A 56,254-nucleotide genomic window follows, 5' to 3' on the forward strand; every position below is an offset into this window, starting at 1 on the left:
CGGATCCTGCTTCCACACGGTCAGCCATTTGGCGGTTTCCACATACGAGGTCGAGACACGCTCGTCGGTGTAGCGGCGGTTGCGTTCGGCAAGCGCCCTGTTCCAGATCAGCCGGACACACCCGAACGTGCGGACCAGCAGATCCGCTTGCTCGGGGGTCGGGTGGAAGCGGTATTTGAAGGCCCGCTTCACGACCTGGGACATGCTTAACACGATACCGCATGATCATGTTAAGCATGCTGGCCGATTCCGGCCTGTCCCCGCCCCGAAGGGCGGAGCCTGCGGCCTCTACGGACGAAATCACCAGCTAATCAGAAGGATTCGTCGAATGCGACATTCCCTTCCACGGCTATCTGGTAGGCCGAAACCCGGCGTTCGAAGAAGTTGGCCAGCTCTTGGACGTCCTGCAACTCCATGAACGCGAACGGGTTGGCCGTGCCGTACCGGGCGGGCATCCGCAGCCGGACCAGGCGCTGGTCGGCCACGTACTCCAGATACCGGCGCATCTGGTCCACACTCATCCCGAGCAGGCCGTCGCCGCACAGGTCGGCCGCGAAGGCCAGCTCGGCCGCCACCGCCTCCTCGATCATCTGGGTGACCTGCTCGGCGAGCTTGTCGTCGAACAGGTCCGGCTCCTCGGCCCGTACGGTCTCCACGACGCCGAAGGCGAACTCCATGTGCATGGACTCGTCGCGGAACACCCAGTTCGTCCCGGTGGCCAGGCCGCCGAGCAGGCCCCTGGAGCGGAACCAGTAGACGTAGGCGAAGGCCCCGTAGAAGAACAGCCCCTCGATGCACGCCGCGAAGCAGATCAGGTTGAGCAGGAACGCCCGCCGGTCCTCCCGCGTCTCCAGCCGGGTCAGCCCGCCGAGCGAGTCGATCCAGCGGAAGCAGAACTCCGCCTTGTCCCGGATCGAGGGGATGTGCTCGACCGCGGCGAAGGCCTTGACCCGCTCGTCGGGATCGGGCAGGTAGGTGTCCAGCAGGGTCAGGTAGAACTGGACGTGCACCGCCTCCTCGAACAGCTGCCTGCTGAGATACAGGCGCGCCTCGGGGGCGTTGAGGTGCTGGTAGAGGTTGAGGACGAGGTTGTTGGCCACGATCGAGTCGCCGGTGGCGAAGAACGCCACGAGGCGGTTGATCAGGTGGCGCTCCTCGGGCGTCATCCTCGCCAGGTCGGCGAGGTCGGAGGTGAGGTCCACCTCCTCGACGGTCCAGGTGTTGCGGATCGCGGCCCGGTAGCGCTCGTAGAACTCGGGGTAGCGCATCGGCCGCAGGGTGAGGTCCATGCCGGGGTCGAGCAACATCGGGAGACTGCCTTTCTCAAAGCTTTCGGGAGACCCTTTTCGAGGAACCGGGACGGCTACTGGCAGGCGTCGCAGTACTCGGGGTTCTCCAGGGAGCAGGCGATCGCCTCGGGGTCGAGCGCCGCCTGCGCGACCGGTGCCGCCACGGTGGCCTGCGCGATCCGGGTGGCCGGGCGCGAGCGCAGGTAGTAGGTGGTCTTGAGGCCCGACTTCCACGCGTAGGCGTACATCGAGGAGAGCTTGCCGATGGTCGGCGTGGCCATGAAGAGGTTCAGCGACTGCGACTGGTCGATGTACGGGGTGCGCGCGGCGGCCAGGTCGATCAGCGCCTTCTGCGGCAGCTCCCAGGCGGTCCGGTAGAGCGCCTTCAGGTCGGCGGGGATCTCCGGGATGTCCTGGACGGAGCCGTCGGCGCGCTTGATCGCGTCGCGGATCAGCGGGGTCCACAGGCCACGGGCCTGCAGGTCGCGGACGAGATAGCGGTTGACCTGGAGGAACTCCCCCGAGAGGGTCTCGCGCTTGAAGACGTTGGAGACCTGCGGCTCGATGCACTCGTAGCAGCCCGCGATGGAGGCGATCGTGGCCGTCGGCGCGATCGCGACCATCAGCGAGTTGCGCAGGCCGGTCCCGGCGATCCGCTCCCTGAGCCCGGTCCACTCCGCGGACCCCGCCGCCCCGTAGTGGTCGGGGTGCAGCACCCCGGCGGCGGCCCTGGTCTCCTCGTACGAGGGGTGGCGGCCCCGCTCCACGGCCAGGTCGGAGGAGGTCCGGTAGGCGGCGAGCGCGATCTCCTCGGAGATCCTGGTGGACAGCTCCAGGGCGCGCGGCGAGTCGAACGGCAGCCGCAGCGTGAACAGCACGTCGGCCAGGCCCATCACGCCGAGCCCGATCGGGCGCCACCTCCGGTTGGCCGCCTCGGCCTCGGGGGTCGGGTAGAAGCCCAGGTCGATGGTGCGGTCGAGGAACCGCACGGCGGTGCGGACGGTCGCGCGCAGCCGGTCCCAGTCCATCGCGTCCCCGGTGCTCCCGGTGCTCCCGATGCTCCCGGCGTCCGCGGACAGGTGGGCGGCGAGGTTGATCGAGCCGAGGTTGCAGACGGCGGTCTCCGCGTCGCCGGTGACCTCCAGGATCTCGGTGCAGAGGTTCGACAGGTGGATGACGTTCTGGGGCCTGGCCGTCTGGTTGGACGTCCGGTTGGCCGCGTCCTTGAAGGTCATCCAGCCGTTGCCGGTCTGGGCGAGCGTGCGCATCATCCGCCCGTACAGGGTGCGGGCGGGGATCTGCCGGGTGAACCTGCCCTCGGCCTCGGCGGCCCGGTAGGCGTCGTCGAACGCGGCGCCGTACAGGTCGGTGAGGTGCGGGACCTCCTTGGGGTCGAACAGCGACCAGACCCCGTCGGCCTCGACCCGGCGCATGAACTCGTCGGGGATCCAGTTGGCCAGGTTCAGGTTGTGCGTGCGGCGGGCCTCCTCGCCGGTGTTGTCGCGCAGTTCCAGGAACTCCTCGACGTCGGCGTGCCAGGGCTCCAGGTAGACGCAGGCCGCGCCCTTGCGCCGGCCGCCCTGGTTGACCGCGGCGACGCTGGAGTCGAGCGTGCGCAGCCACGGCACGATGCCGTTGGAGTGGCCGTTGGTGCCGCGGATCAGCGAGCCCCGCGAGCGGACCCTGGTCCAGGCGATCCCGATGCCCCCCGCGTACTTCGACAGCCGCGCGACCTGCCCGTAGCGGTCGTAGATGGACTCCAGCTCGTCACGGGGCGAGTCGAGCAGGAAGCACGAGGAGAGCTGGGGCCTGCGGGAGCCGGAGTTGAACAGCGTGGGCGAGCTGGGCAGGTAGGACAGGGTGGCCATGAGCGCGTACAGCTCGGCGGCCTCCTCGACGGTCTCGGACAGGCCGCAGGCCACCCGCAGGAAGAAGTGCTGCGGGCGCTCCAGGACCTTGCGGGTCCTCGGGTGGCGCAGCAGGTAGCGGTCGTAGACCGTACGCAGCCCGAAGTACTCGAACCTGGCGTCGGCCTCCGGATCGACCAGCGCGTCCAGCGTCCCGGCGTGGGCGGCCACGAACTCCGCGAGCCCGTCCTGGATCAGCCCCGCCTCGTGGGTCGCGGCGATGGACTCGGAGAAGTCGCGGACGCCGTGCCCGGCGGCCTCGTCGGCGATCAGCTCGGCCAGCATCGCGGCGGCGACCCTGGAGTTCGCCGGATCGGTGATCACCCGTGCGGCGGCCTCGTCGATGGCCAGCCTGCGGCCGTCCGACGCGCTCGCGGCGTCTCCGGCGCCCCCGCCGCCACCGTCGCCCGTCGCCGTCCCCGCCGCGCTTCCGGCGCTCCCGCCGCCGCCGCTCGTCGCGATCCCCGCCGCGTTCCCGGCGTCACCGTCGCCCGTCGCGGTCGCCACCGCGCTCGCGGCACCCGCGACGTTCTCCGCGTCGCCGTCGCTCACCGCGGTCCCCGCCGCGGTCTCCGCCAATGCCTGTGTCACGTAGTGCCCCTCGCTCGATCGGACTTCCCCGTACGGCTCCGCCGGATGGGCACGCGTCCGCGAGCGATCCCGGGCACGCCGGATCGCCTCGTTCCGCGGACCCTCCCACGAGGCCCTGGACAATCACGTCACCGGCAGGTCTTCGGACTCACGGGCACACCGCACACGCCTACCGGCCGTCGCTTCCCAGGCATGGCTCACCCAGTGCTCAATGACGGCTTTCGTTCCCGTTCACCGCTGCGGGGCAGTCCCGGAATCTCACCGGGTTCCCTCTTGCCTCGCCCCTCTCGGGGCGAACCAGCAACGAGCAGGATCCTACATCTAGGGGCGTCTGACGCAACTACCCCAACAAGTTGTGTCGGATGACTTCAGCAACCCGAGCTCGTGAAGCACCCCGCGAGTGCGGGCCGTCTCGGTGGAAAGCCACTGACGGAACTCGTCACCGCCGAGGTAGACCCGGCTCCACCCCTGGGACGCGCACAGGGCACGCCAGCGCGGCGCGGCGTCGACATCGTCACACAGGGCGATCGCGGCGTCCCGGTCCTGCGGGCTCATGCCCTTGGGGCCCAGCAGTCCGCACCAGTCGCTGTATTCCAGCCGGACGTCGACCTCCATGAGAGTCGGGGCGTCGATCCCGTCGATCCGGCCGCCGGAGGAGACCACCAGGGGCCGCAGGCGGCCCGCGGCGATCTCGGGCCGCAGGGCGCGCGCCGACCCCAGCAGGGCCGCCACCCGGCCGACGTGGAGCGCCTCCATGGCGTCCTCGGGGGCGAGGTACCCGGCGTACTCCAGCAGCCGGGTGTCCACCCCGAGGCACTTGCCGATCATGCCGTAGAGCACGTGGTCGGAGCCGCCCTCCGACCGGCCGCCGACCGTCAGCCCCGCCGGGTCGTGCCGCAGCCGCGCGACGAAGTCCTCGAAGGTGCGCAGGCGGGAGCCGGAGGGGACGACCAGGACCGCCCAGTCGCCGACCAGGCGGGCGATGGGGGTGGCGGCGTTCACCACGGCCGAGGTGTTGGCGATCTCCGCGGCGGCCACCATCGGCATCGAGGTGACGAGCAGCCTGCCCTCGCGCGCGAAGGGGCCGTGGAAGGCGCCGAACGCGTCGCGCGGGGCGAGGCCCAGGGCGCCCCCGCGCTCGACGGCCATCGCGGTGCGCACCAGCCCCGACTGGACCAGGACGGTCGCGAGCCTGCCCGCGATCCCGTCCCAGCCGTGGCCGTCGGCGGTCGGTTCGAGGAGGAACAGGCGCTTCACCTCAGGGCCGGCGCCGCCGTCCGCGCCGCACCCCGCGACGAGCGCGGCCCCCGCCGCCAGCGCGAAAAACCCCCTACGGCGCATAAGCGCCCCTTCCCCCAAGAACCCCCTATTCCAGATGTTACCTACCCATCACTTTCCGTGATGAAGTGGGGTATGCCGGAATTTCCGGTGGTCCGTACGCGATCACGAACCACCGGAAAAACCAACAAAAATCCGGATATCGGAGACGGCCGCCTCATGGGGGCAGAGCGCAGGGAGGAAAGCGCGACTCACTCCACCGTGACGCTCTTGGCCAGGTTCCTGGGCTTGTCGACGTCCCGGCCCAGCGCCACGGCGGCGTGGTAGGCGAAGAGCTGGAGCGGGATCGACAGCAGGATCGGGTCCAGCTCGGTCTCGTTCTTGGGCACCACGACGCAGTCGTCGGCCAGCTTGGGATCGGCCGTGCGGTGGCCCACCATGAGCACCCGGCCGCCCCGGGCGCGGATCTCGCCCAGCGTGGTGAGGTTCTTGTCCAGCAGCTCGTCGTCGGGGACGATCGCCACCGTCGGCATGTCCGGCCCGATCAGCGCCAGCGGCCCGTGCTTCAGCTCGCTGGCCGGGTACGCCTCGGCGTGCACGTACGAGATCTCCTTGAGCTTCTGCGCGCCTTCGCGGGCCGCCGGGTAGCCCCTCACCCGACCCACGAACATCATGCTGGGCGACTCGGCGTACTTGCCCGCCAGCTCCTTGATCTGCGGCTCCAGCGCCAGGATCTCCTTGATCTGGTCCGGCAGCCTCCGCAGGCCGTCGCAGATCCTGCGGCCGTCGGCGGGAGACAGGTCGCGTACCCGGCCCAGGTGCAGCGCGAGCAGCGCGAAGGCCACGGCCGTCGAGGTGAACGCCTTGGTGCTCGCCACCGAGACCTCGGGGCCCGCGTGCAGGTAGACGCCGCCGTCGCACTCGCGGGCGATCGCGCTGCCCACGGTGTTGACGATGCCGAGCACCCTGCCGCCCTTGCGCTTGAGCTCCTGCACGGCGGCGAGGGTGTCGTAGGTCTCCCCCGACTGGCTGATCGCCACGTAGAGGGTGTCGGCCTCCACCACCGGGCTGCGGTAGCGGAACTCGCTCGCCGGCTCCGCGTCGGCCGGGATGCGCGCCAGCTCCTCGATGAGCTGCGCGCCGATCTGGCCCGAGTAGTACGCGGACCCGCAACCGATGATCTTCACCCGGCGGAACGAGCGGGTCTCCCGCGCGTCCATGTTGAGGCCGCCCAGGTGGGCGATGTGGAAGCGGTCGTCCAGCCGCCCGCGCAGCGTCCTGGCCACCGTGTCGGGCTGCTCGGAGATCTCCTTGAGCAGGTAGTGCTCGTAGCCGCCGGTGTCGTAGTGCCCGGCCTCCCAGTCGACGGTCAGCGTCTCCTTGGCCGTCTCCCGCGCGTCGCTGGCGAAGGTGTTGAACCCGTCGGCCCGCAGCACGGCGATCTCGCCGTCCTCCAGGTGCACCACCTGGCGGGTGTAGCGGACCAGCGCGGCGACGTCGGACGCGGCGAACATCTCCTTCTCGCCGATGCCCAGCACGATGGGGCTGCCGTTGCGCGCCACGACCACCTCGCCGGGACGCTCGGAGTCGATCACCGCGATCCCGTACGTGCCGACGACCCGCTTGAGCGCGGTCCGCACGGCCTCCTCCAGCGAGTCGGCCTCCTTGACCGTACGGGCGATCAGGTGCGACAGCACCTCGGTGTCGGTCTCCGACAGGAAGATCGCCCCGTCGGCCTCCAGCTTGGCGCGCAGCTCGTCGGCGTTCTCGATGATGCCGTTGTGCACGACGCCGATGCGCTCGTCGGTCGACAGGTGCGGGTGGGCGTTGACGTCGCTGGGCGCGCCGTGGGTGGCCCAGCGGGTGTGGCCGATGCCCAGACCGCCCTTGAACCGCGCGGGCACGACCGCCGCCAGGTCGGCCACCCGGCCCTTGACCTTGCGCATCTTGAGGCCCTTGTTGGAGACCACCACCCCGGCCGAGTCGTAGCCCCGGTACTCAAGACGCTGCAGGCCCTCCAGCAGGATGGGTGCCGCGTCCTTGGGCCCAACGTAGGCCACGATTCCGCACATGTAACCGCTCCTTATCCGTAAACGATCGAGGTGCCGTCGTCCGCTACCCGTAGACGATCCGGCGAAGCTGCCGGAGGGAGAGTTCGGGGGCCGCGACACGGCGTACCGCCAGCTCGGCGGCCACCCTGGGGAAGATCTCGTCGTTGACCAGCCCCCTGGCCTTGAGCTCCGCGTGGCGCCGCCGGACGAACTCGTCGACGGGCTCGGAGAAGTAGGCCAGTACGTCCGCGACGACCCGCGCCGCCTCGCCCGGACCGAGCGCGCTCGTCCGGGTCAGGTGGGTGATCAGATCCTCATGCGGATTCCGTGCCGTGGACACAGAGCAGGACCATACGCATCCGGGAGAGAACACACCAAGTTCCTTGCCCGATTTCGGGCAGAGAATCTCTTCAACATCTCAATCCCGTCGCAACGCGCGACACTCGGTAATCTCTGATAACTCTAGGTAGTTATCAGAGGGGGAGGAACCGCTATGCACCGCCTGCCGGGGACCGCCGTCGTCGCCGCGCTCACCGTCCTGGCCTCGACCGTCCCGGCCCCGGTTCTCTCGGCCTCGATTCTTTCGGCGCCGGTTCTCCCGGCCTCTGTTCTCCCAGCCCCGGTCGCCCCGGCGGAGGCGGCACACCCCGGGGACCGGCCCATCCGGCTCCAGGCGCACCCGGCCCCCTCGGAGACCACGACGGCCGGCACGGCGGAGGACACGGTGAGGGACACGGCGAGGGACACGGCGGAGGACACCGCGAGAGGGACGGTGAGGGAGACGAGCCCCCGGTCCGGCAGGCAGGCCGCCTTCGCCGAGGCGGCACGGCGCTACGGGGTGCCGGAGAGCGTGCTGCTCGCGGTCTCCTACCTGGAGTCCCGCTGGGAGGGCCACGGCGGGCTGCCCAGTGTCTCCGCCGGGTACGGCCCGATGCACCTGGTCGACGGCCGGGCCGAACCCGGGCGCCCCCACGGCGCCGGGGAGGACCCGCGCGGCGACGAGACCCGGCCACGGGTGATCGCCCTTCCTCCCATGGCGGCGGACCCGCCGGAGGACACCCTGCGACGGGCCTCGGAGCTGACCGGCCTCCCCCTCGACCGGTTGCGCGAGGACACCTCCGCCAACATCATGGGCGGCGCCGCGCTGCTCGCCGACCACCGGCGCCGCACCGGCGGCGAAGGCCCCGGCGACGACCCGGCGAGCTGGTACGACGCCGTGGCCCGCTACCCCGGCGCCCCGGAGAAGGGCGCGGCGGGCAAGGAGGCGGCGCTGTCCTTCGCCGACGAGGTCTACGCGACGATCCGGTCCGGCGCCGCGCGGGTGACCGACGACGGCGAGCGGGTGACACTCCCCGCCACCCCGGACCTGCCCACACCCTCCAGCCACCTCACCCCGGCGAGGCACTCGGATCCGTCCGAGCCCCTCACCCCGGCGAGGCACTCCGACCCCTCCGAACCTCTCACTTCGGCGAGACGCCCGGGACCCACCCCTCTCACCCCGGCGAGGTTCTCCCGACCGTCCGCCCCCCGGCCCCCCGCGAAGCTCTCCGGACCGTCCGACCCGCGAGAACCGCACCCCCCGGAACGGCGCGCCTCCCCCTCCGGGCCGCCCACCGCCCCACCCGCCCCCGCCCCGGTCACCCCGGCCCCGTCGCCCGCTCCCGCCGCGAAGACCCCCGCTCCCCCCGCGAAGACGGCCATGATGCTCACCCAGCGGCCCGCTCCCGCCCCTGCTCCCGTACCGGGACCCGACTGCCCGAAGAACGTCTCCTGCGAGTGGCTCCCGGCCGCCTACCAGCGGCTCCCCGGCGGCGGGTACGGCAACCACGACCGGTCCACCGGCCCCCGGAAGATCGACTACATCGTGATCCACGACGGTGAGACGAGCTACGACGCCATGACCCGCCTGGTCAAGAACCCCGCCTACCTGAGCTGGCACTTCACCATCCGCTCCGCCGACGGCCACATCGCCCAGCACCTGCGGGCCAGGGACATCGGCTGGCACGCGGGAAACTGGTACGTCAACTCCCGCTCCATCGGCCTGGAGCACGAGGGCTACCTGGCCAGGGGCGGCGCCTGGTTCACCGAGGCGATGTACCTGGCGTCGGCCAGGCTGGTCCGCCACCTCGCCGCCAAGTACGACATCCCCCTCGACCGGGCGCACATCCTGGGGCACGACAACGTGCCGGGCACCACCCCGGAGACCGTGGGCGGCATGCACGACGACCCCGGCCCCTACTGGGACTGGGCCCACTACTTCGAGCTGCTCGGCAGGCCGTTGCGCGCCTCGGGCGGCGACGACGCGCGCTCGGTGCTGATCAGGCCCGACTACGCCACCAACAGCCCGGGGTTCACCGGCTGCGCCGGGGGATGCCGCGCCCTGGGCGCCGCCTCGGTCTGGCTGCGCACGCGCCCCTCCCCCACCGCGCCGCTGGTCAGGGACGTCGGCAAGCACCCCACCGGCGACTCCACGTACAGCGTCTACGACCACGCCGCCCGCGCCTCCACCGGCCAGCGGTACGCGCTCGCCGAGCGCAGGGGCGACTGGACCGCGATCTGGTACCTCGGTCAGAAGGCCTGGTTCCACGATCCGGCCGGAGCCCCCACCTCCGTACGCGCGTCCGGCCCCCTGGTGACGCCCAGGCCGGGCCGCTCCCCGGTCAGGGTGTACGGCAGGGCGTATCCGAAGGCGCCCGCCTACCCGGGGGGCGTTCCCGTACAGGCCCTGGTCCCGCTGCAGTACTCGATACCCGCCGGGCAGGCGTACAGCTCGGGCGGGACGACGCGGGCCTCGTACCTCAGGGCGGCCGCCTTCGACCCGTCCGAGCACCGTGTCGTCACGGGCGGGATCCGCTACCGGCAGATCCAGTTCGGGCACCGGATCATGTTCGTCCGGGCCTCCGACGTCCGGCCGGTCACCAGGTGAGGATCTTCGGCAGCCCGGCCGGTTGCGCACATCCGCCCCGTGGAGGCGCTAGAGTTTTCACGTGCCCCGGAGCGTTTCCCGGGGTCACGCGGAAGTGGCTCAGTGGTAGAGCATCACCTTGCCAAGGTGAGGGTCGCGGGTTCGAATCCCGTCTTCCGCTCCGGCGGGTCCTCAGGGGCCTGACCGGTGGAGTGGCCGAGAGGCGAGGCAACGGCCTGCAAAGCCGTCTACACGGGTTCAAATCCCGTCTCCACCTCAACGCACGACCATCGGACCCCCAGGGATCCGGTAAAGTAGTGCGAGCGCGGAGGGGAAACCCGAAGCGGATACGCGGAAGTGGCTCAGTGGTAGAGCATCACCTTGCCAAGGTGAGGGTCGCGGGTTCGAATCCCGTCTTCCGCTCTGGTTCACCCGAGGACGATTAGCTCAGCGGGAGAGCGCTTCCCTGACACGGAAGAGGTCACAGGTTCAATCCCTGTATCGTCCACCACAGCCCATGGCACTCATGGGCCGACCAGATCGACGGCCACCAAAGTCCCGGCTCAGGGTCTTGGTGGCCTTCTGTCTTCTCTGACCGGTCGCCGTTGATCGTCGCTGCTCCCCGTCTCAGCGCCACCCCCGGACATCCGTCCCCATCGCAGCGGCCATGTCCCAAAAGCCCTGCCCCCTCGCCCCGGCCGGATCGGCTTCGATTTTCGCGAGGGTAACAGCGGCTCGGCAGAGCGGCTGCCCCACACCTTCAGCCCCACACCGACCAATCCACCCGGCGGCACCTGTCATGATCGCGGGCCCGGCCGGCGAGGAGTTCGTCCGGGCGCTGCCGTGCCCGCCCATGTCGGCAACATGTCGTCGTTTCCGTCCAAGACGGCCGCGGTCGCGTTTCCTAGCATGGCACGGGCACTCCGCCGCGTGCGGCGTGACACTTACCATCCGCTTGTCGATCTACCTGGCGGCCTCGTCGCCCGGCAATGAGGAGAACACCACATGCGTGATCTGGTCTATACCGCGTTCGTTTCGCTCGACGGCGTCGTGGACTCCCCGGGCGGTGGTCCGGGCGAGGACCACCGCAGCGGTGGCTGGGTGGTCAAGGACATCGAGTTCCTGCCCGAGGCGTTCTCCCTCAAGGGCGAGGAGCTTGAGGACACGACGGCTCTGATGTTCGGCCGCCGCAGCTACGAAATGTTCGCACCGGTCTGGCGCGACTCGGAGGACCACGCCGCCTACAGGGAACTGCCCAAGTACGTGGTCTCGACCACGCTGCCCGACGACGCCCTCGTCGAGGGCTGGGGTCCGACGACGATCCTGCGCTCGGCCGAGGACGTCGCCGAGCTCAAGAAGAGCGAGGGTGGCGCGATCTTCATCCACGGGAGTGCGGAGCTCGCCCGGCGCCTGTCGGACGCGGGCCTGATCAACCGGTACAACCTGCTCGTCTTCCCGGTGCTGCTCGGAGCCGGGAAGAGCCTGTTCAGCAGCGCGGACAAGGACAAGCAGGCACTGAGCCTCCGGGCGTCCGAGGCCTACCCGAACGGCGTCGTCAAGTTGATCTACGACGTCGTCGGCTGATCCAGATCCAGGGCGATCGCACCGCCGGTGCCCTCGCGGAGTTGCCGCGCCGTACGCCCGACGTACCGGCGCAGCGCACGGGCCAGGTGCGGCTCGTCGAAGTACTCGAGCTTGGAGACGACATCGGCGACCGGGGTTCCGGCGGCCAGCAGCGCCGAGGCGTTGCGGACGCGCTCGATCTGCCGTACGGCGCCCTGGGCGAACCCGGTCGCCGCGCGGAACCGGCGTTCGACGGTGCGCCCCGAGACCGGTGGACGGTGGCTTCGGCGGACCTCGGCGACGAGCGGGTCACGGACCACGGCTCCGGCGCGCACCAGGCGCTCGACCAGGGCCTCGGCGTCGTCGGGGCCGGGCGTCTCCCAACGGAGGCCGTCCAGCCGGAAGCTCCTGTGCGTGGCGTCGGGGAGTTCGACGCCACTGTCGACCAGGGCCGGTGTGGGCATCGCCCGGAGCCAGGTGCCCACCGCGAACTCGATGCCGACGAAGGTCGCGCCCTCCGGCACCGGCGCGGTGCCGGTCCTGGTCTCGGGGCCGGAGATGTTCGCGTACGCCGTGCCCTCGAGCTCCCAGAACACCAGACCCCAGCACACCGTCGCCACCGAGGTCATCTCCGCGACCCGCTCGCTCGTACAGGTCCACACGGTGTCGCCCCAGGGCGAGTCGGACGCGCGAGTCTCGAACCGCAATGCCACGGGAGAAGGATAGGCGCAGTTCGCCGTCCACCCGATCGAGCCGCCGTCGTGCCGACCACCGACCACCGCCCGACTGGCGGCCAAGCCGGTGGGCCACCGGGAGGTCGGGCCGGAGACGCTCTTCGAGCACCCCGCCGGTCGAGGCGCGCGTACTCACCACCTACGGCCCGGCATGGCCAGAAACTCGATAAATGTCCTATTTTAGCGTCAACACGCTAGGAAAAAATCTATATATTGTCTCATCAAGGCTTTCAAGGCATTTTAGTGGAATGACCACATGCAATAAAAAAGTCCATCCGATAGGATAATCCACCGAAGCGGCGATCTCGGATTTTGGACGTAATTCACGTTCGTAATAAAAACCCATAAGCCCCAAAACAACTGGGACCCGCCGAGCATCTCCCCACCTCAATGCCGCGCGTGAGTAACTGTGGCCGGAATCTGCCACTCCACCTGCGTCCGAGGTCTTGCGCCCCTCCTGTCATCAATGGTTAGGTCACTTACATGACGGGCGTGCCAACGTATGCGGCGGGCGAAATTCAGCTCGAATCAATTGTGATTCGTCCACGAAGAGCCTCCTCCAGACCCTGATAGCCGGCGGCATCGTCACCGGCTGATCGAAACCGCCTGAAGAAGAGCGCGAGCAGGGACGACGAGACCCTGTCGCGTCATCCCTCACCATCATCGATCATCAACCCCTCCTTGACTTGGACCGTTCCAAGCTTCAGGACGGTCCGACGGCGACACGAATTCCGCCTGACGCCCCCGGACGCCTCCCCGGATGCCGGGACCTCTTTCCCGCTCGACGTATCACCGTAGATCACGCATTTATTCACGAGAACCCTCATGTGATCGCCCGGGAGTTCAATTAACCACGCCCGAACCCCTGTCCAGGCGCGGCCATTGGGCGTTCTCGACGCCGGATCGTTTGGAGCCTCCTCCGTGACGAGTTCGCTTTCCGATGTCCAGAGTCCCTTTCCAGAGCCGCTGGCCCCAGAGCCGGCGACCGGCGAAGGTCACCGGTCACCCACTCCGAGTCTCACCGCGGCCTTCGACCCCGAACGTTTCCACGACGGCGCCCTGGACATCGTCAGCCGCCTGACGACGTATCTGGGCGACCGGTCGGTCCGCGGGCTCGACCTCCTCGATCCGGCGGTGCTGCTCAAGGCCGCACGGGAGCTGATGACCCCCGAACGGCAGCGCGTCGCCGACTTCGACGCCGACCGGGTGAACCAGATCGTCGACCTGTACACAGGGACCGGCATCCCGGTCTACTCCCCCGGCTACATGGGACGGCAGTTCTCCGGGGTGGTGCCGCTGGCCAGCCTCATGGACCTGGTCGGCTCGGTGGTCAACCAGCCCTCCTCCTTCTACGAGGCCGGGCAGCTCCCCAGCGTCGCCGAACGGCTCATGGCCGAGGAGCTCAACCGGTTCATCGGCTGGGACCGCGACCGGTTCGCCATGGTGACGACGTCGGGGGGCTCGCTCGCCAACCTGACCGCGCTGCTGGCCGCCCGCAACCGTGCCTTCCCGCAGATCTGGACGCGCGGCGCCGGAGGCATGTCGGGTCCCCCGGCCATCGCGGTCAGCGAGGAGGCCCACTACAGCGTGACCCGGGCGGCCGGGGTGCTCGGCATCGGCGAGCGGCAGATCGTCCGGCTCCCGGTCGACCGGGCCGGGCGGATCCGCCCCGATCTGGCCGGTCCGGCACTCGACGAGGCGCACCGGCGCGGCCTGCGGCTGTTCTGCCTGGTGGCCTCGGCCGGGACCACGTCGATGGGCGCCTTCGACCCGCTGGAGGAGCTCGCGGCCGTGGCACGCCGGCGCGGGCTCTGGCTCCATGTGGACGGGGCGCACGGGGCGAGCCTGCTGCTGTCGGACCGGCACCGCGACAGGCTGCGCGGCATCGAGCAGGCCGACTCGCTGACCTGGGACGCCCACAAGATGCTGTTCATGCCGTCGCCGTGCACGCTGCTCTTCTACCGTGACGGCACGACGGCGCGCGGCGCGTTCCGGCAGCGCGCCAGCTACGTCTTCGACGAGGAGCCGGACGTCTACAGCGCCTACGACAGCGCGGACAAGAACTTCGAGTGCACGAAACGCCCGATGATCATGCCGCTCTGGACGGTCTGGTCGGTCTACGGCCCGGCGCTGTTCGCGCAGCGGATCGACCGGCTGTGCGCCATGACCCGGCAGGCGTACCGGATGCTCGCCGCCGAGCCGGACTTCGCCGTGGCGCACGAGCCGGAGTCCAACATCCTGTGCTTCCGCTACCTGCCGGACGACCTGGAACAGGCGACCGCGCACCGGTTGCAGCTGGAGATCCGCAACCGGATCCGGGGCGGCGGTCGCTTCTTCATCTCCAAGGTCGACATCGACGGGGTGGCGGCGCTTCGCGTGGTGGTGATGAACCACCTGATCGACGCCGACCACCTGGCAATGCTCATCGCCGAGATCAGGGACATCGGGCAACGGGTGCTGCGCGCGAGCGCCGCGACCCGGCACGACCAGCAGCGGAACGGGAGCCATTCATGACCATGACGGATCTGGACATCGCCACCTCGACGGAGCTGGCGGCACGGCTGATCCCCGAGGAGGAGCTGCGGCCCCGCTCGGTGGACGACGTCACCCGGCTGCCGTCGTTCGCGGGGAGGCTGGAGGAGTGCGGGCGACTCACCGGCACCCCGTACTGCGAGGCTCCGCTCGACCTCCAGAACGCGCTGGTGTTCCGCCGGCTTCAGCAGCTCGTCGGCATCGCCCTGCTCAACCCGCTGTGGCGCGAGCGGCTGCACTACTTCGGCATCCACGGCGCCCCCGCCGACATGTCCGAGTGGGAGCGGATCCCCCTCTCGGACAAGACCGTGCAGCGGGACATGTTCATGGGCGCGCGGGCCGGGATGGTCGTGCCGCTCGACCACGGCGGGTTCGAGGTGGTGGCCAGCGGAGGCACCGGCGACGGCATGCCCCTGGAGATCGTGTACTCCCTGCGGGAGCTGCGCGACACCTACCGCATCGCCGGGGCGTTCATGGGCGCCTACCAGCTCGGCCGCTACCTGCGCGGCCCCGCGCCGCGCTGGCTGTTCACCACCCTGGCCGACTACCAGATGTGGAGCAGCGGGACCATGGTCGGCGGCGTCCTGTCCCACGTCCCCGAGGTCAACTACATCGGCGCGGGACCGGTGAGCGCGCCGGTGCTGGAGCACATGTTCTCCTACCCGGGCCACAAGGCGCTGATGGGCATCACCGCCGGCATCGCGCTCCTGCCCGAGCTGGGCGCGGGCCTGTCCCCGCAGGCCAGGGCGAGCTTCCGGGTCGCCATGTACGGCAGCGGCTCCCTGCCGCAGCGCAAGCGCGACGAGCTGCAGGCGTTCTTCCCCAACGTGTCGATCCTCAGTTACTTCGCCGCGACCCAGGCCGAGTGCGTCGGGCTCCAGCTCGACCACGCCTCGCCGGCGCTCTCGGCCGTGCCGGGGCTGCACCTGGTGGAGATCGTGGACGAGCAGGGCCGTGCCGTCGCCGAGGGCGAGGAGGGCGAGCTGGTCGTCACCCGGCTGCACGCCGACGAGACGCCGCTGCTCCGGCTCAAGCTCGGCGATCGGATGATCCGCCGTCCCGCCCTGAACGGGCCGGGGCTGCGCGCCGAGCGATTCGAGTTCGCCGGGCGCACCGCCGACGTGCTGCACCTCAACGACAGCCAGTACTCGGCGACGCTGGCCTACGCGGCCCTGCGCGGGCGGCTGCGCTCGACGACCGGCATCGACCTGGACCTGGTCGCGCACGAGGTCCAGTTCCACAACCACCGTGAGGACCGGATCCTCAGCCTGCTGGCGGCGGTGGACGACGCCGAGGGCATGGCCGCGGCCGTCGAGCACGCGCTCGGCCCGAGCGGGACCCGCCAGCTGTTCACCCAGGCGCTGCCGAGCTCCCTGTCGCTCTTCAACGACCGGGAGGCCAACGCGGCGGCCATCGAGCAGACCGGGTACGGGTTCCGGCTGGTGTTCGTGCCCCCCGCCTCACCGCGGATCGAGCGGACCACCGTCGGCAAGACGCCGCTGGTGAGAGACCGGGGCTGAGCACGCGGTGACCCGTACGCCCGAATGACATCCGACAAGGAGGATCGATGAAACAGAGGATCAGCATCGTCGTGATGGTCGACGCCGTGGGAGCGTTGTCCGACCGGACGCTGCACAACGGCAATCTCTCGCTGGTCGACGACAGCTCGGCGGGGAGCAAACACCAGGGGACCCCCGACCTCGTCACGGCGGTGGCGCCGGGACAGGTCGTCCAGTGGACGCCCATCCACGTGGACGTGCAGACCCCGGTCGAGATCCAGGCCATCGAGTTTTTGTCCGGTACGTCCGTCGCGTCCCCGGCCGGCCAGGCCGGGGCTCCGCACCCGGCGGAGTCCTCCGCCGCCCCGGCACCCGGTGTCGTGCCCGGGGCGCGGGTCGACGCCACCGGTTCCAACGGTTTCGAGAACTACGACCTGCTGGTGTGGGAGGGCATCGTGCCCTACGACATGACGCCCGGTGTCCCGTACCGCTACCGGCTCTCCCTCAGGCTCCACGAAGGACCCAACAGCGTGCTGCACATCGACTCGCCCGCGCTGCTGCGCGTGTGAGCCACGTTCTGCGAAAGGCGGTTTCATGGCCCAGCAACACGGGATCATCGTGCTCTTCGATGTCGAGAACGCGCTCCGGACGCGATCGCTCGACGGCAACACGTACTGGTTCGACAACATGAAGTTGTTCGGCTCGGCCGGGGTGGGCACCGAGCAGCTGGTGACGATCGTGCCCGGCACCCACTTCCTCGACGGATCGCAGGCCACCGAGCAGGTCCTGAACTGGCTGCCCGCGGCGCTGGGGTCGATCCCCCCGACGGTGCCGCGCAACTACCTGGCCGAGCAGGAGCGCGCCGACGACCGGCGCACGCTGAACGAGCTGGCCTCGCTCGACGCCGAGGGCGGTGTGAGCGAGACCGAGCTCAAGCGGCTGCAGCGGCGGGTCGGCAAGCGCGCCGGCAAGCTGGGCGGCGGGCGCGGCCTCACCGCGGCCAAGCTGCTGGACGTCACCGGCAAGACCACGAGCGGCACCGCCGCGTACAACTACCCGGCCCCGGTGATCACCGACATCACCGGCGAGGCCATCACCGAGAAGATCATGTATCCGGCCCAGTACGGGTCGCCCGACATGATCTACGACGGCTGGTACTGGGCCGCGACCGTGGACACGAGCCGGCCCGGCGTCTACTCGTACACGATGCACATCCAGCTGCACGAGCTGGTCGAGCGGAACGGCGAGATGGTCTGGGAGTCCGTGGACATGACCTGCAAGTCCAGCCTCAAGATCATCAACGACCCGAAGCGAAACGGGTTCACCGGTGCCGGAGTGGGCGTGCTCCCCCTCCCGGCGGTCCCGGCCGTCCGCTGACCCGATCCGGAGCGTTTTCGAGCGGAGGAGCCGCATGCCCCCGAGGAACAAGCAGCCAGCCCAGCCGGCCCAGGCCGCCCGTCCCACCCGGCCCGTGACGATCACCGCGGTGGTCGACCCGGTGGCCGCGCTGGCGTCGGAGAACCTGGACGACAACCTCTACTTCTACGACACCAACAAGGCCGCGGGGTCCACCGGTTTCGGTACCCCCGCGCTGCACAGCCGGGTACGCAAGGGCGACACCCTGCTGTGGAACGTGATCCCGCTGGAGTGCGAGACCTACGTGTCCCTCAGCGACATCGAGATCGACCCGCGGATCGCCGAGCCCACGCAGAAGGTGTATCCCGGCACCGACATCGTGTTCTGGACCGCCGAGGTCAAGCAGGACCTCACCGAACCGGTCCCGTACCGGCTCTCGTTCCTGCTCGGCACCGTCAGCACGCCGTTCACCCCCACCGCCCGGCCGACCCTGGCCGGTCCCGCCAGCGAGGGAAAGAAGGAAGGCCGATGACCCAGGCGTACGCGGCCACGGACTTCACCGATCGCGGCCAGCTCAACTCCGTCCAGCTGAACGTGGTGACCCTCGTCGACATGGAGAGGGCCGCCGCGACGAAGTCCCTCGAAGGCTGCCTCTACATGATGGACAACAGCGTCGGCGGGGTCGGGCAGGGCAGCGACCATCTGGAGACCATCTGCAAGCAGGGGCAGGTGATCAACTGGATCATCCGCCCGATCGACATGCACCGCGGCGCGGACGGCACCTGGCCGCCGATGCCGAAGATCAACAACATCGTCTTCCTCGACATCGAGAAGGGTGACGAGGACGACGTCGCCGAACGCCGGATCATGACCGAGCTCAAGGTCTACGGCGCTCCCGACCGGATGCGCGACCAGTACACCGCCGTCTACTACTACTGGGCCGGGGCGGTGATGAGCGAGGCCCGGCCGGGGCTCTACCGCTACCGGCTCGTCCTGGAGCTGGAGAAGGAGCACGGCACCGACAAGCTGTACCTGAACTCGGTCCGTTACCCCTCCCTGCGGGTCCTGCCCGTCTGACGGTCCGCGCGCCGGTCCGCGCGGGGCCGTGAGCGCGGTGTGGTGAAGGTGGGAGGGCCGTGGCCGCCGCCGGGCGGCGGCCACGGCTGTCGGGCCCGGCGTGTCCGGGGCGTACGGGATCCCGGCTCGGCTAGCGTGATCCGGACGATGTCCGACCACGCAGCGAACGGGGAACCGTCCGTGACGACCACCATCACCGTGATCGGCGGCCCGACGGCCCTGCTGGAACTCGGCGGGCTGCGCATCCTCACCGACCCGACCTTCGATCCGCCGGGAGATCACCCCGCCGGGCCGCTCACGCTCACCAAGACCGCCGGCCCGGCCCTCTCCCCCGCCGACATCGGCCGGGTGGACCTGGTGCTGCTCAGCCACGACCAGCATCCCGACAACCTGGACGGGCTGGGCCGCCGGATGATGTCCGCCGTGCCGCTGACCCTGAGCACGCCCGAGGCCGCCGCACGCACCGGGGTCACCCCGATGCTCCCCTGGCAACACCACGACGTCGGCCGGGTTCGCGTCACCGCCGTTCCCGCTCTGCACGGCCCGCCGGGGTGCGAGCCCGTCGTCGGTCAGGTCACCGGTTTCGTGCTCACCGGCCACGGGCTGCCCACCGTCTACGTCAGCGGGGACAACGCCTCGCTGGCGTGCGTGGAGCTCATCGCCGGGCGGTTCCCGGCCGTCGACATCGCGTTGCTGTTCGGCGGAGCCGCCCGCGCGCCCATGATCGACGAGCGGCTCACCCTGAACGCCGCCGAGATGGTGGCCGCCACGCGGCTGCTGAGGGCCCGGCGCGTGGTGCCGCTCCACGTCGACGGCTGGGCACACTTCACCGAAAGCCAGTCGGACGTGCGGGCCGCCTTCTCCGAAGCCGGTCTCGACCACCTGCTCGTCGCCCCCGTCCCGGGACGGCCGGTCCCCCTGGAGGAGGCGGGGGCGAGCTGGTGACGGAACGGGGGCCGAACGGCCGGTTCACGCGGCCGCCGACGCCGGTGACACAGCGGATCTCCTCGTCTTCACCCGTGGCGTCCTCCGACGTCGGACCGCAGAGTCCCTGACCGCGAACATTCCTTACAGTCAAGAAAAATCACCAGCGTGACACGGGTGCGGGGCGACGGGCGAGGCGCGAAAACCACCGCGGACAAGGGCTTGTCGCGTCTCTCGCGGACATGATTCACTGACGTCGTCCCCGAAACTGTAAGCAAACTTTCCAATAACGGCCTTCCCGGTTTGGTGGCTTTCCGTGGCACAACCGCTCTCGTTCGGGCAGGAACGGTCCTGGCTCCTCCACCGATCCGACCCGTCAGCCCCCTCCTGCGCGCACCGGCCGCGCGATGTGGCCGGCACCTATCGGGAGCCTCCGGACGTCCGGCGCACCGGTGGTGTCTTCCGTGGCGTCTTCCGTGGCGCCTCCGGTGGTGTCTCCGACGCGGAGCGGTGCCCGGGGTACGCCGAGCGGACGCGCGCCGGTGCGCGGCCGAAGAGCGCCCCGTGACCACCGCGCGCTTCTCCGGTCTGACGGCGCGATCCGGCCCGCTGACGACAGGGCAGGCCAACATGGTCCGCTGCATGCTCACCGATCCGCCGGAGCACATGAACTACCGCGTCGTACGGGCCGTCCAGCCGGGCACGACGCTCGCCGTAATCACCGAGGCCGCGCTCCAGCTGGTGACCCGGCACGAGTCCCTGCGCACGACCTTCCACGACGACCTCCAGCATGTCCTGGCCGCCGGGAGCGTGGCCATCGAGGTCCACGACACCGAAGAGCCCACGGCCGGACCGGACACCCGGGACGCGGGCGGCTCCCCGGTGAGCGTCGGCGACGCAAAAAGCATCGGCCGCACGGAGAGCGTCAGCGGCACGGAGAGCGTCGGCCGCACGGAGAGCGGAGAGACCGGAGGGCCGGAGGACGAGGGGCCGGAGGGCACCGGGGACGGAGGGGCGGTCCGGACCCGCGCCGAGACACCCGACACCGACCTCGCGGAGGAGGTCGCGCGGCGGCTCCAGGGGACACGCTTCGCGCTGGACACGGAGATCCCGCTCCGGGTCGCCGTGATCGCCTCCGGCGGCGTGCCGCGACAGGCCGTTCTGGTGACCACGCACAGCGCCATGGACGCGGCCGGGCTGGCCGTACTGCTCACCGAGTGGGACGACCTCCTCCTCGGCAAGCCGCTCGCGCCGGTGACCGCGCCGCAGCCGCTCGACGTCGCGGCGGCCGAGCGGACCCCGGCCGGCCTGCGGCGGGCCGGGGCGGCGCTCCGCTACTGGGAGGGTCATCTGCGCGAGGTGCCCCGGTCCACGCTGACGGTTCCGGTGGACGGCGAGACGGACTGGCTCCTCCCCCGGTTGCGCGTGCGCTCGGTCCCGGCGGCCAGGGCGCTGGGGCGGATCTCCGCACGCACCGGGACGAGCCCGTCGGCGGCGGTGCTCGCGGCCCTGGCGGTGCTCGCCGGGGTGCGGGCCCGCCTGCGGACGGTCGTCGTGCTGTCCATCGCGGCGAACCGGTTCCGGCCCGAGCTGCGCGAGTACGTCGGGCCGCTCGCCCAGGACGCGCTGATCCCGGTGGAGGTGGGCGGGGACGGCTTCGACGCCGTGTTGCGCGGCGCGCGCTCGGCGACGATGGCCGCGTACCAGAACAGCCGGTTCGACTCGGCCGCCCTCATCCGGATCATGGAGGACGTCCAGCGGGAGCGCGGCCTCTTCTTCGCCCGGGACATCGTGTTCAACGACATGAGCGCTCCCGGCCGGGGCACGCGGGTCAGCCGTACCGGCGAGGACGTTCACTCGGTCTGGCTTCCGCCGGCGACCCTGCCCACGCGCACCTCGCTCTGGGTCCACCGGCTGCACGGCGAGTTCGACGTCACCCTGTGGGCCGACCCGCGCTGCCTGCCCCGCGACGACACGACGGCCATCGGCGAGGGGATCGCCCGGCTGCTCATCGAGGCGGGCGACCGGGACGTGCCGCTGACCGAGCTGACCGCCCTCACCGGCGTCGCCCCGGTTCCCCGGGACGACGGCTGGCTGCTGGTCGACGGCTGCTGGGTCCACCTCCCCGAGGTCGAGCGCCTGACGGCGGACGCGCTCGCGCGGGTGACCGGCGAAGCGGCCCTCGCCGCCGGAACGGCCGTCATCGCCGAGGCCGACGAACGGCTCGGGCACCGGCTGGTGTGCTTCACCTCGGCCGGGACCACCCCGGAGGCGCTGCACTCCGCCTGCCTGAGCCTGCTGTTCGGCCGCATGTCGGCCATGGCCCCGCACCACTACGTCGTCTGCGCGACCGCCCCGCCCCCGGGCGCGTCCTGGCGGGATCTGCCGAGGGTCGCCGAGGGTTCAGGGCGCTGACACCTCGCCGGGTGCCCCCGCGCCCGGTCCGGCGGCCGTACCTGCGGCCGTGCCCGCGTGGCACCCGCCGGACGCCGCCCTGACCGCGAAACCGGGAGACCTGGCCGGGGACCCGGGAGGCCGCGAAGCCACAAGACCGGGAGGCCGGGAGGCCGCGAGGCTCGTCAGGCGATCTTCACGGCGTCCGTCGTCAGCCACTCGGCGATGTCCGCGACGACGGCCGGGTCCACGTGTTGCGCGGGCTCGTACCCCGCGGGCGTGGACGGACCCGAGCCCGGAAAGAACAGATGGTCGTCGGCGTCGTAGACGCGGATGGTGACATCGGGCCGGTGGGCGAGGCCGGCCCGCCACCCTGGCAGATCGTCGGCGACGGTCACCTGATAGTCGCGGCCGCCCTGGAGGACGAACATCGGTCTGTCCAGTGCCGCCGCGGTCGCGACCGGGTCGTCGTCGCGCAGGTCCAGCCAGTACGCCGCGGGCCGGCCGAACAGCAGCGCTTCGGCGGGTGTCGACGGTGACAGGCCGGGATCGGCGACCATCGCGGCCTGCCGCGTGAACGTCTCGACGGCGGCCTCCATCGCCGGGCCCGGGTCCAGCGAGGCGAGGTAGCGGATGACGCGGACGGCGGCCCGGTGCATCGGCTGCGTGTCCCCGGCCATGATCACCAGGCCGGCGACCGACGTCTCGGCGGCCGCGACACGCGGCGCGGCCCTGCCGCCCATGCTGTGGCCGAGAACGAAGACGCGGGCGGGGTCCACGCCCGGCTGCCGCCGGAGCAGCCGGACGGCGGCGACCGCGTGCGGCACGTACTCGTCGGCCATCGTGAAACCGGGCATGTCCGCCACCTGGCCGCCGTGGGTGTGGGTCACCTTGTCGAACCGCGACACCGCAATGCCTCGGGTGGCGAGCCCCCAGGCCAGGTCCTTGAGCGGTTTGTTGGCTCCGGCGGTGGCGTCGCGGTCGAAGGGGCCTCCGCCGCCGAGCAGCACGACGCCCGGTCGCGGGCCGGCGCCGCGCGGCAGGCTCATCGTGCCGGACACGGCGAGAGGTCCGTCGCCGATCGTGACGTCGTGTTCGTCGAAACTCTCCGGGTCGGCGTACGGGGGAGGCTTCCAGGGCGCGGTGTCGGCGGCGAGCCGCAGGCCGTTCAGCATGCCGTCGCGGTCGACCGACATCACGACGGTGAGCCCTCCGCGCTCGCAGGTCACCGGGACGCTCACGCGGACCGGCTGCTCCCCGGCCGGTTCGCTCACCGGCTCGCCGACGGTGGAGACAGGACCGCTCCTGCTCTCCTCGGCCGCCCAGGCGGCCCGCAGCGCCTCGGCGCCGACCAGCGCTCGCAGCCGCGGCGCGAAGAGCTCTTCGATCTCGGCGAAGCGTCCCTGGCGCGCCATCTCGACGACCGTGAGGGCGATCGCCGCCGGGTCGGTTCCCATCGTCATTCCCAACGCTACCTTTCTCAGTTTTTGAGAAAGGTAGCACGACATGAGATCGTAAGGGAGTGAACACCTTCGAGCTTCTGGGGCACCCGATCCGGCTACGCGTCGTGCACGCGATGCGCGGAGGGCGGACACTGACGACCTCCCAGCTGTGCGCCCGCATCCCCGACGTCTCCAAGGCCACCGTCTACCGGCACGTCGACCTGCTCGCGGCCGGGGGAATCCTGGAGGTGGCCGAGGAGCAGCGCGTGCGCGGCGCGGTCGAGCGCCGCTACCGCCTGCGTCAGGATCGGGCGACGATCGACGCGAGCACGATCGAGTCGATGTCGCTCGACGATCACCGGCGCGGATTCGCCACGGCGATGGCCACCCTGCTCGCCGAGTTCAACGCCTACCTCGACCGGGAGCACGCCGACCCGGTGGCGGATCTCGTCGGCTACCGGCAGCACGCCACCTGGCTCAGCCGGGACGAGCTCCTGGAGATGATCGGTGAGCTGCGCGCCGCGATCGCGCCCCGGCTGGCGAACCGGCCCGCGCCCGGCCGGGCGCGATACCTGCTCAGCCCGATCCTCTTCCCGGCCGAGGACGCCTCCGCCCCCGAGACCGGTTGAGCCGTCCTCCGCACCCGAAGCCGGTTGAGCCGCCGTCCGCACCCGAGGCCGGTTGAGCCGTCCTCCGCACCCGGGTCCCGGCCCCGCGTCGCGGGTGGCGACCGGCAGAGGGTGCCCCGCCACCACCGCGCCCGCGTCCCCGGGAACGACAGGAATAACCGGCGTCCGGTCGCGGCTTGCCCCTGAACATGACCGCCACATCATTCGATCCGCGCACGCTGCTCGCGGAGAGCCGGCTCGGTGTCCTCGCGACGATCAAGTCGGACGGCCGCCCCCAGCTCTCCCCCGTGATGCCCTTCTACGACCGGGAGGCCGGTGTCCTCTACGTCTCGATGACCGAGGGACGCGCCAAGACGGCGAACCTGCGCCGTGACCCCCGGGCCACCCTGGAGGTCACCAGCCCCGACGGCCTGGCGTGGGCCACCGCCGAGGGCACGGCGACCCTCACCGGACCGGGGACCGACCCTCGCGGTCCCGAGGTCGAGGCGCTGGTGGGCTACTACCGCGTCGCCGCCGGGGAGCACCCCGACTGGGACGAGTACCGGTCGGTGATGGTGTCGGACCGCCGGGTGCTCATGGCGATGACGGTCGACCACGTGTACGGCGAGAGGATCGGCTGACAGCACCCGCCGGAGGTCTCGCACGCCCGGCCCGTACCGCGGCACCACGTCCTCACCGGATCGCGCTTCGCCCGGACCGGGCCTTGCTCCGCACGGACCACCGCACGGGCCGCCGCGCGTACGGGCCGGGCCTTGCTCCGTACGGACCACCGCGTTCGTACGGGCCGGGCCGGTCGCCGGGGTGCCCTCCGCCCGATCGGCGTGCCGTCGACGACCGGCCCCGCGGGTCGCCGCGCCCGAACCGGCCGCACCGGGCCCGCCCCCGAGGCGGGCCCGTTCCCACCTGGGGTGATTCCCGGGCAAATATTACGATCATCTTTTTCGCACGCGATACTCGATGATGGGGAGGCACCATGTAAGGACGCATGACCTGAAACATGGTTAATCGCTATGCTCTTGAAACACGGCAAAGGGGGCGAGCCTGTGCAGCGCGTGGTGGTCGATCCTGAGGTGCCCAGGGATGTCGCCGACCTCTTCCGCCAGAACGGTCCGCTGCTCTACCGCCTCCGCACCGGCCGCCCGCCCCGGGACAAGGACGACCCCAGGGTCCCCGGGGTGCTCGTGGGAATCTTCGGCGGGACGGCGGCCCTCGCGGCGGGCGGCATGGCCGCCCTGGGCGCTCCGGTCCCCCAGGCCGTCGTGTTGCTCACCGCGCTGATCTGCGTATACCTCTTCATCCTCGGGGTGGTCTACCTCGCCAGGAAGCCCTCTCCCGCCGACTCCATCGAGCGGATCCTGTACGCGCACGCACGGCACTGGCAGGGGCGCTTCCTCATCCTGGAGGACTTCGACCACAACGCCAGGCACCTGCTCGGCCGGGTCCAGCGCGCGATCGACTACGTCCTTCGCTCGCGGGTCAACGCGATGGGCATGCTCGACAGCGTCCGCAACTCGGTGATGCTCCCCGCCGAGGAGTGGGAGATCGCCCGGCTGCTGACCAAGCTCTCCGCGCTGCGGGCCAAGCACCGCCACCTCGCCAGGGGCGGCAGGAGCCCCGAGGTGGTCGCGGCGATGGCGCCGCTGGAGCGGGCGCTCGCCGCCAGCGAGGCCGCCGTGCTCGCGCGGGTCGAGGCCCTGGAACGCTACGCGGGCCACGTGGCCGAAGCCGAGCGGGCACTGCTCTCCCAGGGACAGATCGAGGTCCTGCGGGCGCATCTGCCCGAGTACGAGCAGCTCGTCGCCGAGACGGGCGCGGCCAGGTTCTCAGGACCGGAGATCGGGCATCTCAGCGACGACGCCGACATGCTCCGGCGGGCGCTCCGCGAGAGCGTACGCTCGGCGCACGAGGCGTTCCGCCATCTCGACGGCTGACATGAATGTGATCGAAGGAGGGGCGAGCCCGTGCGGCGAGTGGTGGTCGATCCTGAAGTCCCCCCCAAGACCGCCGACCTGTTCCGCCGGCACGCGTCGATGTTGTCGCGCATCCGCGCCGGTTGGAGCCCCGAGCCTCCACCGCCCAACTCGCGCCTGCCCGGACGGTTCCTGAACATCGGCGGGGGGATCGCGGCGCTCTTCCTGGTGTGCCTGATGTTCCTCGCCGACGTCGGGCAGCTGTTGTTCTTCATGCTCGCGCTGCTCGTCTTCGTGGTCTTCGTCGGCCTGCTGGCCGCCCGCGAGCCTGCCGAGCCGGAGACGATCGAGCACGAGCTCTACCGCGAGGCCCGCTGGTACGAGGGCCGCTACCTGCTGCCCGCCGAGGACTTCGACTACAACGCCGGGCAACTGCTCGACCGGACCCAGCAGGCGATCGACTACATCCTGCGCTCGCGGGTCAACGCCGTGGGCATGCTCGACAGCGTCCGCAACTCGGTGATGCTCCCCACGCAGGAGTGGGAGATCGCCCGGCTGCTGACCAAACTCTCCGCGCTGCGGAACGAGCACCACGAGTTCGTGTACGGCGGCAGCACGCCGGAGGTGGCCGCCGCGATGGCGCCGCTGGAGCGGGCGCTCGCCGCCAGCGAGGCCGCCGTGCTCGCGCGGGTCGAGGCCCTGGAACGCTACGCGGGCCACGTGGCCGACGCCGAGCGGGCACTGCGCGCCCACGACCAGATCGAGGCGCTTCGCGCACGCCTTCCCCGCTACGAGGAGCTGCTCGCGGAGTCCGGGGCCGATGCCTTCGCCGTACCGGAGATAGGGAGGCTGGCCGAGGACGCCGGGCACCTTGAGCAGGCGCTGCGCGACAGCGTCCGCTCGGCGCACGAGGCGTTCCGTCACCTCGACGGCCCTCCCGTCCCGCCCCCCGCTCCGCCCCCCGGCGGTCCCGCCCCCTTCGCGGGCGGGTTCCCCCCCTCTCACGACGCCTCTTCCGACACCTCCCCTGGCGCTTTCCCCGGCCGGCCCGCGGGCCTGGGGGAGGAACCTCCCGGCCCCTCCCCCGACACCCCTCCGGGCCGGGGGCCAGGCGACCCTTCGGGCGGGTCCCCGTCCCCCTGAGATCCGTCTTTCCCGGAGTGGGGTCTCCGGCCGCCGGGACACCGCGGTGAGGTTCCCCCTGGCCCGGCGACGGGCCGGGCAGGTCTCGCCCTTGTCATGGATGACGAAGAAGGCGAGGATAGCTCGCGTTCTTTGGAGGTAGCATGCGGATCCGCCTGGACGTGACCCTCGGCGTGGTCGTGCTCGTCGACGTGCTGCGGGTCTTCCTGCCGTCGCTGATCACACTCTTCGGCCGGGCGGGCAGCACCCCCGCGGAGATGATGGGCCTGTACGCCGCCTCCTGGTTCGTGCTGGCCTTCCTGACCGTCCCGCTGGCCAGGTCCGTCCGGCCGCCGCTGATCGCCCTCGGCGCCGCGGGCCTGCTGCTCCTGTCCAGGTTCGCGCTCCAGCTGACCGGCGGCGGGGACGCGCAGCTGTACGTGGCCGGCCTGGGCCTGCTGGCCGGGCTGGTCTGGCTGGTGGCGATCGCGATGGGCAGCAGGGACGCCCGGCCGGTGATGGGCGGGCTGATCGCCGGTCTGGCCGCCTCCACGGTGGTCCACGCGGCGCTGGACGGCATCGACCTGATGTGGCGGCCTGGAGCGGTCCCGTGGATGCTGCTGCTGGTGGAGCTCCTGCTCTTCTGCGCGTTCACGGTCCGGGCCGAACCTCCGGACGAGGAGTACTCCGGGGCTCCCCGCGCCTGGCTGGCGGTCGGCCCCGCCCTGCTGCTCTGGGGTCTCTACACGGGCAACACCGCGCACGCCCAGGCGGCGACCGACTCCGCCCAGCAGGCCGTCGCCGTGATCGTGGCGGCGTTCGCGGTGGTGTCCGCGGCGCCCGCCGCGCTGCCGGTGCTGCGCCGCCCGCTCCTGCCCGCGCTCGCCCTGGTGGCCTCGGCGGTGGCGTTCACGCTGGGCAGGGCCACCGTGGACGGCGTCCACGGCGTGGCGCCCGGCTGGACGATCGTCGCGCAGATCGTCGGGCAGGTCGCGCTGGGAGCCTGCCTGGCGCACGCCGCGACGACCTTCGGCCGGGAGCGGCCGGCCCGGCGGGGCCTGGCGGCGGCCGGGGGGATGCTGCTGTTCCTCGTGTTCACCTTCGGCTACTACGCCGCCTACGACCTCTACCTGCCCAACGGGTGGGTGCCGGTCTGCGCGGCGCTCGTCGTCGCGCTCCTGGGCGTGGCGGGCAGCGCGGGCCTGCCGCGCCGCTCCTACGACCGGCGGTTCGCGGCGGCCGCCGTGGCCTCGGTCGCCCTGGTGGCGGCCGTTCCCCTATGGCAGGGCACCCGGCCCCGCTGGGAGCCGCCGGGCGACGGGCTGCGGATCGCGGCGTACAACATCAGGATGGGGTACGGCGAGTCCGGCAGGCTCTCCCTGGAGCAGCAGGCCGACGCGATCAGGCGGCTGAGGCCGCACGTGGTGGTGCTGAGCGAGGCCGACAGGGGCTGGCTGCTCAACGGCGGCCACGACGGGGTACGGCTGATCGCCGAGCGGCTGGACATGCACTACATCTGGGCCCCGGCGACCGACGAGGTGTGGGGCGATGCCCTGCTCACCACACTGCCGATCACCACGATAAGGAACCACGTGCTGGTCCAGGGCGGCCCGACCGGCGCGCAGGCGCTGGAGGTCGGGCTGCGCTGGCAGGGCAGGGACGTCACCGTGATCGGCACCCACCTGCAACCTCCGCCGGACTGGCGCGAGCTCGACCAGGTCGAGCAGCTCGGGGGGATCGTGAGGAACGCGGCGGAAGGCGGCGCCCCGGTGGTCGTGGCCGGTGACCTCAACCTCCAGCCCGGCGACCCCGCCTGGCGGGTGCTGACCGGGGCGGGCCTGACCGACGCCTTCGCCCCGGTCAGGCCGTTCAACACCATCCCCTCCTGGAGCGGCCCGGCCGAGCAGATCGACCACGTGCTCGTCACCCCGGGGTTCACCGGAAAAGACCAGGCCAACCCCGATGTCCCGTACTCCGACCACCGTCCGGTCGCGGTCACCCTGGTCGCCGGGCCTTGATCGAGTTCCGCTGGGTAATGTCAGTCGCATGACGGGACAGCCTGTACTGGTCTTCGACGGCGACTGCGGTTTCTGTACGACGAGCGTCCGGTTCGCCGAGCGCCGCGTCGGGGTGCGCGCCCGGGTCGTCCCCTGGCAGTTCGCGGACCTCCGGGCGCTGGGCGTCACGCGCGAGCGGGCCGAGCGCGAGGTGCTCTGGGTCGAGGACGGCCGGGTGTACGGCGGGGCGCAGGCGGTGGCCAGGCTGCTGATCGCCGCCGGTCTCCCGTGGAGCCCCCTGGGGTTCGTACTGCGGGTCCCGCCGTTCCGGTGGGTGGCCGGCTGGGTCTACCGGCTCGTCGCCGCCAACCGGCACCGCCTGCCGGGCGGCACCCCGGCCTGCGCCCTGCCCTCGGACCCCACGGCGGTTTCCCGCCCCGCGACTCCGGAACGCCGATGAAGGGCGTCCTGATCACCGGGTTCGAGCCGCTCGACGGCGGCGCCAACCCGTCGTGGGAGGCGATCGGGCTCGTGCCCGGGGTGCGGACCGCGCTGCTCCCCTGCGCGTTCGGCGGGACGCTGGAGCACCTGCGCGCGGCGGTGGCGGAGCACGACCCGGCGGTGGTCGTGTGCGTCGGGCAGGCCGGAGGGCGGCCGGACGTGACGGTGGAGCGGGTGGCCGTCAACCTCGACGACGCCTGTATTCCCGACCGCGCGGGGCACCGGCCGATCGACGAGCCGGTGGTGCGCGGCGGCCCCGCCGCCTACTTCTCGACCTTGCCGGTGAAGGCGTGCGTGGCGGCGGCGCGGGCCGTCGGGGTTCCGGCGAGCGTCTCGCAGAGCGCCGGGACGTTCCTGTGCAACCACCTGTTCTACGGCCTCATGCACCTGATCGCCACCGAGAGGCCGGCGGTCCGCGGGGGTTTCGTGCACGTGCCGTTCAGCCCCGAACAGGTCCTGGGCGAGGCCAGCCCCTCCATGCCCGTCGCGATGGTCGCCCAGGCGCTCACCGCGATCGCGACCACCGCCGTCTCGGTCTCCCTGGGCGGCGATCTCCGCCTGGTCGGCGGCTCCCTCCACTGAGGGCCGCCGCCCCGCCGAAGGCCGCCGACGGGTCGCCGACCGGCGCTGAGGGGGGCGGAGAGGTCCGGTACGGGTTTCTCAGAGAGGCGTTCCCCAGAGATCCTCAGAAGCATTTCTCAGAGATCCTCAGAGAGGCGTTCCTCAGAGGGGGACGCCGTACACCGCGCGGCGGCCCGCGAACTCGCTCACGCTCCACAGCGTCCTCTTGTCGCGGACGCAGGTCAGGTCCTCCGGGCCCACCGGGTAGGGACGCCTGCGCACCGTGTCGCCGACCACGATCAGGGTGCCGTTCCCGGTGGAGCCCGCGGTCTGGCTGAGGTACCAGGAGCCCTCGTGGGAGAGCGCGCCCTGGATCTTGCCCGCCGGCAGCGCGTAGGCGTCCGTGGCCTTGACGACGCTCCCGGCGGGGGCGTTCAGGATTCCCCCCTCGGTGAGCGGCCAGCGGGCCACCCGCCCGACCGTGCCCGCGGTGTCGACGTACTCGCCGGAGATCAGGGTGTCGGGGGCGGTGCTGCGGTCGACGGCGGCGAAGGAGAAGCGGGCGGTGCCACTGGTGGTGGTCCAGGCGTCGGTCTGCGGCATCACGTACCGGTAGCCGAACGCCTCGTACACGTCGCCCTTCCTGCCGATGCTCTCCGTGCCGTCCCCGTCGATCTCGAAGATCTGCCGGGTGTCGAAGACCCGCAGGCCCCGGGTGGTGTCGGCGACGTACAGCAGGTTGCCGTACCAGGCGACGCCGCCCGCGTGGATGTTGATCGGCGCGATGTTCCCGTCGGCGCCCACCCGGACGAGCAGGACGTGCCGGTAGCGGAGCGTCGCGGTGTTCAGAAAGCTCAGGCGCACGCCCCGCTCGGCCCCCGACGCGGGAGAGTGGTACCAGCTCACCACGAACGCGCTCCCGCCGATCCCGGCGTCGGAGGCGCAGGTCAGGCCCTGCGGGTACCACTCCCTGGTGGTGTTGTCACCGGCGTCGAAGGTGTACCAGTCGACCGGTTTCGGCTTCATCGTGGCGAACGCCCCGGCCCCGGCCCCGGCCGACCCCTTCCTGACCATGACGCGGTTGGCCTTGGCCAGGACGGTGTCGAGGGACACCCGCTTGAGCTCCTTCTCCAGGATCTTGATCCCGGCCGCGAGACCGCCGCCGCCGTCTCGTTTCAGCCCGAACGGCTCCGCCGATACGGCCTTCATCTGACTCATGAGGGGTCTCTCCCTGTCCGGTCCCGCCAGGATGGGCGGATCAAGATACGGAGTTCATGAGTATGCCGGTACTCAAATCCCTTTTGTAGTTAAAGAGCCGGGGCGAACAGTCCCTTCTGTGGTTAAAAAGGCCAGGTGTGGACGGGGTCCCCGGCCAGCGACAGCTCCCGGTACCGGCTCACCACGCGCGCCGCCGCGGCCTGGTCGCCGACCTCGCGGGCCAGCGCCTCACGCTGCCAGATCGAACCGGTACGGCGGCGGACGACGCGCTCGCGCACGATGTCCAGCGCCCACCGGGTCTCGTCCGGGTCCACGCCCATCCTGTCGAGCCCGGCCTCGGCGACCGGCAGCAGGTCCAGGGCGAGCCGCTCGGCCGGGACCTCCTCGCTCAGGCCCGGCCAGCTCAGCGGGGCGTCCAGGCCGTGGATCGCGGCGCGGTAGAAGTTACGGTAGGCACCGGCGAAGGGGAAGTCCTCCACCGGCCGGACTGCGAGGGCGGCGGTCAGCCCGAGCAGGAACGCGGTGTTGGCCGCCATGTCGGGCGCGCTCGGCCCGGCGGGCAGCGCGCGCATCTCCACCCTCAGGTGGCCTCCGTCACGGGGGTCGTAGACCGGCCGGTTCCACTGCCACACGGTGCCCTGGTGGAGCCGGAGCTCGGCCAGCTTGGGGACGCAGCCGACGGGCACCTCCTCGGGCGCCGAGGTCATCGGCAGCACCGGCTCGTAGTCGCGGACGCACGTCTCGAACATCTCCTCGATGCTCTGCACCCAGCCCGAACCGAACCCCACCCGCCGGTCCCTGCGGTCGAGCCGCTCCACGTCCCGGTCGTCGGCGGCCTCCTCGAACAGCGCGATCCTGGTCTCCTCCCACAGCCGCCTGCCCAGGAAGGAGGGCGAGTTCCCGCTGACCGCGAGGACCGGGCCGATGGCCAGCTGGGCGGCGTTGTAGACGCGGGCGAAGTCGGCGGGGGTGGTGCGGAGATGGACCTGCCAGGAGGTGTTGGCGCTCTCCAGGATCACCCCCTCGACCTCCAGCTCCAGCAGCTCGACGCCCTCGACGCGCACCCGGAACGGCTCCGTGCGCAGCCGCCGCATGCCCCTGGCCAGCGCCCGGTAGCGGCCCTCGCCGCTCAGCGCCTCGTGGGTGAAGTCGAACTCGCTCAGCGACGGCAGGATCCCGATCGCCACGGCCTGCCCGCCCTGCGTGGCGGCCGCCGCGTCCACCACGGCCATGATCTCCCGCATCTCGCGTACCAGCGCGCTGAACGGCCGCCCGGCGATCGGCAGCGGGGTGAGGTTCGCCTCCAGGTTGAACCTGCCCAGCTCCAGCGTGAGCCGGTCGTCGTCCGCGGCGGCCTGCACCTCGTGGTTGCGGGGAAGCGGCCGCCCGTCGGGCGTTATGAGGAACATCTCCAGCTCGGCTCCGATGGTCGCGGGACCGGCTCCGAAGCCCGGTCTCGCGAGCACCTCGCGGAGGGTGTCGAGCTGCTCCGCCAGTTTTCCCCTGAAACGGAGGAATTCCGCCTCGGAATAGCGGTCCTTGTCGACTTTCTGCCCCATCGCACCGTCCGATCAGTTGACCCTTGTGCCCTCCCTCTCTCCCAGAGTGCGCGTTCTAATCAGAACGTCCCGACACCGGGGGCGCGCACGGCGTCGCCGGAGGTCGTACGGCCTCCGAGGTGGCCCGGGGCCGCCCGGCCGGGCGGATCCCCGACCGAATAGGCTCACCGGCCAGACGGGCTTTCCGGCGGGAGGAGCCGGGGGGCGGGACGGAACCGGGGCAGAGCCGGGGCAGAGGAGTGTGCGCGGATGCGAGCGGTGGTCTTCGACGCCTTCGGGGCCGATCCAGAGGTCAGGGAGGTGCCCGCCCCCGAGCCTCCGCCCGGGGGAGCGGTGATCCGAGTGGAGGCCACCGGGCTGTGCCGGAGCGACTGGCACGGCTGGCAGGGCCACGACCCCGACATCCGGGTGTTCCCCCACGTACCCGGGCACGAGCTCGCCGGGGTCGTCGAGGCGGTGGGCTCCGGCGTCGCCTCGTGGCGGCCCGGCGACCGCGTCACCGTCCCGTTCGTCTGCGCCTGCGGCTCCTGCGCGGCCTGCCTGTCCGGCGATCACCAGGTCTGCGAGCGCCAGACCCAGCCGGGGTTCACCCGCTGGGGTTCCTTCGCCGAGTACGTGGCCGTCGACCACGCGGACGTGAACCTGGTACGGCTCCCCGAGGAGATGTCCTTCAGCACCGCCGCGAGCCTGGGCTGCCGCTTCGCCACCTCGTACCGCGCGGTGACCGCCGTGGGCCGGGTGCGGCCGGGCGAGTGGGTGGCCGTGCACGGCTGCGGCGGCGTGGGGCTGTCCGCCGTCATGATCGCCGCCGCGGCCGGGGCCCGGGTGATCGCCGTGGACGTCTCGGCGGGCGCCCTGGAGCTGGCCCGGCGGTTCGGCGCCGTCGCCCTCGTCGGCGCCGGACCGTCAGAGGCCGACGTCGCCGGGCGCGTCGGGGAGCTGACCTCGGGCGGCGCCCACGTCTCCATCGACGCGCTCGGCAGCCCCGGGACGTGCGTGGCGTCGATCGAGAGCCTGCGCCGCCGGGGACGACACGTCCAGATCGGCCTGCTGCCCGGTCTCACCCCGCTCCCGATGGGCCGGGTGATCGGCTACGAGCTCGAACTCCTCGGCAGCCACGGCATGGCCGCCCACGCCTACCCGGCGATGCTGGAGGCCGTCGCCGACGGCACCCTGAACCCGGAGGCCCTGGTCACCCGTTCCATCGGCCTGGACGAGGCGGGGGCCGCGCTCGCCTCGATCGGTTCCGTCCCCGGAGTGACGATGATCCTGCCGTCCCTGCGCTGACGGGCTCACCGGGCTCACCGGACCTGTCGGGCGCGCATGCGCCCAGGCAGGACCCGGGGTTGCGGGATTGCGGGAACGCGGGATCCCGGGAACGCGGGCCGCACGGGCGCGGGCCCTCCGCTCTCCGGTGGATCACGACAGGCTGCTCTCCGGTGGATCAGGACAGGCGGCGGACCTGGAGGTTCGCGCCCCACCTCTCTACGGCCTCGTCGTCGGCGAAGGCCAGGGCCCTGAGCATGTTCCCCCCGCCGCTGATCTCGACGTTGCGGCGCAGGCGCCGGCTCAGCCGCTCCGGCAGCCTGGTGGTGCTCGCCTCGACGGTGTCGCCGTAGAACGGGGCGAAGGCCACCCCGGCGAATCCGGTGCGGCGCAGCAGGGCGGGCACGGTCTCGGCCGAGTAGAACATCAGGTGGTTTCCGGTGAAGCCGCTCCAGCCGCTGCCGTACGCCTTGAGCTGCAGGGAGGCGGCGTTCACGGTGAGGACGAGCAGCACCCCGCCGGGGGCGAGCAGGGACCGGAGGCGCCTGAAGTCGTCGATCGGGCGGGGCAGGCGGGCGAGGACCGACCAGAGGGTGATGACGTCGAAGCCCCCCGCGGCGACCGCCGGGACGTCCTCGAGGGCTCCGGCGTGGGCCTTCGCGGAGGTGAGCCGCTCGTTGGCGGCGGCCACGGAGTCGGGTGAGCGGTCGATCCCGGCCGCGTCGAAACCGCGCCGCTCGGCGAGCCGCAGGAAAAGGCCGGTGCCGCAGCCGAAGTCGAGCAGCCTGCGCCCCTGCCCCGAGGAGAGGACGGGCCCGAAGGCGTCCATGGTCAACCGGTGGCGCCGCTGCCGGCTGACCGCGTACCTCCCGGTCAGGAAGCCGTCGTAGCCGGTGGCGTACAGGTCGCCCAGCCGGTCGGGCCGGATGTTGGGGTTGCGGTAGAGGAAGCCGCACGCCGGGCAGCGCACCACCCGGTAACTCCATCCCTGCTTGTCGCCGGTCGGCTGGAACATCGGCTGCTGGCGCGTCTCCCCGCACAGGTGACAGGTGACGAATTCCTCGATCTCCCCCAGAAGTGTTCGTTCCCGGTAGTCCTGGAACCTCAGGACAGGGGCCCGGCGAATTCTCAGGCGCCACTGGATCTCGCGGGCGATCCTTTCCCCGGGGCGTACGTAAACCCGTTGTCCCCGGGGAATCCGGTCGTAGCGGGAGCCGTACACGACCCGCGAGAGCGTTCGTTTGACGGACACCGCGCCCATCCCTTCACCGGACCATCTCAAAAGGAGAGTTCCTATCAAAAGTGACACGAACCCATCAATGACTCAACCGTTCTTTCGTATCAGCGCCTTCAGGTATTTCAAGAGACCGAACAAACAACACCTTTCCAAAAAAGGGCAGAACACAACATCAGCACTATCTCCACCAGAACCGACATAGCACTTTAAATGATCCTATTAATGACTAAAGGGGTGATAGCGTTGTTGACCATGCGCCCAGAAGACCTCGCCCTGCTCAACGTCCCCGGCAGTGTCGCGCTCCACGGCGACCTCCTCCTCGTCGACGTGGCCCGTCCCGATCCGGAGGCCGACGCCTACCGGGGAGGCCTGTGGCGGGTGCCGGAGGACGGCCCGCCCGTCCGGTTCACCTTCGGCGAGCGCGACAGCGCGCCGCGCATCTCCCCCGACGGCGCCTGGGTCGCCTTCCTGCGCGCCGGCGGCGACGGCGGCGACGGCGGTGCCCCGCAGCTGTACGTGATGCCCACCGGCGGTGGCGAGGCCCGGCCGGTCACCGATCTGCCGCTGGGCGCGGGAGCTCCGGTCTGGGCGCCGGACTCCCGCCGGATCGCGTTCGTCGCCCGGGTCGCCGAGCCCGGCCGGTACGGCACCGAGGAGGGGGTGGGCGCCGCGGCCGAGGCGCCCCGCCGGATCACCGGGCTGCGCCACCGCACCGAGGGGGTCGGCTTCGTCGTCGACCGGCGGCAGAGCCTGTTCGTGGTCAACGCCCTCGCCGACGTCCCGAAGCCGGTGCGACTCACCGAGGGGCCCTACGACGCGGACTCTCCCGGCTGGACGCCGGACGGCGAGCACGTGCTGGTCTCGGCCCCCCGCGACCTCGACGGCGAGAGCCTGCACACGGACGTGTACGCGGTCCCGTCCGGCGGGGGCGCCCCGATCCTCGCGGTGCGCAGCGCCGGATCCGCCGAGCATCCCGTCGCCCTGCCGGACGGGGACGTGCTCTACCTCGGTACGGAGTTCTCCGGCGTCGACGCGGTGGCTCACAACGTGGGCCTCTACCGCGCGCCGCTTCAAATCGGCGGCGACGGCGACGACGGGACGGGCGCGGCCGGGACCCGGCTGACCGAGGAGGAGTCGGTGGACTGCGAGCCGCTGCCTCCCGTACCCCGGGAGGACGGCGTCCTGGTCGCGGTGCGGACGCGCGGCGCGATCGAGCTGCGCCTGGTCCCCTCCGGCTCCGCCGACGCGCCGCTGGAGAAGCTCGTCCCGGTCCTGGGCGAGCGGGCGCGCGTCAAGGCGTTCACCACCTGCGGGGAGCGGATCGTCGCGGTGCTGTCCACGCCCATGAGCCCCGGCGAGGTGGTCACCCCCGACGGGGCGCTGACCGACTTCGCGGGCTCCCTCCCCGGGATGAGGCCGCTGCGTGAGATCACCGCCGTCTCCGCCGACGGCTACCCGGTCCACGGCTGGCTGGCCCTGCCCGAGGGCGACGGGCCGCACCCGGTCCTGCTGAACGTGCACGGCGGCCCGTTCCACCAGCACGGATGGTCGTTCCTGGACGAGACCCAGGTCTACGCGGGCGCCGGGTACGCGGTGGTCCTGCCCAACCCGCGCGGCTCCTCCGGGTACGGCCAGGCGCACGGCCGGTCGGTGATCGGCGCACTGGGCACCGTGGACGCCGACGACGTGCTCGCCCTGCTGGACGCGGCGCTGACCGACCCCGCGTGCGACGCCGAGCGGGTGGGCGTGATGGGCGGCTCCTACGGCGGCTTCATGACCAGCTGGCTCGCCGCCCACCACGGGGACCGGTTCAGGGCCGCCTGGAGCGAGCGCGCGGTCAACGCCTGGGACTCCTTCACCGGCTCCTCCGACATCGGCTGGTTCTTCGCCGAGGCCTACTGCGGCCCCGACCTGGAGGCCCAGCGCGCGATGAGCCCGCTCTACCGGGCCGACCGGATCACCCTGCCGTTCGCGGTGGTCCACTCCGAGGACGACATCCGCTGCCCGGTCGAGCAGGCGCAGCGGATGTTCGTCGCGCTGCGCCGCAACGGCACCCCCGCCGAGCTCCTGCTCTTCCCCTCAGGTGGGCACGAGCTCACGCGCGGCGGCCGCCCGAGGCACCGCCTGCAGCGCTTCGAGGCCGTCCTGGAGTGGTGGTCCCGCCACCTGTCCTGACCTTCCCGGGGCGTACGAGGACCGGGGCGCCGGACCCACGGCCCGGGTCCACGGCCCGGATCCCTGCGGCTCCGGATCCCTGCGGTTCCGGGTCCTGGCGGTTCCGGCGGTTTCGGCGCCCGCCGGGACCGCCCCGGTCAGGCCAGGCAGGTGAGGGGCTTGCCCCCGTTGTAGTCGATCATCTCCAGCATCGCGGTGACCAGGTCGATCCGCCCGCCCGGGGGCAGCCCGTCCAGTTCGGCGTAGGCCCGGTGCAGGTTGCCGACGATGCGCTCGGGGTCGAGCAGTCCGGCGTACTCCCCGAGGTCGGTCTCGCGCGCGGTCTCCAGCGGGGACAGCCCGGCCTGCCTGCCGCGTTCGGCGGTGGCGAGCACGAACCGCAGGTAGCCCTGTACGTGGTCGATGACCTCCGGCCCGCACACCCCGCCGTGTCCCGGGACGATCGTCTCCGCGCCCAGTGCCCTGAGCTCGTCGAGCGCCGCGATGGCCCCGGTCACCGACCCCATCATCACGAACGGCGTGCCGCCGTTGAACACCAGGTCGCCGGAGAACAGCAGCGACCGCTCGGGGATCCACACGATCGAGTCGTTGGTCGTGTGGGCCGGGACGCCGATGTGCCGTACCTCGCAGCGCAGCTCGTCGGAGTGGACGGTCACCCCGTCGGTGTAGGTGAGGAACGGCGGGTGGATCTCCAGGTTGCCCCAGTCGACCTCGGTCCAGGCCAGCTTCAGGTAGTCGGGGATACCGTCGGCAATGATCATCTCCCTGGTCCGCTCGTGCCCGACGATCGTCGCCTCGGGAAAGGCGGAGTTGCCGAAGGTGTGGTCACCGTGGTGGTGGGTGTTGACCAGTGTCGTGATCGGCCGGTCGGTGACCGACCTGATGGCCTCGCGGTAGGCGAGCGTACGGCGCTCGGTGGAGCAGGAGTCCACACTGATCACTCCGCGTCGGCCGACGAGGAAGCCCGTGTTGTTGATCCACCAGCTCCCGTCGGGCTGCAAATAGGCGTAGATCCCCTCGGAGACCTCCTCGACGCGCGCCGGAGGCAGGGGATGGTCGTGTCGCGATGAACTCATGCCTGGGATTGTCGCGCCCACACCCGTCACCAGTCATATCGAACGTGACCCTTTGGGGTGTATATACCGATTCAATCGGTAAAAGTACGCACCCACTCCCAGAGAGCGGAAGGCTCATGGAGCCGGCCGCCCCACGCCGCAACAAAACCGATCCGGCGCGCGTCCAACGGACCATGAAACGATCCATCGGTTCCGGGCGGCTCGCGGTCATCTCGGCGGCGGCGGCCGTGCTGACGGCCCTGGCCGCGTGCGCCCCGCCCGGTCTCCCCCTCGGAGAACGCCCGGGGAACACCCCGGAAAAGGCTTCGGGGGACGTCTCGGAGAACACCGCCCCCTTCCCGGCCCCGAGCTTCCCCGCCCCCGGCTCCGCACCCCCGCGTCCCGTCGCCGCCGCCGTCGCCGTCCAGGCCGCGGGGCTGCGGGTCACGGACACCGCCCCCGGCGCGAACGCCGCCGCGCGCTGCCGCACCGAGGCGCTCGCGGCGCGCGTCGGCACGGTGAACGCCGGAGCGGGACAGCGGTACGCGCCGCTGGTGTTCACCAACAGGTCCGGCAGAACCTGCTGGGTCTACGGCTTCGTCGGCCTCATCATGATCGACGGGAGCGGCGACGCGCTGCGCACCAGGACGCGCCGGGAGAACGTCAAGCCCCGCCGGATCACCCTGCGGCCGGGAGCGAGCGCGCATGCCACGCTCCACTGGAACCAGGTGCCCGGCGGGAACAACCCCTGCGTCACGTCCGCCCGGCTGATGATCATCCCGCCGGACGAGGTGGCGCACCTGGAGATCCCCTTCAGGGCGACGGTCTGCGGCGACGGCCGCCTGGACGTCACCCCGATGGCCCCCGGGACACGCCTGTGAGGCCCTGACCGGCCACGACCCCGGACGTACCCGGCGCCCGGCCCCCTGCCTCCGGATCGGAGAACGGCAGGGGGCAGCGCGGGCCGGCCGCGCAGACCGTCAGGTCGTCACACCCGGCGTTCACCGCCTGGACCAGCGACTCGCGGATCAGCTGGAGATCGGCGATCCTCCGTTCCACCTCGGCCAGCTTGGCCCCCGCCCGCCTCCGCAGCCCGCCGTTCCCCGCGCCGTGGCGGCGCCCGACCGCCTCCACCAGCTCCGCCACCTCCCCCAGCGTGAAGCCGAGCCGCTGCGCCACCTTGATCGTCCGCAGGATGGTGACCGTTTCCGGTGGATAGAGCCGGTGCCCTCCGTTGCTGCGCGGCGGCTCCTCAAGCAGCCCGCGCCGGTGGTAGTAGCGCAGCGTCTGCGCGTTCACCCCCGCCGCCTGCGCCACCTCCCCGGTACGGAGCCACTCCCCGCTCACGAGGACACCCGGGGTGCCGCCGCGAGCGCCCGCGCCGCCAGGCCGTCGAGCACCCCGCCGTGGGTCACGGGCACCTCGACGTCCAGCACCAGGCCGTCCCGCTCCCGGGTGAACGTGAAGGTGAAGAAGGAGCAGCACGCCGTCTCCCGCGCCACCAGATCCCGGGCGACCTCCTCCACCGGGCCGATCTGGTGCGCCTCGTCCGTTCGGTCCGCCAAATCTGTCCGCTCTGCCTGGTCCGCCTGGTCCCCCTGGCCATCATCGCGCAGGCTGAGCCGCAGGTGAGTCTGGCTCACCCGCTCCAGCCCGCCCAGCGCCGAGGCGAACAGCGCGTCGAACTCCGCCACCCGCAGCGGCCGCTCCCCGGTGGGAAGCGCGCATTCGGACGGTGCCCACTCCATGACCCCTCCAAGGCCGGGCCACCCGTCTCCGACGCGAGCGGCCCCGCACCCCGACGGTAAGCCTGTACCGGGGTACCGGATGCAACACCCCCGCCACGATCAGTGCCTTCTTCACTCCATGTCGTCCTCATCGGCCCCGCGCCGCCGACTTCCACTCCTCCGGCGATTCTCATCACAGGGGTCAAAGGGTCAAGCACCAGCGCTCCGCGTCGTCGCCCGCCTGGCGTCAGAAGCGGCCCACCACCCCGAGCGCATTGCGTAGCAGGCAAGGATTCCCGAAGGTTTGAGACGACAGGCTGAACCGGTCGTCCCACACACCGACTGCCGTTATCGTCGTCGGCTCATACTGCAACGAACAGGGCATCCCCACCGGGGGCTTGAACTTACTCACATCACCCCCCACCCTCGTCAGAGCCGCGCACGCCTCCCGCGTTCTGGGGTGTGTCCCCCCGCCAAGCGGCGAACACTGCAATGCCGCCGTCCTGAAAGGCGGCAAAATGGCCGGTCCCGAAACGATCGTCAACACCAAGGCCCGATGCGACGGAGGGGCGGCAGACTCACCCGGCAACGGCTGACCAAGCGGATCAGCGCTCGCGGGCAACACCCCGGACCCGAACAGCAGACAAAAGAACGTCACGGAAGAGAATGCATATCGCGTAAGCCACTTACCCACATCATCCCCTAACCCGCGACGTTTGACGTTTCAAGGGTGATCAGGAGCGAGTCGGAATCCAATCATCAGCCCCTGCGGCATGGGTCAAGATTTTTTTGGTCAGGTAAAACCTGGGGCGACAGCGCTTCGTGCCGTCCTACGACGGGACACGCTGCCCCGGCCGGGGCCGGCGGCGGGCGGGGAGAACAGCGGAGGCGGCGGTCGCAGGGTGGAGTTCAAGGTCGTGTAGATCCGGAGGTTCGACATGGAATACGTGCGCCAGCTGACGCCTCCGTACATCCCCGATCGTTCACCTGCTCCCGTGCACCCGGGAGCAGGTGAACCGGCTACGCGCGGTCCTGGTGCGGGAAGGTGGGGAGGGTCGGGGGTTCGAAGTCGGCGCCGGTCCGCGGGTCGCCGGTGGACTGGGTCAGCAGCAGGCGGGTGGTCTCCAGCAGGTGGTCGTGCATGGCCTGCGCGGCGCCCTGGTTGTCACGGGCCCGGATGTTGTCGAGGATGCGCTCGTGGACCCGCCAGATGTCGGCGAGAGTCCGCGTCCGGGTGGTGGACAGGCCCCGGGCGGACATCTGGGCGCGGGTCGTCGCGACGGACTGGGTCACCCGTGCGTTGCCCGCCGATTCCAGGATGAGCTGGTGGAACTTCACGTCCTCCTCCTGGAAGAGGCGCTCGTCCCCGGCCTCGCCCGCCTGGCGCATCTTCTCCAAGGCCGCGGCGACCAGTGCCATCTGGACCTCGTCCATCACGGTCGCCGCACGGTACACCGAGGGGACCTCCAGCAGGAAGCGGAGCGAGTAGATCTCCTCGATGTCACGCGTGGTCATCTGGAGGATCCGGACACCGCGGCTGCGCTCGAACCTGACGACTCCGTGCGTGGCCAGCTGGAGCAGGGCCTCCCTGACCGGGGTCCTGGACACGCCGAGCTGGGCCGCTATCCCCACCACGGAGTGCAGCGTCCCGGGAGCCAGTTCACCGGTGATGATGGCACGGCGAACCACCTCGAAGGTCCGGGCCGTCAGCGATGCCTGGTCCACCGAAATCTGTTCCATCCGACAAGACTCCCGGGGGGATCGGTCCGGCGCCCGACTGAATGATCAGGCGCCCCTGGTTGGGCAAAAACGGTACCACGCGCACAGTAGTGCAGCATGCAACATGCAGCATTACCGCTCTACGGCATCAGAGGAACGACAGATCGGCGCCCTCACCCGCGGGGAGCACCGTCTGCGCGTACAGCCGCCGCCAGCCTCGCTCGGGCAGCTCGGGCGGGGTGAAGTCCGCCCGGCGGCGCTCAAGCTCGTCCTCGTCCACCAGCAGGTCGAGCCGTCGCGCCTCGACGTCCAGCCTGATGAGATCGCCGTTGCGGACGAGCGCGATCGGCCCCCCGGCGGCGCTCTCCGGGTCGCAGTGCAGCACCACGGTGCCGTAGGAGGTGCCGCTCATCCGCGCGTCGGAGACCCGCACCATGTCCCGGAGCCCGGCGCGGGCCAGCTTGGCCGGGATGGGCAGGGCACCGGCCTCGGGCATGCCCGCGGCGATCGGGCCCGCGTTGCGCAGCACCAGTACGTGGTCCGGGGTGACGTCCAGATCCGGGTCGTCCAGGATCCGCTGCGCCTCCTGCGCCGAGTCGACGACCAGGGCGGGGCCGGTGTGGTTCATCAGGTGGGGGCTCGCGGCGGCGGTCTTGATGACCGCTCCGCCCGGGGCCAGCGTGCCCCGGAGCACGGCCAGGCTCCCCGCGGGTCCGAGCGGGTCCTCCAGGGGGCGGATCGTCGTCTGCCAGTCCTCCCGCGCGGGGGTCTCGGCGAGCAGCGATTTCAGGCTGTCCCCGGAGACCCCGACGGTCTCCGGTTCGAGCAGCGGTTCGAGGACCTTCAGCAGCGCGGGAAGCCCTCCGGAACGGTGGAAGTCCTCCAGGTACCCCGAGCCGGCGGGCTTGCAGTCGACCAGGAACGGCACCTCGGCACCGATCACGTCGAAGTCCCTGAGTTCGAGCTCCACGCCGGCCCGCCGGGCCACGGCGAGCAGGTGGATCAGCGCGTTCGTCGAGCCGCTCATCGCCGAGAGCACCCGGATGGCGTTGCGGAACGCCGCGGGGGTCATGATCTCCTTGGGCACCGGGCCGCCCGACCGGGCGAGCTCGACGGCGCGGCGGCCGGTCTCGGCGCCGTGCCTGAGCCGGGCACCGGTGGCGGCCGGGGGCGTCGCGCCGCCCGGCAGCATCATGCCGAGGGTCTCGGTGACGCAGGCCATGGTGGAGGCGGTTCCCATCACCGCGCAGGTGCCCGCGGTCGTCACGAGCTCGTTGCGCACACCGGTGATCTCGGCCTGGTCGAGTTCCCCGCCCCGGTGCCTGCCCCAGAAGCGCCGGCAGTCGGTGCAGGCTCCGAGCCGCTCACCCCGCCAGCTGCCGGTCATCATCGGGCCGACGACCTCGAGCAGTACCGGCTTGTCCGAGGAGGCCGCGGCCATGAGCTGGGCTGGCACGGTCTTGTCACACCCGCCGAGCAGCACCGCGGCGTCCATCGGGAGGGCGCGGATCATCTCCTCGGTGTCCATCGCGAGCAGGTTGCGGAACAGCATCGTCGTCGGGGAGGTCAGGATCTCCCCGAGCGAGATGGTGGGGAACTCCATGGGCAGGCCGCCGGCCTCCAGGACCCCGCGCCTGACCGCCGCCAGCAGCGCGGGCATGTCGCGGTGGCAGGTGTTGTAGTCGGAGTTGGTCACCGCGATGCCGATGATCGGCCGGTCCAGCGCCTCGTCGTCGTACCCGCTGGAGGCCAGGAAAGCACGCCGGAGATATTTGCTGAAACCGTCATCACCGTAGGACGTACGACTCCGGTCGATGACCGATTCAGTGGGTTTGGCGTGCATGGTGGTAATGCCTCCGGGGGTCAATCCGATCAGGGAAGAATGGGGCCACGTCAGGGGCGGAGCGGCATGGCCAGCGGGCGCATCGGGGCGCCGGTCGCACCGCGCAGTTTCATGGCGGCGGCCACGAAGGCGAACTCGTAGAGCCGCTCGGCCGAGATCTGCTCGCAGTCGACCACCTCCATGATGGGGATGCCCGCCTCCCCCAGCAGATAGGTGTGGACGACCTGCCAGTTCTCCTCGTCCGCGGCGGGCATCTGCTCCAGGGCGAGGGTGTCGCCGCCGATGACCGACGCGCCCAGGTGGGCGAGGAACCGCGCCCCTTCCAGGTTCAGGCCGGGACTGTTGTCGATGTAGGCGTCGATCTTCGGCCACGCGCGCATCCGGCCGGTACGCACCAGCGCCACGTCACCCGGCCGGAACTCGACGTTCTGGCGTCGCATGGCCTCGCGCAGGTCGTCCGCGCCGATCCCGTGGTTGTCCGGGAGCACGTCGACGTCGTGCAGCGCGGCGATGTCGAACAGGACCCCGCGGGCGATGATGGGAGGGATCTTGTCGGCGCCGCACTTGGTCCAGTGCCGGGAGGTGATGTGCTCCTCGGCGGAGAACCCGTTCCAGATCCGGCCGTTGTACCCGAAGTGGTTGAGGGTGTCGATGTGCGTCCCGCAGTGGGTGTACATCGAGATCGCGTCACCCGAGTAGGAGACCAGCTCGTTCTGCGCGCGGCCCATTCCGGTGATGTCGTCCAGGACGGTGCCGGCGGGCGTGTGCGTCATCCACTGCTGGAAGCCCGGGTCGCCGGCCTTGGTCCACGAGGGCATCCCGACGAAGTAGTCGACCGACAGGTCGATGACGCTGCCGCCGTCCGCCCGCCGCAGCACCTCACGTGACGCCTCGGGGGTGAGCAGGTTCAGCATGCCGATCTCGTCGTCGGGACCGAATGGGCTACGGGTGACCTCGCGGAACTTCGCGCAGTACGCCGCGATCCTGTTCCTGGTCGCCTCGCTGATGAGTGCCGGCCCGCACATGTGGTGTCCGCCTTCCTGTTACCGGTCCGGGGTCACCGGACGGGTGATCTCGCCGTACATCTCGGGGCGCCGCCCGGAGAACACCGGGAGCTCGAACTCGCCCGGCCTGATGATCAACCTCTTCGTCCGGGATTCCCGGACGTCGATCGCCGCCCCGAACAGCCCTTCCTTCTCCCCCGCGTCCACCAGCACCGTCCCGGAGGGGGCGATGATCTGGCTCCTGCCGATGAAGCGGGTTCCGGACTCGGAGTCGGCGCGGTCCGCGACCGCGAGATGGACCAGGTTCTCCAGGGCGCGCACGCGGACCATGTGGTCGGCGAGGATGTCCGCTCCCTCCGGCCAGTTGGTGGGCATCGCGATGACGTCGGCGCCCTGCAGCCCGAGCTCGCGGGCGGATTCGGGGAAGCGCAGGTCGAAGCAGATCATCACGCCGACCCGGCCGAAGGGGGTGTCGACCACCCGTGGCGCCGCGTCGGTGCCCGGGTCGACGAACCGGTCCGCGCCCAGGTAGGGCAGGTGCTGCTTGCGGTACCTGCCGATGATCCCGGTGGGTCCGAGCACCAGGGCCGTGTTGTGGACGCGTCCGTCCGCCTCCTCCAGCAGGCCCACCACCGCGTGGGTGGAGTACTCGCGGCAGGCGTCCACGATGCGGCCGATCCTCGGGTCCCCCGCGCTGATCGCGGCGGCGTGCGTCTCGGCCCGGGAGCCGAGCAGGTACCCGGTGAGCACGCATTCCGGGAAGACCACCAGCTGCTGCCCGGTCGCGGCACCCTCTCGCAGGGTGTCGACGACCCGATCGACGTTCGCCGCCACATCGGTTCGGTCGACACCTATCTGAGCCACGCCGATCCGGATGCCGGTTTCGGTATCTGCGCCGGGCAAAGTGTCACCCCTTGGGTCCGCCGTGAGTTGAATACGCCCCAGAGTGGCATGCAACATGTTGCACGTCAACGCAGTACTCATCATTGACATGCAGCGTGCTGCATGTCAGTCTGGCCGACCAAATCGGACATTGTGCTTGAGAGGGATTGAGTCGTGCCGGAAGTAGTGATCCTCAGTGGCGCCGGAGGCGGGATCGGCGCCGCGACGGCCCGCGAATGCGCGGCGACCGGCGCGTCCGTCCTGCTCACGGACCAGCGGGTCGAGCTCGTCGAGCGGCTCGCGGCCGAACTCCGCGCCGACGGTGCTGACGCCGTGGCACACGGGCTGGACGTCACCGACGAGGAGGCGGTCGCCCATGCGGTACGGGTCGCCGTCGACCGGTGGGGCCGGATCGACGGGCTGGTGAACTGCGCCGCCACGATCGTGGCGAAACCGCTGGTCGACACCACTCTTGACGACTGGAACCGGGTCATGACCATCAACGCGACCGGGACCTTCCTGCTGTGCAAGCACGTGGTGACCGCGATGCTCGCCCAGCGGACGCCCGGGGCGATCGTCAACCTCTCCTCGATCTCCGGGACGGTCGGTCTGCCCAACCAGCCCGCGTACTGCGCCTCCAAGGGAGCGGTGCTGCAGCTTTCCCGCCAGATCGCCGTCGACTACGCCGCCTCGGGAATCCGGTGCAACGTGGTCAGCCCCGGCTCGGTGGCCACCGAGCAGCTGGCCACCTACCTGCGGTCCCAGCCCGATCCCGAAGCCGCCCGGCAGAGCCTCATCGCCGGCCACCCGATCGCGCGGCTGGCGGATCCGCACGAGGTGGCCAAGGTGGTCGCCTTCCTGCTGAGCTCCGCCGCCGGCTTCATGACCGGCGCGGACGTGGCCGTCGACGGCGGCTACACCGCCATCTGAGCACGGATTTCCAGGAAGGGACTCGGAAAATGTCTCGGCGTACGACCTTGCCTCCGGCGGAGCGCGCCGGTCCTGGTGGGCTGCTCGACCTGCGCCGCCTCAAAGGCGGCCGGTTCTCCTCGATCTGGCTGATCACGCTGCTGCTCTTCGCCGTCAGCCCGCTGATCTCACCCGGCAGCCTGTCCGGATCCGCCGTGCTGTCGATGCTGCCGTTCGCGGCGGTGATGGCGATCGCCGCGCTCGGGCAGACCCTCGTCGTCTCGCACGGCGGCATCGACCTGTCGGTGCCCGGCGGGATGGCGCTGGCCGCGGTGCTGGCCACCAAGCTGCCCGCGGTGTCGGGCGTCCCGGTCTGGGCGGCCGTCGCGCTCGGGCTGGTCGCGGGCGCGCTGGGCGGACTGGTCATCGGCATCGCCGTGGTCCGGCTCTCCATCGCGGCGTTCGTGGCCTCGCTGGCGGTGAACTCGATCCTCATCGGTGTGGTCCTGCAGGTCTCCAAGGGCTTCCCCGCGTCGGCCGGTCCCGCGCTGAGCGCGTTCGCGGTCGGCTCGGTGGCCGGTATCCCCAACCTGCTGCTGGTCGCGGTCGTGGTGATCGGCCTCGCGCACTGGGGCATCCGGCACACGGTGCTCGGCCGGCGCTTCATCGCGGTCGGCGCCGGACGGCCCGCGGCCCGGCTGCTCGGCCTGCCCACCGGCTCCTACGAGGTGGGCGCCTACGTGGTGGCCGGAATCTGCTACTCGCTGGCCGGAATCCTGCTGGCCGGCTACCTGCGCACCCCGGACATCCTGCTCGGCGACACCTACCTGCTCCCCACCATCGCGGCCGTCGTCCTCGGCGGCAGCCTGCTGTCCGGCGGCATCACCAACCTGGCCGCCACCGCCGTCGCCGCGCTGTTCCTCACCCAGCTGAACCAGGTGGTCCTCGCCGCCGGCGCGTCCACCGCCACCCAGCTCCTGGTCCAGGCCGGCGTGCTCGCGCTCAGCGTGGTGGCCCGCGGAGTGCCCTGGAGCTCCGTCCGCGCGCGGCTGCGAAGCCGCTCCCTCGAACCTGCTTCCACGCTGTCCTCGCCCTAGAGGCCTCCCCCAACAGGAGATCACAATGCCCCTCACCAAAACCCGCCTGCGGGCCCGTCAGTCGGTCGCCGTCCTGGCCCTCGCCGCCCTCGGCGCGGCGGGCTGCGCCGGTGGCCCCGGTGAACCGGCCGCCGCGAACGGCGGTGTCGAGGCCGTCTACAACGACGCGGCCCGGACCGGAGACGTCTCCGCCCTCCGCCCCATGACGGACTTCTGCGGCACCAAGCCGGTGAAGGTCGCCCTGGCCGACGGCACCGGCGACAACGCCTTCCGCAAGACGGCCCGCGCCGAGTTCGAGGACGAGGCGAGCAAGTGTCCCAACATCACCGTGCTGCCGTACGCCGACGGCCAGAACAACCCGCAGAAGGCGATCAGCGACGTCAAGGCCCTGGTCGCCCAGGGTGTGGAGGCCCTGGTGGTCTTCCCCGACGCCGGCGAGGCACTGCTGCCCACCCTGCGTGAGGCGTACAAGGCGGGCGTGCAGGTGGTGCCGTGGACGGCCAACCCCGGCGGCAAGCCGGGCACGGACTACACGACGTTCGTCGGCCACAACACGGTCAACGACGGCGTGACCTGGACCCGCTGGATGTGCGAGGCGCTCGGCACCAAGGGCGGCAACGTGGTCTTCCTCGGCGGCACGCCGGGCAACACCCAGAGCCTCACCGAACTGGTCGGCATCGAGAAGGAGCTCAAGGAGAACGCCGGCTGCTCGGCCGTCAAGCTGCTGAACGACCCGGGCAAGCCGATCGACACCAACTGGAACCCCGCCCAGATGCAGAAGGTGGTGTCCGGGCTGCTCACCAAGTACCCGACCATCGACGGTGTGATCACCGACTCCGGTGACGCCTCCCTCGGTGGCATCCGCGCCTTCCTGCAGGCCGGCCGGCCGCTGCCGCTGTGGACCGCCAACGACCTCAACGGCTTCGCCTGCGCCTGGAAGGACAACTCGGGCAAGCAGCCGAACTTCCAGACCGTGACCGTGTCCTCGCGTACCTGGATCATCCGTCTCGCGCTGCGCAAGGCCGTCGCCGCGCACCAGGGGATCAAGAACGACGAGCCGGAGATCATCAACATCCCGATCTTCGAGAACACGCTCGACAAGTCGAAGCTCCCCAAGTGCGACCCCTCCCTTCCCGCCAGCGCGATCCTGTCCTCCGAGCTCACGCCGGAGCAGCTCAAGCAGGCCTACAGCTGATCACTTGTCGTCTTCCGCCGGGCGCGCGCCCGGCGGAACGCACTGAGCCGGAGTAAGGAGTGATCCTTCGCATGGTCGAATCGACCGCTGGACTGGTTCTCCGTGGAGTGACCAAACGCTTCCCCGGCGTGGTCGCGCTCGACGGGGTCGATTTCCAGGCGCACCCGGGCGAGGTACACGCCCTGGTCGGCGGGAACGGCGCCGGAAAGTCCACGCTCATGGCGGTGGCCTCCGGTGCGCTGGCACCCGACGCGGGCACCGTCGAGATCTCGGGCTCGCCGATGCGGCAGTCGTCCCCGATCGCCGCCCGGGAGCAGGGCCTGGCCATCGCCTTCCAGCATCCGGCGCTTCTCCCCGATCTCACGGTCACCGAGAACCTCCTGCTGAGCGTGCCGAAACGGCTCCGCCCGTCCTTCGGCGACGCCCAGGACTGGGCCAGGGAAAAGCTGTTGCCCATGGGGATGGACATCGACCCGGCCGCCGCGGCCGGCCGGTTGACCCTCGCCGAGAAGCAGGCCGTCGAGATCTGTGGAGCCCTCGCCTGCGAGCCCGGCGTCCTGATCCTCGACGAGCCCACCGAGCCGTTCATGGTGGCCGAGATCGAGAGGCTGTTCGAGCAGATCAGGAAGCTCGCCGCCGACGGGATGGCGGTGGTCTACATCAGCCACCGGCTGCCCGACGTGATGGCCCTGTCCGACCGTCTCACCGTGCTGCGCGACGGGCAGATCCGCGGCACCTTCCTCGCCTCGGAGGTGACCGAGGAGGAGATCGTCACCCGCATCGCGGGACGGGAGATCGACGCGCTGTTCCCGCCGCGCCCCTCCTCGGTCGGCGACGTCGTGATGGAGGTCCGTGACCTGCGCTCGGACCGGCTCCGCGGGATCACCACCACGCTGGCCCGCAACGAGGTCCTCGGCCTCGCCGGGGTGGAGGGCAACGGGCAGCGCGAGTTCATCCGCGCGCTGGGCGGAGCCGACCCGGTCACCGGCGGCACCGTCACCGTCGACGGCCGGGCCGTCGAACTCGGCAGCCCCCGCCGGACCCGGCGGGCCGGGGTGGTGCTCATGCCCCAGGAACGGCACGTCGAGGGCGTCGCCACCGTACTGTCGGTCAAGGAGAACCTGGGCGTCGCCGCCACCGGCAGGACCGCGGTCGCCGGAGTGGTACGAGGCTCGGCGGAGAACGCGATCGTGGCCGAGGAGATCAGGAAACTCGGTATCAAGGTGGCCTCACCCGACTCCGCCCTCGACCACCTGTCCGGCGGCAACCAGCAGAAGGTGGTACTCGGCCGGTCGCTGCTCTCCGCGCCCAAAGTGCTGCTCTGCGACGAGCCCACCCAGGGCATCGACGTCGGCGTCCGCTCCGACATCTACCACCGGCTCCGCTCCACCGCCGACTCCGGGACACCGGTGGTGGTGCTCGGCTCCGACAACGTCGAGCTCGCCGGGCTCTGCGACCGGGTGCTGGTCTTCTCCCGGGGGGAGGTCGTCCGCGAGCTGACCGGGGACCAGATCTCCGAGCACGCCATCACCGAGGCGTCCCTCACCGCCGCGACCTCGGCGCGGAGCGCCGAGGTCGCCGAGCGGGCCCGGGGCACCGGCCTGTTCGGCGCGTTCCGCAGGCTGCTCTCCAGCGAGCAGGCGCCCAGCGCGTTCCTCGCCGTCGCGATCGTGCTGCTGGCCGCGGTGAGCGCGACCCGGAGCGACCGCTTCCTGTCCGAGTTCAACATCGCCAGCATGCTGGGGCTGCTGGCCCCCGTGCTCTTCCTCGCCGCGGGCCAGCTCATCGTCATGCTCACCGGAGGCATCGACCTGTCGGTCGGCCCGCTGAGCGGGACCCTCGTGGTCATCGCGTCGTTCTACGTCCTCGACGGGTACGGCGCCGGATGGTGGGCCCTGGGCTTCCTGCTGATGATCCTCGCGGCGACCGGCGTGGGACTGACCAACGGCATGCTGGTGAGATTCGCCCGGGTGACCCCGGTGGTCGCGACGCTGGTGACCTACACCGCGCTCCAGGGACTCTCCCTGGTCATGCGGGACTCGCCCGGAGGATCGATCTCCACCTCCGTCACCGAGGCGCTCGGCGCGCGCATCGGCCCCATCCCGTACGCGGTGATCGTCGGCGCCGGTGTCCTCGTCGCGCTGGAGGTGATGTCCAGGCGCTCCATGACGGGGCTCCGGCTGCGCGGGGCCGGCTCGTCCGAGCAGGCGGCGCGGAAGCGCGGCATCCCGGTGGCCCGCGTCCACCTCGTGGTCTACCTGGCCAGCGCGCTGTTCACCGTGGTCGGCGCCCTGCTGCTGATGGCGCAGATCGGCGTGGGCGACCCGACCGCCGGCATCAGCTACACGATGGCCGGCATCACCGCGGTCGTGCTCGGCGGCGCCTCGATCTTCGGCGGCCGGGGCAGCTTCGTCGGCGTCCTGTTCGGCGTCATCCTCCTGCAGGTCATCCAGAACGCCACGGTCTTCCTCGGCCTCTCCCAGTCGTGGCAGTACTGGATGCTCGGCCTGATGGCCCTGGCGGCGACGGCCGTCTACTCCCAGGCCCGCACGGCACGGGCCTAGTACTCCAACCGCACATCGGAATATCTGCTGAGCTGGTCGGGGTAGACAGGGTGGTCAGGGTAGACGTCCGGGACGTAGCGCGCGGCGGTCTGGCGGTTGACCTTGTGCTGATCCTGCACGCCGTGTTCGTCGCGCCTGAGGTCGGCCGAGATTCGTGCGTAGGAGACGACAGGGACGGGGGAGTCTGACGGGTTCATGTGCACCTCCGACCCACATCTTGCACGAGTTACAGAGCTAGAACCTGCTCTACCGGGAGGAGGAGCGGGGGATGAACCCGCTCTGCCTCGACCAGGGCGTCGGGCTGATCCCGTGGAACCCGCTCGCCCGTGGCCTGCTGGCCCGCGCCGGATCCGAGGAGAAGACCACCCGGACGGGCAGTGACCCCCGCATCGACTCCCTCTACGACGACGCCGACAACGACCGGCTCATCCTCGACCGGGCCGCCCAGGTGGCCAGGGAGCGCGAGGTCGCCCCCGCGCGGGTGGCGCTGTCGTGGCTGCTGCACCAGCCCGGCCTGTCGGCCCCGGTCGTGGGCGCGACCAAGGACCATCACGTGGACGACGCGGTCGCCGCGGTGGACCTGTCCCTCACCGAGAAGGAGCTCGCCTTCCTCGCCGAGCCGTACCGCCCCCGGGTCGTCAAGCACTGAGCCCTACCGCTCCCGGGACGCCAGACAGTGGGCCCTGCCGCTCCCGGGGGGCGTCAGGCAGTGACGTCCCCGGCACGGCACCGCCGCCATCGGGCCGGACCCCGAGCGAGGGATCCGGCCATGTCGCGGTGCTCCTCGAAGCCCGTCACCACGTCGTTCACATCAAGGGGGAAGATATGAACACGCCCGCGGTCGTCCACGTGAAGGACGTGCCACCGGCCGATCGGTTCGACTTCTGGTGGGAGGCCGTCGCCAAGTCGGTGATCTCGGTGGACGCGGCGAGCGATCGCGCCCGTGACTTCTACGGCGAGATGCGGATGATGGACTTCGGCATGGTGCAGGTCGGCCGCGTGCGCTGCAACTCGTTCGAGGCGCGGCGCGGTGCGCGTCATCGGGGCCCGCCGGGGCTTCCCCAACGAGGCGCACTTCAACCGGACCTTCAGCGCGGCCTTCGACATCTCGCCCGCCGCCTACCGGCGGCGGCACGCCACCGAGAGGGCGGAGGGCTGACGGGAGCGTCAGGAGCCGTCGGGCAGCTCGAACTGGACGCAGGTCATGCCGCGCATGTCCAGCCACGCCCGTCCCGGCGCCCGTACGAGCCGGAAGACGACCTCCTCGCACCCGGGGCAGCGGGCCACCAGGCCCGGGGCGTGGGTGTAGAGGAGCGCCTCGGCCAGCACGAGGGTCCGCGCGCAGCCGGAGCACCGGCCGCTCGCGGCGGTCAGGTCGACGGCGAAGACGTCGCGCAGGGCGCCTCCCGCCGAATTCCCGTCGAGGTGGTCCTGGCTCATCGAATACCTCCAGCGTGTGACCGGCGGCGCGGGAGACCCCGCCCGCCAGGGGAGGAATCCCCCGGATTCATCCGTGGGACGGGGTTCACGGTCGTCCTCCGCTGGGGCCGAAGCGTTCCGTGCGGATCAGCCGGGCGTCGTGCCCGGCGGAGACGAGCAGGCCCGCGACGGTCTCGACGAAGCCGGTGGGCCCGCACACGAAGACGGCGGGTTCCCGCTCGGGGGGCCAGACGGCCTCGGCGAGCAGGGCGGCGTCGACCCGCGCGGGCGGGCGCTCCCAGCCGTCGGGCACCTCGCGCGTGTAGGCGTAGGTGACGTCCAGGCCGGAGCCGTCGGCGCTCCGGCGGTCCAGCTCGGCGCGGTAGAGGGCCGAGCGCGGCCCGCGCGTGGAGTACAGGAGCCGGAACGGCGTGCCGGTCCCGGCCGAGGCGCGGGCGCGGACCATCGCCATGAGAGGGACGACGCCCGAGCCGCCCGCGACCAGCTGCACCGGCTCGGGCGTCTCGGGCCGCCAGACGAACCAGCCGCCGATCGGACCGCGTATCTCCAGCGGGTCTCCCGGGGAGAGGACCTGCGCGAGGTAGGGGGAGACCTCGCCGTCGGGCAGCAGTTCGACGGTGAGCTCCACGCGGTCCCCGTCGGCGGCCGAGGCGATGGAGTACGAGCGCTGGGTGGAGTAGCCGTCGGGGGCGGTGAGCCGTACGTCGACGTGCTGGCCGGCGAGGTGGCCTGGCCAGCCGGGGACGTCCAGGGTGATCGTGCGTGCTCCGGCGGTCTCGTCGCGCACGGCGGTGACCGTGGCGACCCTCCAGATCAGTCGCCCCAGTACCGTTGCTCGCGCCATGGGTCTCCGTAGTTGTGGTAGCCGACGCCCTCCCAGAAGCCCGGCTGGTCCTCGTCGAGGAGCCGGAGGCCGCGCACCCACTTGGCGCTCTTCCAGAGGTAGAGGTGCGGCACGAGCAGCCGGGCGGGCCCGCCGTGCTCGGGGGTGATGGGCTCGCCCTCGTAGCGGACGGCGATCCAGGCCCGGCCGTCGAGGAGGTCCTCCAGCGGGAGGTTGGTGGTGTAGCCGCCGTAGGAGGTCGCCAGCGCGTACTCGGCGGACGTCTCCACGCCGTCGAGGAGGGTGTCCAGCGACACGCCCTCCCAGGTGGTGCCGAGCTTGGACCACTTGGTGACGCAGTGCAGGTCGACCGTGAACCGCTCCACGGGCAGGGCGTTGAGCTCCGCCCAGTTCCAGCGGACGACCTCGCCGGTCTCGGTGGTGACACCGAGGCTCCAGTCGTCGGTGGAGACCAGGGGCGTAGGCCCGGCCGACAGGACGGGGAAGTCCTCCGTGAGGTACTGCCCCGGTGGCAGATCCGGGTTTCCGGCGCGGCGGCGGCCGAAGAACCCGGGCGAGACGATACCGATGACGCCCACCTCCCACTGTCCGGCAGGTCATGACAACCGCGACATGTCCCTCGAACCGATCACGAGCCGACGAGTAACGAGAACTAGGTAAATCTCACCACATCCGGCCGCGTCCCACGTCATCGGGCGGAGCCTGGCGGGTCCAGCGGGTCCCCGGGACTCCCGGAGACTCCCGGGGAGCCTTGGCGCGCCGGTCCGGCGTCCGCGCCATGACGGCCCGTCGCCCGGCCGCACCGGGGGCGGCGCACGTGGCCCCTGTTCACGTGCGCGGCGGGTGTTCACGTGCGCGGCGGGCGCGACGGCCGGTCTCCGGGGGCTCAGGTGCCCGAGGCGGCGATCACCTCGGAGACCAGGCGCGGGGAGGTGACCAGGCGGCTGTACTCGGGCTGGCGCAGCTCGCCGCCCATGAACGGGTGGGGGTTGCGGTGCACGGCGGGGCTGGGCGCGTCGACCAGGGCGGCGAAGTGGATCTCGGAGGCTCCGGTCGCCTCGACCACGCGGTGCACGTTGCGGGGCGTGATGCCGCCGCCGGGCATGACGATCAGGTCGTCGCCCGCCCGCTCGACCAGGGAGGCGATCAGCGGGGCGCCCTCCAGGGCGGTGACGTCCTGGCCGGAGGTGAGGACCCGGTCGACGCCCAGGGAGGCGAGGGTGTCCAGGGCGGCGAACGGGTCGGCGGTCATGTCGAAGGCCCGGTGGAAGGTGACCGAGAGGCCCCCGGCCGCGCCGATGAGGCGCTTGGCCACCTCGACGTCCACCTCGCCCGACGGCGTCAGCACCCCGATCACCACGCCCTGCGCGCCCGCGTCCCTGATCGTGGCCACGTCGAGCTCCATCGCCGCGACCTCGTGCTCGTCGTAGATGAAGTCGCCGCCGCGGGGACGGACGATCACGTGGACCCGGATCGCCGAGACCGCCGCGAGGGTCGCCTCGACGGTGCCGAGGGTCGGGGTGAGGCCCCCCTCGAAGAGTGCCGAGCACAGCTCGACGCGGTGCGCCCCGGCCTGCTCGGCCGCGAGGGCGCCCGCGGTGCTGTCAATGCAGATCTCATATTTAAGACTCATTTTTCCTCCAAAGCATGGATTTCACCGACTGGCCGGCCCCCGCCCAGTACCGGAACGGTCGCGAAGCCCGCCGCGCCCGCGACGTCCCCGCCGGCCGCCCTGAGCGCGGCCAGCGCGATCGCGCTCGTGGCCCGCGGGCTCCCGTCGATGACCTTGACGGCCGCCGCGTGCCCGGTGGCGAGCGCGACGACGAGGACCCCCTCGGCCCCGCCCTTGGCCACCGCCCCCGGCAGCGCCCGCATCAGCGAGGTGTTGACGTGCCCGGTCCCGCCGACGTACTCGGGGTGCTCGCGCATCGCGTCGGCGACCGCTCGCGGCGCGGTTCCCGGCTCGGCGACGACCAGGGCCCGTACGGCCCGCGCGAGCCCGGTCAGCGACAGCCCGAACAGTGGGGCGCCGCACCCGTCGACGGCGACGTGGGCCGCCCTCTCCCCCGACAGTTCCTCGGTCACGGCGCGCACTCGCCGCTGCAGGGGGTGGTCGGCGTCCAGGTAGGAGGCGGTCTCCCAGCCGGAGGCGACGGACGCGGCGAGCATCGCGGCGTGCTTGCCCGAGCAGTTCATCCGCTCGCGCGAGGCCGTCAGGCCCGCCCGGATCAGCATGTGCCGGGTGGCCTCGTCCTCAG

Annotated in this window: 51 protein-coding genes, 4 tRNA genes and 1 riboswitch (1 of these 56 cut by a window edge); of the genes, 30 read left to right on the top strand and 25 right to left on the bottom strand. The window is 71.2% G+C overall.

Features of this window, described 5'->3' with window-relative positions:
- The 6 genes from ACFFRH_RS24330 to ACFFRH_RS24355 form a co-directional block, all read right to left on the bottom strand.
- Positions 1-204 (bottom strand): helix-turn-helix domain-containing protein (locus ACFFRH_RS24330; RefSeq protein WP_386159753.1); only part of this gene is annotated, 204 nt, incomplete at its 3' end.
- Between the two features lie 107 nt (positions 205-311).
- Positions 312-1,307, bottom strand: a complete 996-nt coding sequence (locus tag ACFFRH_RS24335; RefSeq protein ID WP_344743162.1) for a ribonucleotide-diphosphate reductase subunit beta — start codon at positions 1,305-1,307, stop codon at positions 312-314.
- Positions 1,308-1,363: 56 nt separating this feature from the next.
- A complete protein-coding gene (locus ACFFRH_RS24340) occupies positions 1,364-3,787 on the bottom strand; it encodes a ribonucleoside-diphosphate reductase subunit alpha (RefSeq protein WP_386159757.1) in 2,424 nt (807 codons plus the stop codon).
- A gap of 116 nt (positions 3,788-3,903) precedes the next feature.
- Positions 3,904-4,104, bottom strand: a riboswitch (cobalamin riboswitch).
- Between the two features lie 4 nt (positions 4,105-4,108).
- A complete protein-coding gene (locus ACFFRH_RS24345; RefSeq protein ID WP_344743161.1) occupies positions 4,109-5,128 on the bottom strand; it encodes a tripartite tricarboxylate transporter substrate-binding protein in 1,020 nt (339 codons plus the stop codon).
- Positions 5,129-5,316: 188 nt separating this feature from the next.
- A complete protein-coding gene (gene glmS, locus ACFFRH_RS24350) occupies positions 5,317-7,137 on the bottom strand; it encodes a glutamine--fructose-6-phosphate transaminase (isomerizing) (protein ID WP_344743160.1) in 1,821 nt (606 codons plus the stop codon).
- A gap of 43 nt (positions 7,138-7,180) precedes the next feature.
- A complete protein-coding gene (locus ACFFRH_RS24355) occupies positions 7,181-7,456 on the bottom strand; it encodes a hypothetical protein (protein ID WP_344743159.1) in 276 nt (91 codons plus the stop codon).
- A 153-nt stretch (positions 7,457-7,609) separates the two neighbouring features.
- On the opposite strand from ACFFRH_RS24355, the gene ACFFRH_RS24360 reads away from it, so the two are divergent.
- From ACFFRH_RS24360 to ACFFRH_RS24385, 6 genes are all read left to right on the top strand, one after another.
- Complete coding sequence (locus ACFFRH_RS24360; protein WP_386159762.1) at positions 7,610-10,042, top strand: N-acetylmuramoyl-L-alanine amidase; 2,433 nt, start codon at positions 7,610-7,612, stop codon at positions 10,040-10,042.
- Positions 10,043-10,130: 88 nt separating this feature from the next.
- Positions 10,131-10,202 (top strand) — tRNA-Gly (locus ACFFRH_RS24365).
- 25 nt (positions 10,203-10,227) lie between these two features.
- A tRNA-Cys gene (locus ACFFRH_RS24370) sits at positions 10,228-10,298 on the top strand.
- Positions 10,299-10,372: 74 nt separating this feature from the next.
- Positions 10,373-10,444: transfer RNA gene (locus tag ACFFRH_RS24375), tRNA-Gly, on the top strand.
- Between the two features lie 13 nt (positions 10,445-10,457).
- A tRNA-Val gene (locus ACFFRH_RS24380) sits at positions 10,458-10,532 on the top strand.
- Positions 10,533-11,026: 494 nt separating this feature from the next.
- Positions 11,027-11,605 (top strand): dihydrofolate reductase family protein, encoded by a 579-nt coding sequence (locus ACFFRH_RS24385; protein WP_344743156.1) that lies wholly within the window; start codon positions 11,027-11,029, stop codon positions 11,603-11,605.
- On the opposite strand, the gene ACFFRH_RS24390 is transcribed toward ACFFRH_RS24385, so the two are convergent.
- Positions 11,587-12,297, bottom strand: a complete 711-nt coding sequence (locus ACFFRH_RS24390) for a helix-turn-helix domain-containing protein (RefSeq protein WP_344743155.1) — start codon at positions 12,295-12,297, stop codon at positions 11,587-11,589. The two genes, ACFFRH_RS24385 and ACFFRH_RS24390, sit on opposite strands and share 19 nt — an antisense overlap.
- Before the next feature lie 942 nt (positions 12,298-13,239).
- On the opposite strand from ACFFRH_RS24390, the gene ACFFRH_RS24395 reads away from it, so the two are divergent.
- The 8 genes from ACFFRH_RS24395 to ACFFRH_RS24430 all read left to right on the top strand — a co-directional run bounded on the left by ACFFRH_RS24395 (position 13,240) and on the right by ACFFRH_RS24430 (position 22,121).
- On the top strand, positions 13,240-14,832 hold the full coding sequence (locus tag ACFFRH_RS24395) for a pyridoxal phosphate-dependent decarboxylase family protein (protein ID WP_344743154.1): 1,593 nt from the start codon (positions 13,240-13,242) through the stop codon (positions 14,830-14,832).
- Positions 14,829-16,370 carry a phenylacetate--CoA ligase family protein gene (locus ACFFRH_RS24400; RefSeq protein WP_386159767.1) on the top strand — a complete coding sequence of 514 codons (1,542 nt, stop codon included), beginning with the start codon at positions 14,829-14,831 and terminating at the stop codon, positions 16,368-16,370. Before ACFFRH_RS24395 ends, ACFFRH_RS24400 begins: the two co-directional genes overlap by 4 nt.
- Before the next feature lie 47 nt (positions 16,371-16,417).
- Positions 16,418-16,918 (top strand): DUF8788 domain-containing protein, encoded by a 501-nt coding sequence (locus tag ACFFRH_RS24405; RefSeq protein ID WP_344743152.1) that lies wholly within the window; start codon positions 16,418-16,420, stop codon positions 16,916-16,918.
- 25 nt (positions 16,919-16,943) lie between these two features.
- Positions 16,944-17,726, top strand: coding sequence for a hypothetical protein (locus ACFFRH_RS24410; RefSeq protein WP_344743151.1), 783 nt, complete (start codon positions 16,944-16,946; stop codon positions 17,724-17,726).
- A gap of 34 nt (positions 17,727-17,760) precedes the next feature.
- On the top strand, positions 17,761-18,237 hold the full coding sequence (locus ACFFRH_RS24415; protein WP_344743150.1) for a DUF8788 domain-containing protein: 477 nt from the start codon (positions 17,761-17,763) through the stop codon (positions 18,235-18,237).
- Positions 18,234-18,782 (top strand): DUF8788 domain-containing protein, encoded by a 549-nt coding sequence (locus tag ACFFRH_RS24420; protein WP_344743149.1) that lies wholly within the window; start codon positions 18,234-18,236, stop codon positions 18,780-18,782. The genes ACFFRH_RS24415 and ACFFRH_RS24420 overlap by 4 nt, the downstream gene beginning before the upstream one ends.
- A gap of 180 nt (positions 18,783-18,962) precedes the next feature.
- Positions 18,963-19,727 (top strand): MBL fold metallo-hydrolase, encoded by a 765-nt coding sequence (locus tag ACFFRH_RS24425; protein WP_386159772.1) that lies wholly within the window; start codon positions 18,963-18,965, stop codon positions 19,725-19,727.
- A 543-nt stretch (positions 19,728-20,270) separates the two neighbouring features.
- Positions 20,271-22,121 carry a condensation domain-containing protein gene (locus ACFFRH_RS24430; protein ID WP_386159775.1) on the top strand — a complete coding sequence of 617 codons (1,851 nt, stop codon included), beginning with the start codon at positions 20,271-20,273 and terminating at the stop codon, positions 22,119-22,121.
- Between the two features lie 164 nt (positions 22,122-22,285).
- Here the strand turns inward: ACFFRH_RS24430 and ACFFRH_RS24435 are convergent, their stop codons facing one another.
- A complete protein-coding gene (locus tag ACFFRH_RS24435) occupies positions 22,286-23,563 on the bottom strand; it encodes an alpha/beta hydrolase family protein (RefSeq protein ID WP_386159778.1) in 1,278 nt (425 codons plus the stop codon).
- Between the two features lie 59 nt (positions 23,564-23,622).
- On the opposite strand from ACFFRH_RS24435, the gene ACFFRH_RS24440 reads away from it, so the two are divergent.
- From ACFFRH_RS24440 to pcp, 7 genes are all read left to right on the top strand, one after another.
- The gene (locus ACFFRH_RS24440) at positions 23,623-24,171 is read left to right on the top strand and encodes a helix-turn-helix domain-containing protein (protein ID WP_344743143.1); all 549 of its coding nucleotides are present in this window, start codon (positions 23,623-23,625) and stop codon (positions 24,169-24,171) included.
- Between the two features lie 188 nt (positions 24,172-24,359).
- Positions 24,360-24,791, top strand: a complete 432-nt coding sequence (locus ACFFRH_RS24445) for a PPOX class F420-dependent oxidoreductase (protein WP_344743142.1) — start codon at positions 24,360-24,362, stop codon at positions 24,789-24,791.
- Between the two features lie 423 nt (positions 24,792-25,214).
- Positions 25,215-26,102 carry a hypothetical protein gene (locus ACFFRH_RS24450; protein ID WP_386159782.1) on the top strand — a complete coding sequence of 296 codons (888 nt, stop codon included), beginning with the start codon at positions 25,215-25,217 and terminating at the stop codon, positions 26,100-26,102.
- 30 nt (positions 26,103-26,132) lie between these two features.
- Positions 26,133-27,224, top strand: a complete 1,092-nt coding sequence (locus tag ACFFRH_RS24455) for a hypothetical protein (protein ID WP_386159785.1) — start codon at positions 26,133-26,135, stop codon at positions 27,222-27,224.
- Between the two features lie 143 nt (positions 27,225-27,367).
- Positions 27,368-29,221 carry an endonuclease/exonuclease/phosphatase family protein gene (locus ACFFRH_RS24460; protein ID WP_386159787.1) on the top strand — a complete coding sequence of 618 codons (1,854 nt, stop codon included), beginning with the start codon at positions 27,368-27,370 and terminating at the stop codon, positions 29,219-29,221.
- A 28-nt stretch (positions 29,222-29,249) separates the two neighbouring features.
- Positions 29,250-29,660, top strand: coding sequence for a thiol-disulfide oxidoreductase DCC family protein (locus ACFFRH_RS24465; RefSeq protein ID WP_386159789.1), 411 nt, complete (start codon positions 29,250-29,252; stop codon positions 29,658-29,660).
- Positions 29,657-30,283: a pyroglutamyl-peptidase I gene (gene pcp, locus ACFFRH_RS24470; protein WP_386159792.1), complete on the top strand. Its 627-nt coding sequence runs from the start codon at positions 29,657-29,659 to the stop codon at positions 30,281-30,283. The genes ACFFRH_RS24465 and pcp overlap by 4 nt, the downstream gene beginning before the upstream one ends.
- A gap of 141 nt (positions 30,284-30,424) precedes the next feature.
- Here the strand turns inward: pcp and ACFFRH_RS24475 are convergent, their stop codons facing one another.
- Positions 30,425-31,480, bottom strand: coding sequence for a hypothetical protein (locus ACFFRH_RS24475; RefSeq protein ID WP_386159795.1), 1,056 nt, complete (start codon positions 31,478-31,480; stop codon positions 30,425-30,427).
- Between the two features lie 122 nt (positions 31,481-31,602).
- A complete protein-coding gene (locus ACFFRH_RS24480; RefSeq protein WP_386159798.1) occupies positions 31,603-33,039 on the bottom strand; it encodes a glutamate-cysteine ligase family protein in 1,437 nt (478 codons plus the stop codon).
- Positions 33,040-33,288: 249 nt separating this feature from the next.
- Here ACFFRH_RS24480 and ACFFRH_RS24485 point away from each other — a divergent pair, with 249 nt between their 5' ends.
- Entirely contained in the window at positions 33,289-34,326 is a 1,038-nt protein-coding gene (locus ACFFRH_RS24485) for an alcohol dehydrogenase catalytic domain-containing protein (RefSeq protein ID WP_386159801.1), read from the top strand.
- A gap of 157 nt (positions 34,327-34,483) precedes the next feature.
- Here ACFFRH_RS24485 and ACFFRH_RS24490 read toward each other — a convergent pair whose 3' ends face one another.
- Complete coding sequence (locus tag ACFFRH_RS24490) at positions 34,484-35,557, bottom strand: class I SAM-dependent methyltransferase (protein ID WP_386159804.1); 1,074 nt, start codon at positions 35,555-35,557, stop codon at positions 34,484-34,486.
- 237 nt (positions 35,558-35,794) lie between these two features.
- Here ACFFRH_RS24490 and ACFFRH_RS24495 point away from each other — a divergent pair, with 237 nt between their 5' ends.
- Positions 35,795-37,717, top strand: coding sequence for a S9 family peptidase (locus ACFFRH_RS24495; RefSeq protein WP_386159807.1), 1,923 nt, complete (start codon positions 35,795-35,797; stop codon positions 37,715-37,717).
- A gap of 137 nt (positions 37,718-37,854) precedes the next feature.
- On the opposite strand, the gene ACFFRH_RS24500 is transcribed toward ACFFRH_RS24495, so the two are convergent.
- A complete protein-coding gene (locus ACFFRH_RS24500; RefSeq protein ID WP_386159809.1) occupies positions 37,855-38,793 on the bottom strand; it encodes an MBL fold metallo-hydrolase in 939 nt (312 codons plus the stop codon).
- A 173-nt stretch (positions 38,794-38,966) separates the two neighbouring features.
- Here ACFFRH_RS24500 and ACFFRH_RS24505 point away from each other — a divergent pair, with 173 nt between their 5' ends.
- A complete protein-coding gene (locus tag ACFFRH_RS24505; RefSeq protein ID WP_386159811.1) occupies positions 38,967-39,653 on the top strand; it encodes a DUF4232 domain-containing protein in 687 nt (228 codons plus the stop codon).
- Here the strand turns inward: ACFFRH_RS24505 and ACFFRH_RS24510 are convergent.
- The 7 genes from ACFFRH_RS24510 to ACFFRH_RS24540 form a co-directional block, all read right to left on the bottom strand.
- On the bottom strand, positions 39,622-40,119 hold the full coding sequence (locus tag ACFFRH_RS24510) for a MerR family transcriptional regulator (RefSeq protein ID WP_386159814.1): 498 nt from the start codon (positions 40,117-40,119) through the stop codon (positions 39,622-39,624). The genes ACFFRH_RS24505 and ACFFRH_RS24510 overlap by 32 nt on opposite strands.
- On the bottom strand, positions 40,116-40,520 hold the full coding sequence (locus tag ACFFRH_RS24515; RefSeq protein ID WP_386159817.1) for a hypothetical protein: 405 nt from the start codon (positions 40,518-40,520) through the stop codon (positions 40,116-40,118). Before ACFFRH_RS24515 ends, ACFFRH_RS24510 begins: the two co-directional genes overlap by 4 nt.
- 226 nt (positions 40,521-40,746) lie before the next feature.
- A complete protein-coding gene (locus ACFFRH_RS24520) occupies positions 40,747-41,193 on the bottom strand; it encodes an SSI family serine proteinase inhibitor (protein WP_386159820.1) in 447 nt (148 codons plus the stop codon).
- Between the two features lie 326 nt (positions 41,194-41,519).
- Positions 41,520-42,239 (bottom strand): GntR family transcriptional regulator, encoded by a 720-nt coding sequence (locus ACFFRH_RS24525; protein WP_386159823.1) that lies wholly within the window; start codon positions 42,237-42,239, stop codon positions 41,520-41,522.
- A gap of 127 nt (positions 42,240-42,366) precedes the next feature.
- Entirely contained in the window at positions 42,367-44,061 is a 1,695-nt protein-coding gene (locus tag ACFFRH_RS24530) for a dihydroxy-acid dehydratase (RefSeq protein WP_386159826.1), read from the bottom strand.
- Between the two features lie 50 nt (positions 44,062-44,111).
- Complete coding sequence (locus tag ACFFRH_RS24535; RefSeq protein WP_344742881.1) at positions 44,112-45,086, bottom strand: cyclase family protein; 975 nt, start codon at positions 45,084-45,086, stop codon at positions 44,112-44,114.
- Positions 45,087-45,104: 18 nt separating this feature from the next.
- Complete coding sequence (locus tag ACFFRH_RS24540) at positions 45,105-45,929, bottom strand: carbon-nitrogen hydrolase family protein (RefSeq protein WP_386159829.1); 825 nt, start codon at positions 45,927-45,929, stop codon at positions 45,105-45,107.
- 192 nt (positions 45,930-46,121) lie between these two features.
- On the opposite strand from ACFFRH_RS24540, the gene ACFFRH_RS24545 reads away from it, so the two are divergent.
- The 4 genes from ACFFRH_RS24545 to ACFFRH_RS24560 all read left to right on the top strand — a co-directional run bounded on the left by ACFFRH_RS24545 (position 46,122) and on the right by ACFFRH_RS24560 (position 51,712).
- Positions 46,122-46,877 (top strand): SDR family NAD(P)-dependent oxidoreductase, encoded by a 756-nt coding sequence (locus ACFFRH_RS24545; RefSeq protein WP_386159832.1) that lies wholly within the window; start codon positions 46,122-46,124, stop codon positions 46,875-46,877.
- Positions 46,878-46,906: 29 nt separating this feature from the next.
- Complete coding sequence (locus tag ACFFRH_RS24550) at positions 46,907-47,953, top strand: ABC transporter permease (RefSeq protein ID WP_386159835.1); 1,047 nt, start codon at positions 46,907-46,909, stop codon at positions 47,951-47,953.
- A gap of 25 nt (positions 47,954-47,978) precedes the next feature.
- Positions 47,979-49,148 carry a substrate-binding domain-containing protein gene (locus tag ACFFRH_RS24555; protein WP_386159837.1) on the top strand — a complete coding sequence of 390 codons (1,170 nt, stop codon included), beginning with the start codon at positions 47,979-47,981 and terminating at the stop codon, positions 49,146-49,148.
- 71 nt (positions 49,149-49,219) lie between these two features.
- On the top strand, positions 49,220-51,712 hold the full coding sequence (locus ACFFRH_RS24560) for an ATP-binding cassette domain-containing protein (protein WP_386159839.1): 2,493 nt from the start codon (positions 49,220-49,222) through the stop codon (positions 51,710-51,712).
- Here ACFFRH_RS24560 and ACFFRH_RS24565 read toward each other — a convergent pair.
- Positions 51,709-51,909, bottom strand: a complete 201-nt coding sequence (locus tag ACFFRH_RS24565; protein WP_344742872.1) for a hypothetical protein — start codon at positions 51,907-51,909, stop codon at positions 51,709-51,711. The two genes, ACFFRH_RS24560 and ACFFRH_RS24565, sit on opposite strands and share 4 nt — an antisense overlap.
- A gap of 44 nt (positions 51,910-51,953) precedes the next feature.
- On the opposite strand from ACFFRH_RS24565, the gene ACFFRH_RS24570 reads away from it, so the two are divergent.
- Together ACFFRH_RS24570 and ACFFRH_RS24575 are read left to right on the top strand one after the other, a co-directional pair.
- Positions 51,954-52,361 (top strand): aldo/keto reductase, encoded by a 408-nt coding sequence (locus ACFFRH_RS24570; RefSeq protein WP_344742885.1) that lies wholly within the window; start codon positions 51,954-51,956, stop codon positions 52,359-52,361.
- A 381-nt stretch (positions 52,362-52,742) separates the two neighbouring features.
- The gene (locus ACFFRH_RS24575; RefSeq protein ID WP_344742871.1) at positions 52,743-52,871 is read left to right on the top strand and encodes a hypothetical protein; all 129 of its coding nucleotides are present in this window, start codon (positions 52,743-52,745) and stop codon (positions 52,869-52,871) included.
- Between the two features lie 8 nt (positions 52,872-52,879).
- Here the strand turns inward: ACFFRH_RS24575 and ACFFRH_RS24580 are convergent, their stop codons facing one another.
- The 5 genes from ACFFRH_RS24580 to ACFFRH_RS24600 all read right to left on the bottom strand — a co-directional run.
- Positions 52,880-53,152, bottom strand: coding sequence for a DUF6510 family protein (locus ACFFRH_RS24580; protein ID WP_344742870.1), 273 nt, complete (start codon positions 53,150-53,152; stop codon positions 52,880-52,882).
- An 85-nt stretch (positions 53,153-53,237) separates the two neighbouring features.
- The gene (locus tag ACFFRH_RS24585; protein ID WP_344742869.1) at positions 53,238-53,996 is read right to left on the bottom strand and encodes a ferredoxin reductase; all 759 of its coding nucleotides are present in this window, start codon (positions 53,994-53,996) and stop codon (positions 53,238-53,240) included.
- Positions 53,966-54,565, bottom strand: coding sequence for a sulfite oxidase-like oxidoreductase (locus ACFFRH_RS24590; protein WP_344742884.1), 600 nt, complete (start codon positions 54,563-54,565; stop codon positions 53,966-53,968). The genes ACFFRH_RS24585 and ACFFRH_RS24590 overlap by 31 nt, the downstream gene beginning before the upstream one ends.
- Before the next feature lie 317 nt (positions 54,566-54,882).
- Positions 54,883-55,629 (bottom strand): copper homeostasis protein CutC, encoded by a 747-nt coding sequence (locus ACFFRH_RS24595; RefSeq protein ID WP_344742867.1) that lies wholly within the window; start codon positions 55,627-55,629, stop codon positions 54,883-54,885.
- Positions 55,626-56,254: the 3' portion of an asparaginase gene (locus ACFFRH_RS24600; protein ID WP_344742866.1), read on the bottom strand. It continues 322 nt past the right edge of the window; the window shows 629 of its 951 coding nt (coding positions 323-951); the start codon falls outside the window, past its right edge; its stop codon occupies positions 55,626-55,628. Before ACFFRH_RS24600 ends, ACFFRH_RS24595 begins: the two co-directional genes overlap by 4 nt.

The organism is Streptosporangium vulgare (assembly GCF_042428775.1).
GTDB lineage: Bacteria > Actinomycetota > Actinomycetes > Streptosporangiales > Streptosporangiaceae > Streptosporangium > Streptosporangium vulgare.

Excerpts from the sequence above, each read along its gene's own strand:
- ACFFRH_RS24460 (WP_386159787.1), top strand. The coding sequence starts at position 27,368 with ATGCGGATCCGCCTGGACGTGACCCTCGGCGTGGTCGTGCTCGTCGAC.
- ACFFRH_RS24345 (WP_344743161.1), bottom strand. The coding sequence starts at position 5,128 with ATGCGCCGTAGGGGGTTTTTCGCGCTGGCGGCGGGGGCCGCGCTCGTC.
- ACFFRH_RS24495 (WP_386159807.1), top strand. The coding sequence starts at position 35,795 with ATGCGCCCAGAAGACCTCGCCCTGCTCAACGTCCCCGGCAGTGTCGCG.
- ACFFRH_RS24505 (WP_386159811.1), top strand. The coding sequence starts at position 38,967 with ATGAAACGATCCATCGGTTCCGGGCGGCTCGCGGTCATCTCGGCGGCG.
- ACFFRH_RS24485 (WP_386159801.1), top strand. The coding sequence starts at position 33,289 with ATGCGAGCGGTGGTCTTCGACGCCTTCGGGGCCGATCCAGAGGTCAGG.
- ACFFRH_RS24525 (WP_386159823.1), bottom strand. The coding sequence starts at position 42,239 with ATGGAACAGATTTCGGTGGACCAGGCATCGCTGACGGCCCGGACCTTC.
- ACFFRH_RS24400 (WP_386159767.1), top strand. The coding sequence starts at position 14,829 with ATGACCATGACGGATCTGGACATCGCCACCTCGACGGAGCTGGCGGCA.
- ACFFRH_RS24595 (WP_344742867.1), bottom strand. The coding sequence starts at position 55,629 with ATGAGTCTTAAATATGAGATCTGCATTGACAGCACCGCGGGCGCCCTC.
- ACFFRH_RS24410 (WP_344743151.1), top strand. The coding sequence starts at position 16,944 with ATGGCCCAGCAACACGGGATCATCGTGCTCTTCGATGTCGAGAACGCG.
- ACFFRH_RS24500 (WP_386159809.1), bottom strand. The coding sequence starts at position 38,793 with ATGAGTTCATCGCGACACGACCATCCCCTGCCTCCGGCGCGCGTCGAG.
- ACFFRH_RS24360 (WP_386159762.1), top strand. The coding sequence starts at position 7,610 with ATGCACCGCCTGCCGGGGACCGCCGTCGTCGCCGCGCTCACCGTCCTG.
- glmS (WP_344743160.1), bottom strand. The coding sequence starts at position 7,137 with ATGTGCGGAATCGTGGCCTACGTTGGGCCCAAGGACGCGGCACCCATC.
- ACFFRH_RS24480 (WP_386159798.1), bottom strand. The coding sequence starts at position 33,039 with ATGGGGCAGAAAGTCGACAAGGACCGCTATTCCGAGGCGGAATTCCTC.
- ACFFRH_RS24585 (WP_344742869.1), bottom strand. The coding sequence starts at position 53,996 with ATGGCGCGAGCAACGGTACTGGGGCGACTGATCTGGAGGGTCGCCACG.
- ACFFRH_RS24385 (WP_344743156.1), top strand. The coding sequence starts at position 11,027 with ATGCGTGATCTGGTCTATACCGCGTTCGTTTCGCTCGACGGCGTCGTG.
- ACFFRH_RS24415 (WP_344743150.1), top strand. The coding sequence starts at position 17,761 with ATGCCCCCGAGGAACAAGCAGCCAGCCCAGCCGGCCCAGGCCGCCCGT.
- ACFFRH_RS24560 (WP_386159839.1), top strand. The coding sequence starts at position 49,220 with ATGGTCGAATCGACCGCTGGACTGGTTCTCCGTGGAGTGACCAAACGC.
- pcp (WP_386159792.1), top strand. The coding sequence starts at position 29,657 with ATGAAGGGCGTCCTGATCACCGGGTTCGAGCCGCTCGACGGCGGCGCC.
- ACFFRH_RS24435 (WP_386159778.1), bottom strand. The coding sequence starts at position 23,563 with ATGACGATGGGAACCGACCCGGCGGCGATCGCCCTCACGGTCGTCGAG.
- ACFFRH_RS24445 (WP_344743142.1), top strand. The coding sequence starts at position 24,360 with ATGACCGCCACATCATTCGATCCGCGCACGCTGCTCGCGGAGAGCCGG.
- ACFFRH_RS24565 (WP_344742872.1), bottom strand. The coding sequence starts at position 51,909 with ATGAACCCGTCAGACTCCCCCGTCCCTGTCGTCTCCTACGCACGAATC.
- ACFFRH_RS24555 (WP_386159837.1), top strand. The coding sequence starts at position 47,979 with ATGCCCCTCACCAAAACCCGCCTGCGGGCCCGTCAGTCGGTCGCCGTC.
- ACFFRH_RS24335 (WP_344743162.1), bottom strand. The coding sequence starts at position 1,307 with ATGTTGCTCGACCCCGGCATGGACCTCACCCTGCGGCCGATGCGCTAC.
- ACFFRH_RS24550 (WP_386159835.1), top strand. The coding sequence starts at position 46,907 with ATGTCTCGGCGTACGACCTTGCCTCCGGCGGAGCGCGCCGGTCCTGGT.
- ACFFRH_RS24405 (WP_344743152.1), top strand. The coding sequence starts at position 16,418 with ATGAAACAGAGGATCAGCATCGTCGTGATGGTCGACGCCGTGGGAGCG.
- ACFFRH_RS24465 (WP_386159789.1), top strand. The coding sequence starts at position 29,250 with ATGACGGGACAGCCTGTACTGGTCTTCGACGGCGACTGCGGTTTCTGT.
- ACFFRH_RS24515 (WP_386159817.1), bottom strand. The coding sequence starts at position 40,520 with ATGGAGTGGGCACCGTCCGAATGCGCGCTTCCCACCGGGGAGCGGCCG.
- ACFFRH_RS24420 (WP_344743149.1), top strand. The coding sequence starts at position 18,234 with ATGACCCAGGCGTACGCGGCCACGGACTTCACCGATCGCGGCCAGCTC.
- ACFFRH_RS24580 (WP_344742870.1), bottom strand. The coding sequence starts at position 53,152 with ATGAGCCAGGACCACCTCGACGGGAATTCGGCGGGAGGCGCCCTGCGC.
- ACFFRH_RS24475 (WP_386159795.1), bottom strand. The coding sequence starts at position 31,480 with ATGAGTCAGATGAAGGCCGTATCGGCGGAGCCGTTCGGGCTGAAACGA.
- ACFFRH_RS24530 (WP_386159826.1), bottom strand. The coding sequence starts at position 44,061 with ATGCACGCCAAACCCACTGAATCGGTCATCGACCGGAGTCGTACGTCC.
- ACFFRH_RS24535 (WP_344742881.1), bottom strand. The coding sequence starts at position 45,086 with ATGTGCGGGCCGGCACTCATCAGCGAGGCGACCAGGAACAGGATCGCG.